The following is a 55,296-nucleotide window of genomic DNA, read 5'->3' on the forward strand; positions in this document are numbered from 1 at the left end:
TGCGTTATGCGTTGTGGCAGCGCTTTGTGTTGGCGGGTTTGCTGATGGGGGCCATCGGTTGGCAGGTGCCGGCAAGCATGGGCATTGGTTACGATACCGTCAACCAGACCCTGAACGGGCAAGTGGTGATGGCAACGCTGACCGTGATCCTGTTGGCGAAACTGGCAGCATCGGTATTGTGTTTGGGGCTGGGGATTCCGGGGGGCGTGATTGGCCCGCTGATGTTCATGGGCGCGGCGGCGGGCGGGGTGCTGGTGACGCTGAGTTATTCTTCCGACATGACTTTCCTGATTCCTGCTGAGCCGAAACTGTACCCGCTGATTGGCATGGGGGCGATGTTCAGCGCCAGTTTGCAAGCGCCGCTGGCAGGGCTGACGGCGATCATGGAAATGGCCGGGAATGCCGACATTATCCTGCCCGCCATGTTGGCGATCGTGTCGGCTAACCTGACCAGCAAGGTGATTTTCCAGCACGATTCCATCTTTTCCAGCCTGTTGCAGGCGCGTGGGCTGGATCATTCCTCCAGCGTGGTGATGCAGCGTTTGCGCATGATCGGTGCGGCCAGCATCATGAACCGCAGTTTCGCCCTGTGCGGTGGTAGCCTGTCGCGGGAAAGTGCCCAGGCGTTACTCAGCCACGGCCCGCAATGGCTGGTGATTACGGATACGGAGCGCCAGCCAAGGGAAATGGTACGCTCGCTGGATTTACAGGGTTTTCTGGAAACCCACCCGCAAGTGGACAGCATCCAGTTGCGGGAAATCCCCGGCAAGCGTCTGCAACTGGCAGCCCTGTCGGCGCGCGCCAGTTTGCAGGAGGCGCTCGATGCCCTCAATAAAAGTGGCGCGGAAGCCCTTTACCTACACCGCGAGGCCGGTGGGCACATTTACGGCGTGATAACGCGGGAACGGGTCAACAAAGCCTGGCTGTGAAATCAGGATGTGGGGGCAGGCCGCCGGGATTTTCCGTTCACTAGGTTATTGACGGTGTCTTCGCAGGAACTGGGTGTCGACAGCTGGCTCATGCGCTGCTGGATATTTGCCCATAAGTCGCGGGCAGGCTGGAAATTGTTTCCAGGAGACGGGCCATCAAGAGGGGAAACGAGTGCCAGCGTGCGGCTAAGGGTCTGGATACAGCCCTGACAATCATCCATACGGCAGTGGGTAGCCATTTTGCCGAACGTTTCCCATCCGCCCAGTTTCCCGCAGCCTCCAGGCATTTTTGCGATTCGGACATATTCGCCGCGCAGGAAAAAGTACAGGCAAGGAATTGTGCGTAACGGGTCAGGGTAACTGGAGTTAAGGTTGGAAATACCCCGTAACAACGTAAACGCCTGTTCCCAGTGCCCCAGTGCGCACAGCCCTACTGCCAGCAGATGGCCGCCGGCGCAGTCGTGGGGGTTGATGTGGCGTGCCGTCTCAATTTCAACCAGCCCCATTTCGTGTTCGCCCCGGTGGTAGCATTCCAGGGCAAAAATACTGTGGGCGAGGGAATTACCGGGGTTGAGTTCAATGGCCTTGAGCGCCAGTTTGTGCCACAGGGCCTCCAGCGGAATACCCAAATCAAAGCCAAACATGTAGGCATAGAGGCACATCACGGCGTAGTGCAAATGGGCAAGACTGTCATCGTGGTAACATTGCGTGCGGGTTTGGCACGCCTGCTGGAAATGTTGCAGGCTGGCGTGGTCAACCGTGCCTTGGATGAAGTGCACATGTTCCACTAATACCCGGTAATGGTCAGGCATACGGTCTTGCGCCTGCCAGTAACGGCTCCAGTAAGCTAATGCGACACCACGGTGCAGGCTGAAAGCTTCCAGTACCAGTTGGCTGAGTACTGCATCCAGCATCTGCTGGGTGGGTTGCCGGGGTAATTTAACGTTGTCAGACCACACCTGCTCATGGGTGACGGTGTGGTGCAGTGTAAAATTGACCGAAATGCCGTTGCGCTCTGCTTCTACCTTACATTCCAACAGGAACTCAGCCTGCTGATGTTGCCAGGCATAAGCCAGCTCATCCTGCTGGTGGGCCAGGGCATGGCTGGCAGGTGCCAGGGCGATGCGGACTTCCCGAAAATGCCCCAAGGTTATCGGCAGGGTGGAGCGCAAGTTGTAAATCAGCCCGCGCAACGTGTCATCCATGATCGTGGTGGGATTTTGGCAGCTGATATAGACTTTGGGGCCAAGTGATTGGATGCTTTTGGGTTCAAAGTGGTGTGCACTCAGGGAAGATGATGTGGGTGTTACCCATTCGACCACCGGCTGATAACTGCCAACGGGCAATGTGATCCTGAGTTTGCTGTGCCTGCCTTCGGTTGCGTAGTATTCTTCCAGCAAGCGGCGCACGCGGCCTGCTTCCACCCGCACGGCGGGGTTGTCGGTGGGGTTGTAATCTGTTGGCTTGCCCAGTGCTTCGATAGCGATGCCATATTGTGTAATTTTTTTGCCACGACCCGCCAGGGTTTCTTCCATGATGTAGGCTATGAAATTGATCGCCTGCTTTTTGTTTTCCAGTAAGCGGCTGTTTAGAACATGCTGTAACTCTTGTTTTATTAAATTATGCTCTTCCATGAAATTCCTTTTTATTGACTATAAAACAGTGACATTACCTCGTTACGACCATTTATAAATCACTGTTGAATTATCATTGCATAAAAGACAAGTGGTCAACAAGTACGCAATTGTAACGAAAGTGTAAGCATTAGCCGACTCTTATATAAAAATAATATTTTTTTCAGTTAATTGTTGTTCTTTGTTGTGCTCGGTTATGAGGAGAGCCTAGTAAAAAATACCCATGACGTTACCCGTAACGCCGGTAACTTACTTCCTTTACTCTTCAGCATGGCTAACATACTAAGCCATATTTTTTAAGGTGGGCGTACAAGTGTTGTTGCCCTTTCATGTTCATGTTCATGTTCATGTTCATGTTCATGTTCATGTTCATGTTCATGTTCATGTTCATGTTCATGTTCATGTTCATGTTCATGTTCATGTTCATGTTCATGTTCATGTTCATGTTCATGTTCATGTTCATGTTCATGTTCATGTTCATGTTCATGTTCATGTTCATGTTCATGTTCATGTTCATGTTCATGTTCATGTTCATGTTCATGTTCATGTTCATGTGCCTGGCCGATGATTAAATTTATCCGGTTTCCTGGTATTTTCTGTGGAAAAAGGGAGTTGCTGATGGCGATGGTCAGTCCTGCTGGCAGTCATGTCATATTGGAAAACCGCTATGTTTTGCTGGAGTGCCTAGCGGTTTCTGGCGTAGGGAAAGTTTACCGGGGGCGGGATCTGGAGCAGATCAAGGCAAAGGGGTTGGAATCACGCATCCTGATCCACGTCCTACCCGTCACACCCAACGCCCTACCGCTGGATATGATGTTCCAGCAGATGCTGGGGGTATGCCAGCATCTTGAGGTGAGCTGGATACTTAAGCCGCAGGCGTATGGGCAGGATGGCAACCTTGCCTATTTCGTGCTGGAAAGCCCGGAAAAATGGGGGCTGTTCAGCCTGCTCAGCCGCACAAACCGTAAAGACCCCGTGTGGCAAGCAGCCATGCAGCGCTTGCAACCGCTGGTAAAGCAACAACATCTGGGGACAAATACTGACCCTGCGTTACTGCTGGGGGTGTCCGCAGAGGAAATCTACCTGCTGCCCACCGCCTTTTCCCCGCTGGTACAAGTGCTAGGGGGGCAGGAGGGCTTCCGCCGCGTTATCCATCACGGGAAGCACAAGGCTGCGGTGGTGGTGGGTTCAGTGCTTGGCTTGTCCACGATTTTCAGTGCTGTTGCCGCCAATGCCATCTTTCAACAGAAAGAGGCTGTTGTCGTTGAGGCAGTGCTACCAGCACCTGCCCCCCAAACGCAAATCCCTGTACGGGTAGCAGCCATTCCCGCCACTGACAGAGTGGATTCCCCTGTCACCGGAATGCAGGCCACCCTGAAGGATGAGGCGTTGTCACTGGTAGGGGAACCACCATTGGCATCAACCATGACGCAACCGCCAGCCAAGCCGGACAAGGCAATGTCACCATCTGAAGGGGCTATGCAAAAGACAGTGCCACCCCCGCCTGAGCCGAAACAACAACTGCCCTTGATAGCAAACGCCAACAAGGCAAGCCGCGTCATCCCGGAGCCTGCCAGCGTGCAGGAAGCACCCCATCAGCCGCCAAATGGCGTGGATGGTCTGATCCAGCAAGCCTATGCCGCCATGGGCGCAGGCCGCCTGGATGTTGGGAAGGCTGGAGCATTGTATTACGCCCGCCAGTTACGGGCCTTGTCACCCCAGCACCCACAAGTCGCACGTCTGGGGCAGGAAATCAGCGCTGCCTACCTGCGCCAAGTCAGGGCTGCGCTACAAAGCGGAAACCTTGCCGCCGCTGGGCAATGGTTACCGCTCACCCGCCAGCTTATCCAGGAGTTTGGCTTGACCAACCTTGAACCCGCCCAGCAAGTGCTGGAGGAAAAGGTCGCCCAGCTCAACAGTTACTGACACCACGAGTTTTAAACCAACATCACAACAGAGGGCATATCCAGATGATAAATCTCGAACATGTACAACATGTTACCCACCAGTTGAGGCACAGCGTACCCGCTATCGAGAGTATGCAATTGCTGACGGTAGATGGGCTGGCGCTACACCGCAATGACACCGGGCATGACGAAGACAAGCTGTCTGCCCTTTCCGCCTTGCTGTATAGCGCTGCCCAGCGTTTGGCCGACTTCATGGATGAAGACAGCCCCAAGGGCATGATCATCTGTATTGGGCCATCGGCTTACGTGATCGCGCGCATGGGTGATGAGCTGGTGCTGGGCTTGCAAGTGCCAGCTGATCTTGGCCACCCGCAGTTCCTGCAATCCGTCTGTAACTTTATTAACCAACATGATCACACGTTTTCCATGATCCATTAACCCGGCTGCGGGCAACAACAAAACAGGAGAAAAAAGATGGACTTAACTAGCATGACCAACCACATCCTGCAACAGGTTCCGGCAATATTGATTCCGACTGCCAGCGATGGCGAACTGGTGCGGCGTTACCAGGGGTTTTTCAAAAAACATGAAGATACCGTGATCCGTGGGTTTTACGACCTGGTTTACAGCGATCCGGCTACCCGCCAGCATCTGGATCCCAAGGAACGCCCGATGCGCGAAAATACCTTGCGCCAGTGGTATCAGGTAACAACCACCGGGCATTTTGATGAACATTACTGGGCCTGGCAGGCGCTGGTCGGTATTGTCCACGTCAAGCACAAGATCCCCAACCCGGCGATGTTGGGGATGTGGTCGTGGATGATCAACTTCATTCAGAAAGGTTTGCTGGAAGAATTGCCTGCCAATGAAGCGCTGGATGTCATCCAGGTGTTCCAGAAGTTGCAAGCCACGGTGTGCAGCCTGATCGTGGAAAGCTACATCATGACCCAGCAGGAAGCTATCCACCGTGCGTCAGGTCTTAACCAGGCGATTATGGGGCGTTTCATCCACATCGAAATTGACCGCCTGCTTGGCCAGGGGCGTGCCATTTTGCAGGAAAAAGTCCAGCAGGCAGCCATGGCTGCATAAAACCTGACGGGTTTGGCCTAGCCTTAACACTTCCGGGCAGGCCAAGTATTTTCCGAATATAAGCAATAACAATTCTCACAATGTACAGAGGATACTGTGTGAAGCATAACCCCTATTCATTTGCAGGTGAGCAAATCAGGGTACTGGCGCAGGAAAACACGGGCGAGCATTTGTGGTTGCAGATTACGCGCCCATGAGCAGCCCAACAGTGATTACTAACATACTGACAAAGGAATGACAGATATGACAACCGGTAATGCCGTTTTCATCCATCGCCTGAGCGATCATCTTCATTATCTGGAACGGGTAAGGAATACCCTGAGAGGCGAAGATGATGTGCAGGGCATCAGCCATGCCGAATGCCGACTGGGGCTGTGGTTGTACGGTGAGGGCTGGCGGCTGGTGGAACGCTGCGCCCCGCAAGGTGACTGCCTGGCCAGGGCACTGCTTGACCGCCACCGGCGCTTTCACGTTACCAGTAACGAAGCCCTGCTCCGCCAGGCGGAAGGGGATTACGTAGGCAGCTATCAGGCCATGGCCGACATGCTCAGGGTATCGTTGGAGCTGTCCAACCTGATGCTGGAAGCTGATCACTGGGTCAGCCGCGCTGCCGTGCCTGTCTGTGGCTAAGCTTGACCATCATGACCCAGGGAGTATCCATGGATTACAAACAAACTTTTTTCGCACCTTCCACAAACGTTGTATGGCGCAAGCAGGTCTTGCTGTTGGCAGCAACCTCCATCAGTCTGGCGTTGTTTTGCAAGCCTGCCATCGCGGCAGAGGATCAGCCCTTGCCTGTTGGTGCTTGCCCACTGAACAGTGGAGGGTCTTCGCTGCTGGGGACGGAATGGCGCTTGCTGTCGATTTATGGCAATGAAGTTCCAGTAAACCTGGAAATCAACATGACAGTTGGCGAAGATGCCATGAGCGGATTTGCGGGTTGCAACGACTACACAACCCGTTTCAAACGGGTTGGCCATACCGGTTTCATGATTACAGGTTCGGAAAAAGGCCAGCAAGGCTGCCAGGTTTTGTCCACCGTGGTGGGTGCTCCCACCATCAATGTGGGCGATTGGGAAGGCGGTTATCTACGCACTTTGCAACGGGCAGGCAGTGTGCAACAGGAGGGCGCTACCCTGAAGTTTTACAATCGCAGCGGTGAGACATCCATCGTATTTGCCAAAAAGTACGGCAGTTTATAAGGCTGTAGCCAGTTTCAGCCGCCCGTTCAGTTACGTAAGGTCGCCACTAGCCGGTTGGGTGTGGCGAAATACTCGAACACATCCAGTACTGATTTACAGACTACATCCGCTGCCATCAGTGCGTGGGCGGATGCGCCTTCATCCTGAATCAGCGCAATACCCAGCGCCGCCGCTTGCAGCATCAGCTTGTCGTTGTTGCCGTTGCCGACTGCCAACACGTTTTCCTTGCCGAGTTGCCCGACGTATTGCAGCTTGCTGGCGTCCTGCCGGTTGCCGGTAATGACGTGCACGGTGCAAGCCACACCTTGCAGGGCGCGTTCCACCGTGCCGTAGGTATCAGCTGTAATGACGTGGAAGGTGAGTTGCGGCGCAAACCGGTTGATCTGCGCTGCAACACCAGGGATCAATGCGCCATCCACCGCAATCGTGCCGTTGTAGTCGAATACGACGTGCCTGATGTCGAGTTCAGGCTGGCCGGGGATGGTGAAGCGCATGACTTACTTTTCCAGCTGCGTTACATCACGCACCGCGCCGCGTGAGGCGGAAGTGGTCATGGCCGCGTAAGCTTTCAACGCCGCACTCACCACCCGATCACGGTTGACCGGCTTCCAGGCGGCGCTGCCTTTTGCATCCATCGCTTCCCTGCGTGCAGCTAGCTCTGCATCGCTGACACGCACGTTGATGGTACGGTTCGGAATGTCGATGTCGATCATGTCGCCTTCTTCCACCAGACCGATTGCGCCGCCTTCCGCCGCTTCCGGGGAAACATGGCCGATGGAGAGGCCGGAGGTGCCGCCGGAGAAACGTCCGTCAGTGATCAGCGCACAGGCTTTGCCCAAGCCCTTGGATTTGATGTAGGAGGTCGGGTAGAGCATTTCCTGCATACCGGGGCCGCCGCGCGGGCCTTCGTAGCGGATCAGCACGATGTCGCCTGCCTGAATCTGGTCGCCGAGGATGCCTTCCACCGCCGCGTCCTGTGACTCGAAAATGCGCGCGGGGCCGGAGAATTTGAGGATACTTTCGTCCACGCCCGCTGTTTTCACCACGCAGCCATCCAGTGCGATGTTGCCGAATAGTACGGCAAGACCGCCTTCGGTGCTGTAAGCGTGCTTGAGGTCGCGGATACAGCCGTTTTCACGGTCAATATCCAGCGCATCCCAGCGCTTGTTCTGGCTGAAAGCCACTTGCGTCGGTACGTTGCCGGGTGCGGCGCGGAAGAAATTCAGGCGCTTTTCGTCGGTAGTCAGGCGCACATCCCACAACGACAGCGCTTCCGCCATGTTGGTGGCGTGTACGGTGCCAACTTCGCGGTTGAGCAGACCGGCACGGTCAAGTTCGCCCAGAATCGCCATCACGCCGCCCGCACGGTGCACGTCTTCCATGTGGTATTTCTGGGTGGATGGCGCAACCTTGCACAACTGCGGCACCTTGCGGCTCAAACGGTCAATGTCGTTCATAGTGAAATCCACGCCCGCTTCCTGCGCCGCCGCCAGCAGGTGCAGGATGGTGTTAGTGGAGCCGCCCATGGCGATGTCCAGACACATGGCGTTTTCAAACGCGGCAAAGCTGGCGATGGAACGCGGCAACACGGAAGCGTCATCCTGCTCATAGTAACGTTTCGCCAGCCCCACGATCATGCGCCCCGCTTCCAGGAACAAACGCTTGCGGTCGGCATGGGTCGCCAGCGTGGAACCATTCCCCGGCAGGCTCAGCCCCAGCGCTTCGGTCAGGCAGTTCATCGAGTTGGCGGTAAACATGCCGGAACAGGAACCGCAGGTCGGGCAAGCGGAACGTTCCATGGTCGCCACATCTTCATCACTTTCCTTGGGGTTGGCGGCAGACACCATTGCATCCACCAGATCCAGATGCACCACCTTGCCCTGAATCACCGCCTTGCCGGATTCCATCGGCCCACCGGAGACAAAAATGGTCGGAATGTTCAGGCGCAGCGCCGCGTTCAGCATCCCCGGTGTGATCTTGTCGCAGTTGGAAATGCACACCAGCGCGTCGGCGCAATGCGCGTTGACCATGTATTCCACCGCGTCCGCAATCAGCTCGCGTGAAGGCAGGGAATACAGCATCCCGCCGTGCCCCATGGCGATGCCGTCATCCACCGCGATAGTGTTGAATTCCTTGGCCACGCCCCCAGCCGCTTCGATTTCGCGCGCCACCAGCTGCCCCAGGTCTTTCAGGTGCACGTGGCCGGGCACGAACTGGGTAAACGAGTTGGCGATGGCGATGATGGGTTTCTGGAAATCCTCATCCTTCATGCCGGTGGCACGCCACAGGGAACGTGCGCCAGCCATGTTGCGGCCTGCGGTCGAGGTGCGGGAACGGTAAACGGGCATGGTAAGCTCCTAAACAAAATCAATGCAGGGCAACGATCTTAGCATGAGGCTTAAAAGCTGCGAAATGCCCCTCGCAGCGTTTGGAATGCTGCCTACCTTGACGTATGTCGTGGCATCGCTTCCTAGACTCACCGAAAATGGCTACCGTGTCACAGCATTACAAAAAGTACAAACATCTACCACTACAGGGAGTACGCATGTTCCAGATACGCATCCACGGTCGCGGCGGGCAGGGCGTTGTCAGCGCTGCCGAAATGTTATCCATCGCCGCCTTCACGGAAGGCAAGCACTCACAAGCCTTCCCCAGTTTCGGCTCCGAACGCATGGGCGCGCCGGTCATGGCTTTCTGCCGCATCGACGACAAGGAAATCCGTCTGCGCGAACCTGTCCTCAACCCTGACGCGCTGATCATTCAAGACCCCGGCTTGCTGCATCAGGTCAACCTGTTCGAGGGTTTGCAGGAAAAAGGCTACATCCTGATCAATTCCAGCCACACGTTGGCCGATCTCGGTTTGGGTGATTTCACCACCAGTCACCCGCAGGAAAAAATCCGCGTCATCCCCGCCACCGAACTCGCCCTCAAGCACGTAGGCCGCCCGGTTCCCAACGCCGCCCTGCTCGGCGGTTTCGCCGCGCTCACCGGCCTGATCAAAATGGAATCGCTGGAAGCCGCCATCCGCGAAAAATTCAGCGGCAAAATAGCCGACGCCAACATCGCCGCCGCCAGAGCCGCATTCGCTCTGGTGCAGGGAGGAAACTGACATGCTGAAACAGATCGAAGGCTCGCAGGCCGTCGCCGAAGCGGTCGGCCTGTGCCGCCCGGAAGTGATTTGCGCCTACCCCATCACCCCGCAAACCCACATTGTCGAAGCACTGGGGCGAATGGTGGACTCAGGGCAGATCAACCCCTGTGAATACATCAATGTCGAATCCGAATTCGCCGCCCTGTCGGTGGCGATTGGCTCCAGCGCTGCGGGGGCGCGTTCCTACACCGCGACCGCAAGCCAGGGGCTGCTGTTCATGGCCGAAGCGGTCTACAACGCCTCCGGCCTCGGCCTGCCCATCGTCATGACCATTGGCAACCGCGCGATCGGCGCACCGATCAATATCTGGAACGACCAGCAGGACAGCCTGTCGATGCGTGACTCGGGCTGGATTCAGCTCTACGCCGAAACCAACCAGGAAGCGGTTGACCTGCATATCCAGGCGTTCAAGCTGGCGGAAGAACTTTCCGTGCCGGTGATGGTGTGCGTGGACGGTTTCATCCTCACCCACGCCTACGAGCGCGTCGACATCCCCGAACAGGCGCAGGTGGACGCTTTCCTGCCACCGTTCGAGCCGCGCCAGATCCTCGACCCGATCCACCCCGTCACCATCGGCGCGATGGTCGGGCCGGAAGCCTTCACCGAAGTGCGCTACCTCGCCCATTACAAACAGATGCAGGCGCTGGGGGTGATCCCGGAACTGGCGGAAGAATTCCAGCAGCAGTTCGGGCGCGATTCCGGCGGCCTGATCAAGCCCTACCGCAGCGAAGACGCTGATACCGTGGTGGTGGCGCTCGGCTCGGTCAATGGCACCATCAAGGACGTGGTGGATGAATTGCGCGAAACCGGCATGTCGATCGGCGCGCTGGTGATCAGCACCTACCGCCCGTTCCCGCACAAGGCAGTGCGCAAGGCGCTGGAACACGCCAAACGCATCGTGGTGGTGGAAAAAGCGCTGGCGATCGGCATTGGCGGCATCGTTGCCACCGACGTGCAGATGGCGGTGGCCGGGCTGCACAAGCCGGTGCATACCGTGGTTGCCGGTCTCGGCGGCAGGCCGATCACCCGCGATTCCCTGCGCAAGCTGTTCCACCGCGCCGACGAAGGCCATCTGGAACGATTGGAATTCCTCGACCTCAAGCACGACGTGGTGCACGAAGAAATCGCCCGCATGGAAGCCGGACGCCGTTCCGGGCCGACAGCGGAAAACATCCTGCACAGTGTCGGCACTGTCGCCAGCCAGATTCGCTAGGGGGAAAGCACCATGGAAAAAACCACCATCAAGTTTTACCAGACCGACACCTTTACCGTCGGCAACCGTTTGCTGTCTGAGTCCGAACGCAGCGTGCAGGCGGGAATGCAGCGCACCAACGCGCTCAATTCCGGGCATCGCGCCTGTCAGGGCTGCGGTGAGGCGCTGGGCGCACGTTTTGCGGTGGACGCGGCGATGCGCGCGGCGGGCAACGACCTGATTGCCTGCAACGCCACTGGCTGTCTGGAAGTCTTTTCCACTCCGTACCCGGAATCATCCTGGCAGTTGCCGTGGATACATTCGCTGTTCGGCAACACGGCGGCGGTCGCCACCGGCGTGGCGGCGGCGCAGCGGGTCAAGGGCATGAAAACCCGCGTGCTGGCGCAGGGCGGCGACGGCGGCACCACCGACATCGGTTTCGGCTGCCTGTCGGGTATGTTCGAGCGCAACGATGACGTGCTGTACATCTGCTATGACAACGAAGCCTACATGAACACTGGGGTGCAACGTTCCTCCGCCACCCCGCCCGCCGCGCGCACCGCCACCACCATGCCGGTCGGGCAGCATCCCAACGGCAACGTGTTCGGCAAGGGCAAGAGTGTGCCGTTGATTGCGATGGCGCATGAAATCCCTTACGTGGCGACCGCTTCGGTGGCCGATCTGCGCGATCTGGAGGCGAAAGTGACCAGGGCGATGTCGTTCCACGGGGCGCGTTACATCCACATCCATGTGCCTTGCCCGCTGGGCTGGGGGGCGAACCCGGCGCACACCATCAAGCTGGCGCGGCTGGCGATTGAGTCCGGCCTGTTCCCGGTGTTTGAGGCGGAACACGGCGAAATCACCGGGCATCGCGCCATCCGCAAACAGGTGCCGGTGGAGGATTATCTGGCGCTGCAAAAACGTTTCGCCCATTTGTTCCGTGTGCCCAAACAGGTTGAGGTCATTGCGCAATTGCAGGCCATTGCCAACCGAAATATCCGCCGTTTCAAACTGCTGGAAGATAGGGGGGCAGCCGCATGAGTACGCAGATCGAAAAACCGTTCGCCATCACGCTCGACCGCAACACCAGTTTGGCCAACCACACCGGCTCGTGGCGCACCAAGCGCCCGGTCTACGTCGACCGTTTGCCGCCCTGCAACGCCACCTGTCCGGCGGGGGAAAACATCCAGAACTGGCTGTTCCACGCCGAATCCGGCAACTACGAGGCGGCCTGGCGTAGCCTGACCGAAAACAACCCGCTGCCCGCGATTATGGGACGGGTGTGCTACCACCCCTGCGAGGGCGCGTGCAACCGTGGCAAGCTGGACGAAGCGGTCGGCATCAACGCGGTGGAACGTTTCCTCGGCGACGAAGCGCTGAAACAGGGCTGGGCGTTCGCCAAGCCTGCGCCCGAAAGCGGTAAGCGCGTACTGGTGGTCGGTTCCGGCCCGGCGGGATTGTCCGCCGCCTACCACCTGCGCCGCTTGGGGCATGGCGTGACCATCGTTGAGGCGGAAGCGGCGGCGGGCGGCATGATGCGTTATGGCATCCCGCGCTACCGTTTACCGCGCCGGGTGCTGGACGCCGAAGTCAAACGCATCACCGACATGGGCGTGGAACTGCGCCTCGACACCCACGTGGATGATGTGCTGGCGCTGAAAGACGCGGAAGGTTTCGACGCCGTGTTCCTCGGCATCGGCGCAGGGCTGGCCAAACGCGCCTATATCCCGGCGGGCGACGCCAGCCACATCACCGATGCGCTCAGCGTGCTGCATGAGGTGGAAGACCATCCGCCGCTGCTGGGACGCAAGGTAGTGATTTACGGCGGCGGCAACACCGCGATCGACGTGGCGCGCACCGCCAAACGGCTGGGGGCGGAGGAATCCATCATCGTCTACCGCCGCACCCGCGAAAAAATGCCCGCGCACGATTTCGAGGTCAAGGAAGCGCTGGAGGAAGGGGTGAAGCTGAAGTGGCTTTCCACCATCACCGAGGCCGGGGAAGGCAGCATCACGATTGAGAAAATGGCGCTGGACGAGAAAGGTTTCCCGCAGCCGACCGGCGAATTCGAGACCCTGCCCGCCGATTCGGTGGTGCTGGCGCTGGGGCAGAACGTGGAACAGACCCTGCTGGAACGCATCCCCAACCTGGAAACCCAGTGGGACAGCGTGCAGACCGACGCGGTGATGATGACCAGCCATGATGGCGTGTTTGCCGGGGGCGACATGGTGGCGGGCAGTGACCGCACCGTGACCGTGGCGGTCGGGCATGGCAAGAAGGCCGCGCGCGCGATCGACGCCTGGCTGCGCGGCGAGCGTTACCAGCCTGCGGCCAAGCATGAATTGGCCACCTTCGAGCGCCTCAACACCTGGTATTACGCCGATGCGGAAAAGACCGTGCGCCCGACGCTCGACATCATCCGCCGCCAGTCCACGTTTGATGAGGTGGTCGGCGGGCTGGACGAAAGCAATGCGCTGTTCGAGGCGCGGCGCTGTCTGTCGTGCGGGAACTGCTTCGAGTGCGACACCTGCTACGGCGTGTGCCCGGATAGCGCGGTGATCAAGCTGGGGGCGGGCAAGCGGTTTGAGTTTAACTACGACTACTGCAAGGGGTGTGGGCTGTGTGCGGAGGAATGTCCGTGCGGGGCGATTGCGGTGGAGTTGGAGGAGAAGTAGGAGCAGAGGCTACAGCTAGTACGGATTGTTTTCTAAGCACAGATGACAAGCTATTGAAAAAGCTGCAAACTGTTTCTGAGCTGGTTTGTCTTAACCCTGTGGATTTTGTCAAGGAGCCTGAATGATGACAGCCATCACAGATAGCGAAATCCGTTTGCGCGGCATTGAGGCGCTGATTGCGGCATTGGGCGAGGTGCAGGCTGAGCGTTTTATCAGCCTGATGTTGCGTGAGCCATTCGATTATACCCAGTGGCAACGCAAGCTCTGGGAAAATGCTGATCTGGAAACCTTAAGTCAGCAGGCGATGCAATACCGCCGTAATCAAAGCCATGGTGCGTAATCGTGAAGTTCCCAAAATGACGCCGGGGCGCGCCGCGCTGGTTGGCTTGATGCGGCGTTACCTTGATGGCTTGCTGGATCCGTTTGTAACGCTGCTGGAAGTCCACAAACTCATGTATTTCATGCAGGAGGCGGGTGAGCCGCTGCGTTTGCGTTACAAGAAAGCGCATTACGGGCCTTATGCCGAAAACCTGAGCCATGTTTTGAATCAGATTGAGGGCCATCTGATTTCCGGCTATGCTGATGGCGGCGATATACCTGAGAAACAGCTTTCGCTCGTTCCGGGTGCGGCGGAAGATGCCCAAACCTACCTGCATCAATATCGGGATACGCAGCAGCGTTTCGACAAGGTGGCGGCCTTGGTGGAAGGTTTTGAATCGCCGTTTGGGCTTGAGTTGCTGGCTACGGTGCATTGGGCTGTCAGGCATGAGGGTGTGCATACACAGGATGCGGTGGTCAGCTATGTTCATGCCTGGAATGAACGCAAGAAGCAGTTTACGCCACGTCAGATTGGCATCGCCCTGAATGCATTGCGGCAAAAGGGCTGGATACAGGACATTTAGTAAGATACTTGCCGCCTTGCTTATCATGATCAATTTGATCATATTAGGTAGCTTTTCTTGTTGCATATAGGGTTGCAAATGAGCACAATATGCTCCATGAAACAACCCGATATTCCTGAAACCAGTTCTGACCCCCTCTCCTCCCTGAGCCTGCCCCAGCGCGAACGGCTTGCCTACATCGAGTTCCGCCTGTATTTCCTTGGCGATGTGCGCAGGCAGGATTTGATGGATCGTTTCGGCATTGCGCCCGCCGCCGCGACCCGTGATTTCGCGCAGTACCGCGAGCTTTTCCCCGACAACCTCAACCTGGATGGCAGCAGCAAGACGTATGTGCTGGGTTCCGGCTTCCGGCCTGCGTTTGCGCACAATGTCGAGCGGGTGCTGATGATGTTGTCGCGCGGGTTTGGCGATGGTCTCAGCCAGATGGAGGATGCGTTGCTGCCGTGCGAATTGCCGCTGGTGCTGAACCGGCCTGCGGTGGAGATTCTTGCGCCGGTCACGCGGGCGATTCATCAGCAGAAAGCGGTCAGGCTTCGCTATTTCTCGCATACCAGCGGCCTGTCAGAGCGGGAAATCGTGCCGTTTTCGCTGGCGAATGACGGTATGCGCTGGCATGTGCGGGCGTTTGACCGCAAATCCGGCGAATTCCGCGATTTTGTGTTCACGCGCATGGAATCCACCGAACTGCTCGACAGCAGCCCCGCCAAGCATGAGCTGCCCGCGCAGGACATCCAGTGGAACCGCATTGTCGAACTCGACATCGTGCCGCACCCTGACCGTGAGCATCCCGACATCACCGAACGCGACTACGGCATGGTCGATGGCGTGCTGCATCTGAAACTGCGGGCGGCGATGGCGGGGTATGTGTTGCGGCAATGGCAGGTGGATTGCTCGGCGGATCATAGCGTGAAGGAGAAAGGGTGTCGGTTGTGGGTGCGGGATGTGTTGGCGTTGTATGGGGTCACAAACGCAATCCTTGCATTGGGATACTGTGAATCGAATAAAACTCAGGGCGTGAGAATATGACAGAAAATTCCAAGCCATTTCGAGTTCTTTGCCTTGATGGAGGAGGAATGAGAGGTGTCTATCAAACCACTTTTTTAAGCACATTCGCAAAACGTATTCTTAGAGATAATCAATCAGATATTGATATTGGAAAAGCTTTCGATTTGGTTGTAGGAACAAGTACCGGAGGTATTGTAGCTTGCGCATTAGCGGCAGGCATACCACTCCAAAAGGTAACTAAATTGTATCTAGAACATGGCAAAAAAATATTCCCTTATCAAACAATGAGGGCACTGCCCGTCGTTGGCATAGTTACTAAGATGATGGGGTTAGGATTACGAAAAGGTGATCAAGCATTAAGAGAAGTTCTTACTGAAACTCTTAGTGATAGAACAATGGGATCCGTCTATGCAAGCCGAGGCATTGCACTGGCTATTCCCACGATCGACCTAAATCGTCATGCATCTGTGGTTTTTAAAACGCATCACCTGACACGTCTTAACGGTCGTGATAATAATCGATCTTTAGTTGATGTTTGTATGGCTACAAGTGCAGCACCGATTTTACGTTCGGCTCAATATGCGTTTCAGGGTCTTGTTTTCCCCGGCATTGCAAACGTGATGGATAGCGGTAAAGTTAGTCATTTCCGATAGCCAAGGAGAGGCTTTATGACCTCGCTCATCAGTATTTCCAGCCTGACCAGTGATGCCGCCTGTTTCGAGCAAGTCCGTTCCGTGCGTTGGCCTAATGGGGTGATTTGTCCGCACTGCGGTTCACAGGACACTATCCGTCGAGGCAAGGATGACACCCAGCAGGAACGCCAGCGTTACCAGTGTAAGGATTGCCAAAAGCGTTTTGATGACCTGACGGGAACGGTGTTTGAAGGCCACCACCAGCCGCTGAAGGTGTGGGTGTTGTGCCTGTACCTGATGTCGTTGAAACTGTCCAACCAACAAATCGCCCGCGAATTGGGGTTGAACAAGGATGATGTTCAGGCGATGACGGAACAGTTACGGCGTGGTGTCGAGAAAAAAAACGCCAGTAAACCTGTTTGGGAATGTTGAATTTGATGAGGTTTATGTCAAGGCTGGACACAAGGGAAACCCCGAAGCCGTCGCGGATGCTGGGCGTGAAGGTCGCCGCCGCGCCCTGAAAGGTGCGCCGGGGCGTGGGACACTGGAAAAGGACAAACCACCCATTTTCGGCATGATCCAGCGTTCCGGGGAGGTCGTGATCCGTATGCTGGCGAATGTGAAACAGACGACGATCAAGCCGTTGATTGTGGAAACGGTGGCAGCAGGCACGCTGGTCTACACCGATGAGTACAACATTTACAGCCGATTGGAAGAATGGGGCTATGCCCACAAAACCGTCAACCATGGCGCAGGCGAATATGCCCGTGACGAAGATGGTGACGGTTTCCATGAAGTCCACGTCAATACGATGGAAGGTTTTTGGTCACTGTTACGCTCATGGTTACGACCTCATCGGGGGATCTCACAAGAAAAGCTACCGTGTTACCTTGCATTCTTCGAGTCTCTTCACAACATCAGGAAACGGGGGCAAGCTGCCTTACAGTCCTTGCTTTCGCTGCTGTTGGGATAAGACCCTGAAACGCATATTGAGCCTTACGTTCAATGGCACATATTAAAGAAGCAAGCACACCCGAAACCTATGCTGTATATATAGATGGGGGGTTATGGGCAAATAACCCAGGCTTGATAGGAATGGTAGAAGCAATTGAAATCCTGCAAGATAGAAACGAGGATTTTCGGCCAATTCATTTATTTATGCTTGGAACACTTCCATCACAAGGGGGAGAAGAGGTTCATGGCTCGAAACTGCATCGTGGAGCGTTAGGTTGGAAAGTTGGACTCAACGCAATATCTGCTAGTCTAAATGCACAAGCCGTAGGATATGATTACTTAACAAGTAAGATTGCCGAACTACGTAACAATGGTAGTTTTGCATACCGTTTACCTGCTCAATGTCCTTCTAATGAATTGCGTGACTTGTTGGTAAACATGGATGATGCTCGCCTCAAAGTATTGAATGCTCTTTCAAGACAAGCAATTTCTGATGTTGATTATGCATGGGCTTTAATGCGCAGTGAGCAGAAAATGGAATCTTTTCATAACGCACTTAGTAATATGGCATTGAACATGCCTTCACCTTAAGAACAAGGGGTAAATTTATGAGTGATATAGATTGTAACTCTGAAATGACCACGTTTCATCGTGACGAAGTAACTTTATCACAGAAACAACAAGGTAATATGAGGAGGAGGCGAGATGCTGGCCGTACACGCCTCAATAATGGACTTGATCAAAATAGCCATCCCCATCCAAAAGAAATTGTTTCTCAAGGTTCGTATCAAATGAGAACAATGGTACAAGATGAGAATAAGGAATATGATATTGATGATGGTTCTTATTTCAAGAAAATAGATTTAGTTGACAGTAATGGAAAACCATTGACACCGCTTGCCGCTCGTGAACGAGTTCGTGATGCCTTAAAGTGGGATGGCCGACTAAAACAAGAAGCTGTTGTTAAGCGTAATTGTGTACGCCAAGAATACCCAGAAGGCTATCATATTGATGTTCCGGTTTATCGAATTATGATTAGAGAAGATAAAGATGGTAATAATATTGAATACTATGAACTTGCTAGCGGTGATGAATGGGTAGAATCCGATGCACGAGCTGTTACTCGTTGGTACAATGGTTTAGTTGGAGAGTTAAATGCTGGTGAATCTGATGGAAGCCAGATGCGTAGAATAACTAAACTTACAAAGAAATTTTCAAGACGCACAGATTGGAAAGACAAAACAACTAGCGGAATATGTATTACAAGACTAGTAGTAGATCACTTTGTTTCCGTTGAGAACCGAGATGATAAGTCCCTTCGTCAAACATGGAAAGCAATCCATGAAAAGCTTGAAACTTCCACAGAAATTAAACATCCGGTATTAGATAGTAATCTTGCTGAAAAAGATGATGATGAACTCAAGTTTTTTGACGATTGCCTTGCAGATGCTCTTAAGGCATTAGAGGGACTAGACAATCATGATTGCGATAGACAGAAAGCACGTGCAGTGTGGGATGAGGTTTTTGATACAAGTTTTTTCACAAATCAACCCGATAAAAAGGATAAAGAAAATTCAGCTTTTGTTATAACATCTCAAGAAACAGCCCGTCGTAATGATGGAGGCGGGAGGTTTGGTTGAGTATTTATTTCACTAAACCCGAGGTCTTAGCTATTGAAGAAGCCTTGCTCAATCAAAAGAATTTAGATTGGGCAAGATTATCTACTAGTGCGTTAGACTCGTTGAAAATAAATACTATCCATGCTGGCTGGAGAATTGGCATTCCAAATAGAAAAATATTCACAACAACTATTTCTTACGTCCATCTATTGATTGATGAAAAATACCCAAACTCTCAGCCTTTTATTATTACTCCTCAGCTTACAGGTGGTTATATTTGGCCCCACATAGACATGAATGGGTTACTTTGTTTAAAAGCCACCCGTTTGGTGAGTGACCCAGGTCAGCGTATATTACAACACTTGGCATGGACTGATGAACTTTTAAGTTATGATGAATCGGAGTGCCGTCAAGAGTTTGGTCGTGAGTTTTCTTCTTACTGGAGCCGTTGTTCTAATTCTGGAACAGTATGCCCTAAAGTTTTTAGCTTAATTAAAATAAAAGGCAAATCGCGACCTATCTTATACTTTAATGATAAATCTAACAATCAAATGATTATTGCTGACAACGAGGAAGAGCTTAAAATTTGGTTAGATAATAGAGGTATCTCCCTAAAAAATCAAGATATATTAACTTCTTGGCTATCGGTACTATATACCCCTTGGGTGCCCAATGAGTATCCTAGTATTGGAGTAGACGTATTAAAGCATGTACCCAGTAATAATTTACGTAAAATGCTTATTGCCAATCATAAATGTCCAGTTTTTTTTGAAGCAAGAACATCTAGTGGCTCCGTAGTCGTTGGAGTCTTGCTTAAAGGCAAGCAAAAAAAAGAGTTGCTTCGAGGATTTCGTCATATTAATCAAGTTCCCTTAGAATATATTGTACAATCATTTAGTGAAAATCCCGTACAACGCTGTACCGTAACACGTGTAGACGGAGCATGGATTCATGGACGAGATCAAGATGATGATTTTCCTAAAACGCATAACAAAAAAATTGCCGTCGTTGGCTGTGGGTCATTAGGCTCAATGTTAGTAAGATTGCTGGCACAATCAGGGATTGGAAACTTTATTCTTATTGATGAAGACTATTTAAAATCTGCAAATATTTCACGCCATGCATTAGGTATGCGTTATATTGGAAAGAATAAATCTCTTGCGACAGCGAAAATGTTACAAGAAGACTTTCCCCATATTAAAAATGTAAAATTTTATCAAAAACGATTCGAGAATCTTTCTTTTAAAGAACTTGAGACTATTGAGGATGTTGATTTAATCATTAGTGCAGGGATAGATTTTGACGGAGATGCAAATATTGATGCTTGGAGGCGCAACTTATCTATGCCTCCTGCTCATTTGTGCACATGGGTAGAAGCATTTGCTATTGTAGGACATGCAATTCTTCTATATGGAAAAGATTCACTACTTTCTGGTTTTGATGAGTTTGAAAAACCAGCTTTTCGGGTTTCAGATTGGCCGGAAGGAAGTAATCAATTAATCGTTGAAGCCGGATGTGGAAATTTGTTTCAACCTCATGGTTTTGTCGACTTGCAACCAACAATCATGCTCGCAGCAAAGCTTGTTCTTGATGTATTTGACGATAAAATTCCAGAATCTTGTCATCGTAGTTGGCAAGGAGATATTAAAATAGGCTCAATATGCGTTTCAGGGTCTTATCCCAACAGCAGCGAAAGCAAGGACTGTAAGGCAGCTTGCCCCCGTTTCCTGATGTTGTGAAGAGACTCGAAGAATGCAAGGTAACACGGTAGCTTTTCTTGTGAGATCCCCCGATGAGGTCGTAACCATGAGCGTAACAGTGACCAAAACCTTCCATCGTATTGACGTGGACTTCATGGAAACCGTCACCATCTTCGTCACGGGCATATTCGCCTGCGCCATGGTTGACGGTTTTGTGGGCATAGCCCCATTCTTCCAATCGGCTGTAAATGTTGTACTCATCGGTGTAGACCAGCGTGCCTGCTGCCACGTTTCCACAATCAACGGCTTGATCGTCGTCTGTTTCACATTCGCCAGCATACGGATCACGACCTCCCCGGAACGCTGGATCATGCCGAAAATGGGTGGTTTGTCCTTTTCCAGTGTCCCACGCCCCGGCGCACCTTTCAGGGCGCGGCGGCGACCTTCACGCCCAGCATCCGCGACGGCTTCGGGGTTTCCCTTGTGTCCAGCCTTGACATAAACCTCATCAAATTCAACATTCCCAAACAGGTTTACTGGCGTTTTTTCTCGACACCACGCCGTAACTGTTCCGTCATCGCCTGAACATCATCCTTGTTCAACCCCAATTCGCGGGCGATTTGTTGGTTGGACAGGTTCAACGACATCAGGTACAGGCACAACACCCACACCTTCAGCGGCTGGTGGTGGCCTTCAAACACCGTTCCCGTCAGGTCATCAAACGCTTTGGCAATCCTTACACTGGTAACGCTGGCGTTCCTGCTGGGTGTCATCCTTGCCTCGACGGATAGTGTCCTGTGAACCGCAGTGCGGACAAATCACCCCATTAGGCCAACGCACGGAACGGACTTGCTCGAAACAGGCGGCATCACTGGTCAGGCTGGAAATACTGATGAGCGAGGTCATAAAGCCTCTCCTTGGCTATCGGAAATGACTAACTTTACCGCTATCCATCACGTTTGCAATGCCGGGGAAAACAAGACCCTGAAACGCATATTGAGCCTTAAAATAATTGAAGCGAATGGCGGTATTACAAGAGAAAAAGATATTGAAAGTTTTGTGATGAGAGAAACTTCATGGCCTTAAAGCTATCATTTGGTAAAGATCGTCCCCAAGTCTTCGCAGGAATATTTGGTGTTATCAATGAATTGCAACAAACAATTATGCTTGAGCCAAAAATGCTTGCCCATGTCTACAAATATCGACAGGTTTTGCCCTTAATGAGGGAAGCAGGCGGACAACTATTTGGCATTATTGAAAATAATATTGTTCGAGTAGTTTGCGCAACAGGCCCATATAAGGGAGATATACGCTCTCGCTATTGCTATCGTTCCAATCCAATTCAAGCGCAGAAAGAAATTAATCAGCAATCACAATCTGGTTTATTATACTTGGGCGAATGGCATACTCATGCTGAAAACAATCCTACCGCATCAAATATTGACATAGCCACAATGCAAAAATTAATTATGAGTTCAACTCTAAATACTAATTTAGTATTAATGCTCATTGTTGGAAAGGTGATTGGCTGTCAAGGTCTAGATTTACTGTGTGTATCTAAAGTATCCACATATAGAGCATTGCTAATGAATAATAAGGAAGGATCGGTATGAACCAATCACAAAACTTCTTCCTCTACCAAACCCCCGACGGCCAAACCCGCCTCGAAGTCCGCCTACAAGACGAAACCGTATGGCTATCCCTCACCGACATGAGCAACCTGTTCCAGCGTGACAAGTCGGTGATTTCCCGCCACATCCGCAACATCTTCGCGGAAGGCGAACTGGTGCGGGATTCAGTTATTGCAAATTTTGCAACAACTGCCGCCGACGGCAAAACCTATCAGGTGGAACACTTCAACCTGGACGTGATCATCTCCGTCGGCTACCGGGTCAAATCGCACCGGGGAACCCAGTTCCGCATGTGGGCGACCCAGCGCCTGCGCGACTATCTGGTCAAGGGTTTTGCATTGGACGACGAACGCCTCAAACGTGGCGGCGGAGGCAACTATTTCGACGAATTGCTGGCCCGCATCCGCGACATCCGTTCCGCCGAGCGCGTGTTCTGGCGCAAGGTGCTGGACATTTACGCCACCAGCATGGATTACGACCCCAAAACCGAAGTTTCCCAGCAGTTTTTCGCCAGCGTGCAAAACCGGATGCACTGGGCGGCACACGGCCACACCGCCGCCGAAATCATCCACGCCCGCGCCAACGCCGCCCAGCCCAACATGGGCATGACCCACTGGATCGGCACACAACCCGGCAAGGCCGAAATCGCCATCGCCAAAAACTACCTGACCCCGGACGAACTCGACCTCCTCAACCGCATCGTCACCGCCTATCTGGAATTCGCCGAATTGCAGGCGCTCAACCGCAACCCGATGTACATGCGCGACTGGTCAAGCAAACTGGATGACTTCCTGCGCCTGACCGGACGCGAACTGCTGGAACACGCTGGAAAGATTTCCCACCAACAGGCGCTGCAAAAGGCGGAACGGGAGTATGAAAAATACCGTCAGGCGCGTTTGGCTGAACCTCAACCCATTGATCAGGATTTTGAGAAAACGGTTAAGAAGCTGCCGAAGAAATGACGCATCAAGGATAACAAGCGTATGCTATTGTATGACGTAAGTTTGCAAAGAGAATCATGCCATGTCCACTTCCATACTCAGCGTCCGCGTCAACGAAACCGAGCGCAGCTTGCTTGAAGCAGCCGCAAAACAGGCGCACACCACCCTGAGCGAATTCGTGCGCCGCAAAGCCGTGGAGTCCGCCGAACTGGAGGTCATGGAGCGGCGTATCATCGAAATCCCCGTCGCCTTGTGGGAGCAGTTTGAAGCCTGGCTGGATGAGCCTGCCAAGGAAATCCCCGCCCTGAAACGTCTGGCCGCCAGCACCCCAGTATGGGAAAAATAAGCAAACCCCGCCCGTTGGCGGAAGATGATGAGCGTAATGATTTCGATTGCGGCAAGCTTTCTCTGAATACCTGGTTTCAGCGCCATGCATGGAGAAACCAGCAGTTTGGCATTTCCCGTACCAACGTCATTTGTGACATGGCGTCAGGTAAAGTCGCTGGTTTCGTTTCCCTGACGGCTGTGGAAATCCGCCGTGAATTCCTGCCCAAATCCCAGCAGCGCAATCGCCCCGAAGCCGTTCCCGCCATCCTGCTTGGGCAACTGGCGGTTGATCTGGAGTATCAGGGGCAAGGGCTGGCAAAGTCGCTGCTGTTCTTCGCTTTCAGGACTGCGGTGCAAATCAGTGAACAGATTGGCTGCGCCTGCATGATCACGCATCCGCTGGATGATGGTGTCCGCGCGTTTTACCGGAACTGGGGATTTGAAGACACGCCGTTTGACCCGAACCGGTCGATGATGGTGCGGATCAGGGATTTGAAGGAAAGCGGGTTTTGATCCTCAGCCAGACAGACAATCCGTTCGTTTCACAACCTTTGTCACTGACTGATTGCTGGCATAGAATCGGAGTAATTCAAAAGGAAGTATTGCCATGTCCATCACAGAATTACTGCCTGAAGTCACCTCGCTTCCCCATGCCGACAAATTCCGGCTGGTGCAGATACTGCTTGAGCAACTGGCGAAAGAAGAAGGCATTGCCCTGCGTTCTCCTGCCTCGGGCGAAGCGCCCAAGCCGGTTGGCCGCGTCTATCACAGTGGGAGGAAGGATGTTTCCGCTACTGCCCGTTCCAGACTGTTCGAAGGCCGCGCCGAAGCCATATCATCATTCCCGATCTGATTCTATGGAGGTTGGCTGTCTACTGCGCAAATCTCATGTGTTATCGTTTTGTTGACATCAACAAAACGATAGTCTTTGGCTATTTTTTAACTGTTGCAAATTTTGCAACAACTACTTTTGCCTGAAATGCATCCAACCATTTTGTTGGCGTAAACAAAATGGTTGATCTGGCTTATCAGGGGAAAGGCTGGCAAAGTCGTTGCTGTTCTTCGCTTTCAGGATTGCGGTACAGATCAGCGAACAGATTGGCTGCGCCTGCATGATCACGCATCCGCTGGATGATGGTGTCCGCGCGTTTTACCGGAACTGGGGATTTGAAGACGCGCCGTTTGACCCGAACCGGTCGATGGTGGTGCGGATCAAGGATTTGGAACAAAACGGGTTTTGACCACGAAACCAGAAAATTACCCCAGCTAATCTTTTCTGCTATCTTTGTGAAAGCACAAATAAAGCAGGAAACACGCCATGCCAGCCACTATCAACCGCAAGTTTTACCCTGAACTCGACAGGTTGCTGTGGGATGTCCATTGTGAAACGGTTGACCCCGAGTTTGCTTTTCGTGTGTATGAGGAGCGTTGGGGATTCGTTCAGGAACAGAATCTGAGCGTTGAAGAGCAAAAGCTGATTAACCTGAGTTTTGCATAAACCTTATGCCGTGAGCATGACTTCTTCCATTGCCCATTTCAAGGACGGCTTTTTGGGTTGCCACGTATAGGCAATCAGGCCACAAATCAGATTGACCATGAAGTTGGCGATGCTGCGATGCCGGGTATGCTCAATCTGTGAGATATTTTTCAGTTGGTCGTTGACTGTCTCAATCAGCGCCCGCTTACGCAATAGCAGCTTGTCTTCCAGGGGCAGCAGTTGGTTCTTCATGTTTTTGCGTACCCGTGTGATCAGTTGCAAACCTTGTTCCATCAGGGTTTCAAACAACTTTTTGGAAATGTAGCCCTTGTCACCGAACAGTTTGCCCACCAGTCCGCGCGCCAGTTTGGGGACGGGCGCGCGGTCATCGGTATTGGCGGGTGTTATCTGGAAAGCCAACAACTCCCCCCGGTCGTTGATGACCAGATGCAGTTTGAAACCGTAAAACCAGCCCGTTGAGGTTTTGCCGCGTTTCGCCACCTTTTTGAACACTTTGTGGCTGTGGATACGGCGGTTGTGGCATACCGCAATGGAAGTGGCGTCCACAAAACTGATCCCGGTTTGCTCGCCACGCCGCCCCATCAGGTAAACACACAACGGGATCAAGGCGGTCGGTGTCAGGTAAACAAACCGGGAGTAGCTGACCAGTTCCGGGAAGGCCGAATGCAGCTTGTCCCGCTGGTACAGGTAGTAATGCTTGAAACAGCGGTAGCTGGAGCGGTGGAAATACACCAGGATCGTCATGATTTCACTTAGCGCCAGCTGCTGTGTACGCTGGCGCTGGCGTTCACCGCTGGCCAGTTGGCGGCGGTTCCACTCCGGCACGAACTGCTGGCAAAAATCGTCTATGTCGCAGAATAATTCCAGTAAGCTGTCTTCCATGGCTTCCGTTCCTTTGGCTGTTTGGTGGTGTGGTTATCTCAAACATACCATGGGGACGGAAGCCTGCCCCGCTTAAGCAAAACTCAGGTTGATTAAGGATTTAACCCGCTCCATCGGGCAGGGCATTTTCGCTCCAGCGTTCGGAACCGTGCGCCATGCCTGATTATCAACTCCCGCACCATCGCCTGATCATTGATGCTCTGGAGCAATTCGACGGTAAGCGCTTCTAAATCCCCCTCCTTTCAGCGCCCCACGTAATCCCGGACACTCAGCCCATCAGCAACAGATTGCATGGGAGAACACGATGAATCCAGGTCAAGATGGGCGTCTGGCGTACTGGCAAGCCCAGCTCCAACGCTTCCAGTCCTCCGGCCTTTCCGGAGTCCAGTATTGTGAACAGGAACAGTTGAGTTACCACGGCTTTGTCTACTGGCGGCGCAAATTATGCGGTACGGCGGGCAAGCCGCCCGGGGATGGCAAACGCCCGGTATTGCCAGAGCCTTCCGGTTTCGTGACTGTCCGCCCGGCGCAGCCGGGGACAGACGCCCGGACGGGCGATGGCCTGGAGCTGTCCCTGCCGAATGGCCTGGTGATCAGGAATATCCACCCCGGCAATGTGGCCTTGCTGCGCCGGTTGCTGGGGCAGTTGTAATGGCCCGTTATTTCCGCCCCGCCGGGGAGATGCCGGACATTTACCTTTACCGCCCGCCCATTGATTTCCGCAAGGCCGCCCAGGGGCTGGCGGCGATCGTGGCGCAGGAATTGGGCCACGACCCGTTTGCCGGGGCGCTGTACGCCTTCACCAACCGCCAGCGCACGAAAATCAAATGCCTGTATTGGGAAGACAATGGCTTTGTGCTGTATTACAAAGCCCTGGCGGAAGAGAAGTTCCATTGGCCGCAAACGGGGGATGGCGGGGTGATGGCGCTGACGGCCCAGCAGATCAACTGGCTGCTGGACGGTTATGACATCAGCCTGCTCAAAGGGCATAAAAAGTTGTGCTACGGGGCGCTGTTTTAGCGACTTATCCTGATGATTTGTTATCATTTAACCCATGGATTTAGCACCGCCGCCAGCCCCCAAAACCACATCCCATAGCGACCTGGACGCTGCCCGCCTGCGCCAGTTGCTGGCGCAGCAAGAGGCGGAATTTGCCGCCGTCCTGAAACAGCGTGACCACCATATCCAGCTCCTGGAAGAAATGCTGCGCCTGGCCAAAATACAGCGGTTTAGCGCCCAGTCTGAAAAGCTCCCCTTCCAGATTGACCTGTTTGATGAAGCCGAGTTGGCAACCGCGCTGGAGGACATCGCCGGACGACTGCCGGAGGCGGAACCCGCCAGGCCCCGCCCCAGCCAACGCCAGCGCGGCTTCCCGCCCGGGCTGAAGCGCCAACGGGTGGAGCTGTTGTTGGGTGATGCGGAAAAAGCCGGGGCGACCCGCACGTTTTTCACCAAGGTCAAGGAAGAGCTGGACTACACCCGGCGCAACTGGTGGTGCTGGAATACTGGCAGGAAAAGCCGTGTTTGCCGCCGGGGCCAGCCAGGATCCCGCCCCGGCAACGGCAGATGGCGGGCCAACGCTGGTCGCCGCCGCCCGTCCGCCCATCCGTTGGGCAAATGCCATGCCAGCCTCAACCTGCTGACGCAGGTCATCATCGCCAAATACGCCGATGGCCTGCCCCTGTACCGCCTGGAGGGCATTTTCAAACGCCACGGCGCGGAACTCAGCCGCAGCAGCATGGCCCACTGGATCATCCGTCTGGAGGACAGCTTCAAACCCCTGCTCAACCTGCTGCGCGAAACCCCAGAACAGCGGCGCTTACCTGCAAGGCGATGAAACCCGCATCCAGGTGCTGAAGGAGGACGGCAAAACCGCCCAGGCCGACAAATGGATGTGGGTGGTGCGGGGCGGCCCGCCGAACCAGGTGGCGGTCTTGTTTGAATACGACCCCAGCCGGGCGGGGAGCGTCCCCGAACGCCTACTGATGGACTTCCACGGCATTTTCCAGGCCGACGGCTATTCCGGTTACGCCGCCGTGTGCCGCAACAACGCCATCACCCGCATTGGCTGCTGGGACCATGCCCGCCGCAAGTTCGTGGAGGCCGTCAAGGCGGCGGGCGGCAAACAGGCCCGTGGCAAACCCACCCTGGCGGATATTGCCCTGGGCATGATCCGCAGGCTCTACCGCATCGAGGACAACATCAAGGGCCTGGACACGGCGGAGAAATACCGCCTGCGCCAGCAGTTGAGCGTGCCCCTGCTCAACGAACTGAAAACCTGGCTGGAAACGCAGGTCGGCAAGGTGATGAAAGGCGGCCTCACCCGCAAGGCGATGGAATACTGCCTCAACCAGTGGGAATACCTGAGTGGCTACTGCCAACGCGGCGACCTGCATATCAGCAATGTGCTGGCGGAGAACGCCATCCGTCCCTTTGCCGTGGGCCGCAAAGCCTGGCTGTTTGCCGACACCCCGCATGGCGCGCGCGCCAGCGCCGCCTGTTATTCCCTGATTGAAACCGCCAAGGCCAACGGCCTCGAACCGTATGCCTATATCCGCTATCTGCTGGAGCATATCGCCCAGGCCGACACCCTGGAAAAATGGGAGGCCCTCCTGCCATGGAATGTGCCGCTGGAGAAATGTGCGAAAAAAGTCCCTTTTTTTGACAAGGGCAAGTAGGGCGATTTAACGGCGCTTACATTCGACGCGAGCTTTTTCACCCAACACAATATTTGTTTTGGTGGCGGAACCCGCATTGCCTTGGAACTGGATGAGTACCGCGAATCTGTCGATATTGATTCTCTGTGTCCCAACAAGGATGCCTACCGGGCAGTGCGTGAGCAGGTAACGAATACCTCCCTCGGCGCGTTGGTCAGGCAGGAGTTTGAATATGTGCGCGAGATTCGCGCCGACCGTTATGCTGTCCGCACCTTTCTCAAGCTGGGCAACACACTGGTCAAACTGGGAATCGTTAGTTGCGATGAATACCGGTTGGTGGCGGGTGCTGACCCGAACCTGTTCCCGCTGCCTTACCTGTCACGCGAATCCTGTTTCATGACCAAACTGCTGGCAAACGCCGACCGGGCGCTTGCCCCGCCATTCAAGGATGTGTTCGATCTGGTTGCAATGACTCTGGCATGGGGCGAAATCCCGCCAGCAGCATGGCAGGAAGCCGAACGGCAATACGGCAGCGTTCCCCGCAAAGCCTTACGGACATCACTGGAAGACATGCTGACGCGGCCTGCCTTGTACCTGGAATGGGCGGCAGATATGAAGATGAAACCGGATTGGGCGCAACGAATTGTGACAGAAGGCGCGCAAAGGTTGCATTCTGTTACATGACAAGAGCTTCTTCCAGTATCCGCCGTTTCCCATCACTCCGCATAGTGCTTGTCCAGCTTATCCAGAACCGCCAATCCTTCCTCGACATCGCCACGCGCCGCCCGTAGCCGAAAACGGGTTTCAGCATCCGTTTCCGTGAGAATGCGGGTGGCGAATTCCTCAAACAGTTTATTCAGACTGACACCACGCCGAGTCGCCAGGGTTTTCAGGCGGGTGTGCTGATCGTCGGGTAGCCGGATTGTCATGGTAGCCATCAGTTTGCCTCCTGTAATGTCTGTAAAAATGCCGCCGCTGTTACGACCTGAATTTCCGGGAACTGCAATTCATGCTGCCGGAAATCGCGGATATTGCCTGTCACCAACCATTGGGCGTTGCCTGCCACCGCGAGTTCTAGCAAATGGTTGTCGGCTTCGTCTTGCAGGTTAGGCCGCCAACGGTAATAGATGTTCACCCACTGGCAGCGGGAAAGGAATGCATTGAACAGTTTGTCCCGCTCATCCATCGTTGTAGGGCAGCTTGTAAACAAGTCTTCTCGCGCCATGATGTCTTCGTATTCAAGATACAGCGCATTGCCTATCAGGGGTTGGACTTGCCCCATCAGGCAGCGGCGTAACACTTGCCTTGGTGAAGTATCGGGTTTCATCAAGGCTGAGATGAAGACGTTGGTGTCGATAACGGCGGTAATCATGTGGCCATGATAGCTGATGTGCTGTCATTTTTCACCAGACAAGACGATGCTTGCGAAGAAATGTCTGGCCGCCAGTATGGAAAAAATAAATGCAACCGGCGGTTGATCTGGAGTATCAGGGGCAAGGGCTAGCGAAGTCGTTGCTGTTCTTTGCTTTCAGGACTGCTGTGCAAATCAGCGAACAGATTGGCTGCGCCTGCATGATCACGCATCCGCTGGATGATGGTGTCCGCGCGTTTTACCGGAGCTGGGGATTTGAAGGCACGCCGTTTGACCCGAACCGGTCGATGGTGGTGCGGATCAAGGATTTGCAGCAGAACGGGGTTTGATCCTTGGTGATTTTCGGTTATTAACCCTTGATGGCGGCAAACAGGCTGTCAACGGAATAGGATTGCTGCCACGTCTGACGGTCAAGCGTGTAGTTGCCCTGGCCTTTGTCGTATTGCTGGATGAAACGGATCAAGCCCACCACTGCCAAGGCTATTGCGCATGGTTTTCACCGCCTCTGCTTCCATATGAATACGCGGTTCGGCCTGATCATCGAAAGGCCGGTGCAGGCAGCAGTTGTCAAGGTATAGCTTCATGCTGGACAGTATATCAGAGAAAACATCGATCATATGTGGAGTGAAAGACACCGCCGCACCCGCGAAAAAATGCCCGCGCACGATTTCGAGGCCAAGGAGGCGCTGGAGGAAGGCGTGAAGCTGAAGTGGCTTTCCACCATCACCGAGGCCGGGGAGGGCAGTATCACGATTGAGAAAATGGCGCTGGACGAGAAAGGTTTCCCGCAACCGACCGGCGAATTCGAGGAATTGCCCGCTGATTCGGTGGTGCTGGCGCTGGGGCAGAACGTGGAACAGAGCCTGCTGGAGCGCATCCCCAATCTGGAAACGAAGTGGGACAGCGTGCAGACCGACGCGGTGATGATGACCAGCCATGACAGCGTGTTTGCCGGGGGCGACATGGTGGCGGGCAATGACCGTACCGTGACCATGGCGGTCGGGCATGGCAAGAGGGCAGCGCGCGCGATTGATGCGTGGCTATGTAGCGAGCGTTATCAGCCAGCGGCCAGGCATGAGCTGGCTACCTTCGAGCGCCTCAACACCTGGTATTACGCCAACGCGGAAAAGACCGTGCGCCCGACGCTCGACATCATTCGCCGCCAGTCCACCTTCGACGAAGTGGTGGGGGGGGCTGGATGAGGGCAATGCCTTGTTTGAGGCGCGGCGTTGTTTGTCGTGTGGGAATTGTTTCGAGTGTGATACCTGCTACGGCGTGTGCCCGGATAGCGCAGTGATCAAGCTGGGGGCGGGCAAGCGGTTCCAGTTTAATTACGACTACTGCAAGGGGTGCGGGCTGTGTGCGGAGGAATGTCCGTGCGGGGCGATTGCGGTGGAGTTGGAGGAGAAGTAGATGCATTCAACCTACAAAGGCAAGCAGGGAAGCTTGCCTTTGTATTTACGCAAATTGAATGTATAGACAGTTCTGAATATCGAATGGCCTGAAAACTTAAAAGGCTCAATATGCGTTTCAGGGTCTTATCCCAACAGCAGCGAAAGCAAGGACTGTAAGGCAGCTTGCCCCCGTTTCCTGATGTTGTGAAGAGACTCGAAGAATGCAAGGTAACACGGTAGCTTTTCTTGTGAGATCCCCCGATGAGGTCGTAACCATGAGCGTAACAGTGACCAAAAACCTTCCATCGTATTGACGTGGACTTCATGGAAACCGTCACCATCTTCGTCACGGGCATATTCGCCTGCGCCATGGTTGACGGTTTTGTGGGCATAGCCCCATTCTTCCAATCGGCTGTAAATGTTGTACTCATCGGTGTAGACCAGCGTGCCTGCTGCCACCGTTTCCACAATCAACGGCTTGATCGTCGTCTGTTTCACATTCGCCAGCATACGGATCACGACCTCCCCGGAACGCTGGATCATGCCGAAAATGGGTGGTTTGTCCTTTTCCAGTGTCCCACGCCCCGGCGCACCTTTCAGGGCGCGGCGGCGACCTTCACGCCCAGCATCCGCGACGGCTTCGGGGTTTCCCTTGTGTCCAGCCTTGACATAAACCTCATCAAATTCAACATTCCCAAACAGGTTTACTGGCGTTTTTTTTCTCGACACCACGCCGTAACTGTTCCGTCATCGCCTGAACATCATCCTTGTTCAACCCCAATTCGCGGGCGATTTGTTGGTTGGACAGGTTCAACGACATCAGGTATAGTCTTTTCATTTTAGTCGGCTACACTTTGTCTGTTGAATGCGTAATCAATCGCGTCGTCCAGGGTGCTACCTTTTCCCATGGCCAGACGCGCATAATGTTTCAAGGTTGCCCAGCATTGCTCGATGGGGTTGAGATCAGGCGAATAAGCGGGTAACTGAATGATACGAATCTGGTATTTCATGGCAATCGCCTCCAGGTCACCGCCTAAATGGAAGCTCGCATTGTCCCAGACAAGCACATAAGGTTTGGGCTTTTCCTGACCTTGCTGCAACGATTTTCCCAAGGCTTCCAACCATTGTTCAACAATCATCCGGTTAATGTTGCCGGTCACTACCCACGGCATTTGCCAGCTTTGATCAGAGGCGCGGATAGCGCTGATCCAGTTGCGTTTATGTCCCCGGCCTCCAGGGCGGGGGATGTCACAAGGCTCCCCTTTTTTTGCCCAGCCCCACTCATAGCGTTCGGTACTGTAGAATCCTGCCTCGTCCGCAAACAGGATATGATCCTGACCGTATTTTTTCTCCAGATGCCCAAGTAGCCACAGGAAAACCCAGCGGTCTAGCGGTTTGGCTTGCTGGTAGAAAGAACGTTTTTTTTATGGCTCCAACCGATCCGTTGCAGCCATTTATGCAGGCCACGATAAGAAATGGCCTTGCCATAATGCGCTTCAAAGCGTGGCAGCAAATCCTCGATGCGTTCAAACGGGGTTTCGCTCTCCACCCATTGCCGAAAAGCTTCAACGTCTTTCACCTTATGGCTGTGCCCAGGGCGGGGATGTGTCCGGGGTTGGAGGCTGCCGGTTTCTTCCCTCAGGGCCAACCATTTGTCCAGGGTGCTGCGGGCTATGGAAAACGTCCCACAAACGTGGGATTTATGTTTGCTCTTGTCATAGGCAGCAACAACACGTTCACGGAGATCCTTAGAGTAGTAAGTCGGCATGATGAAGGATGGGGAAGTTGATCATCCGTCCTATTGTAGCTGACTAAAATGAAAAGACTATATACCGTCGGCAATTCAGTTTTCGGTTTTTCCATTTTCAATAATACTTTATTTATCAAAAACTTATGAATTTTTACAAAACCGAACTTTGAATTGCTGACGGTATACATTGCTCATCATGGCTATATCCTCCGTTCACTGCTCCAAGCCCATCACAAACGCAATAAACGCAACACACCTAACTTAATACAAAACACTCACAGCACAAACCGATACCCCACCCCCGTTTCCGTCAGCAAATGCCGTGGCCTGGCCGGGTCAGCTTCCAGTTTCTGCCGCAACCTGCCCATGTAAATCCGCAAGTAATGCGCATCGTCGGAATGCCCCGCCCCCCACACTTCGCGCAGTAGTTGCCGCTGGGTCAACACTTTGCCCGGCTGGGCGAGCATGACAGTCAGCAGGTGGTACTCGCGCGGGGTCAGGTGGACGGTTTCCCCGTCACAGGTAATCAGGCGGTTGGCGCGGTCAACCACCACGCCATTGAATTCGATGATGGCATGGGTATCTTCGCTACGCTTTTCGCGCCGCCGCCGCAATGCCCGCAGCCGCGCCAGCAGTTCCGCCACACTGAAAGGTTTGGCGAGGTAATCATCCGCCCCCATGTCCAGCGCTGCCACCTTGTCGGCTTCCAAGTTACGGGCGGAAAGCACCAGCACCGGCACATCCGACCAACTGCGCAGGGTACGGATGAATTCAAGACCGTCAGCATCTGGCAAACCCAGGTCGAGAATGACTGCACTTGGGCGGTATTCGCCCGCCAACCCCAACCCCCCGGCAACCGTGGGCGCTTCCAGCACCTTGCAACCTTCGCTTTCCAATGCGGTGCGCAGGAACTGGCGGATACGCGGCTCATCTTCCACAATCAGTACGGAATTGCCATTCATGGCACAAACTCCTCTTCCAGCTCTTCGTCTTCATCCAAGGTTGGCGGGGGTTACCCAGGGGCAGGGAAAAACGGGCGCACGCGCCGCCACCCAAGCATTGTTCCAGTGTCAGTTCGGTATTGTGCGCTTTCAGGATGGCCGAGCAAATGGCCAGCCCCAACCCACCCTTGGCCCGTGCTGCCATGGGCTGGCCGTCTGCCAGCATGTCCGCCGGGAAACCGGGGCCACGGTCACGGACGCAGATGTCTGCCCACCCCTCAGTGACGCTAGCGCTCAGCTCAATGGGCGCGCCCGCTGGCGTGTATTTGGCGGCATTTTCCACCAGATTGCCGATGACCCGCTCCATCAGCACGGCATCGAATTCGAGCAAGGGGAAATCTGTCGGGATCGCGACCGTAAGCGGGTGGCTTGCCAGTGAAGGCTCCAACAAATCCAGTGCAGTACCAGTGACATCCGCCAGCGACTGCCATTCCTTGCGCAAGCGCAGCTTACCTGAAGACAAGCGCGCCAAATCCAGCAGTTTGCCCACCATGCCCGCCAAGCGCACGGATTGTTCGTGCACCGCCTCCACCATGTCCTGCTGCGCAGGTGACAGCGCCTGACCTTGCAGGTTCAGGGTTTCGGTCAGGCCGACCAGCGCCGTCAGCGGGGTACGCAAGTCGTGGGAAAGCGATGAGAGGATGGAATTGCGCAGCCGCTCCGATTCCACCTGCAAATGGCTGGCGTGCGCCAGGTCGGCGTAATGCAGGCGTTGGCGGGCAATGTCCAGCAGGGAAGCGGTGGCGGCATTGGCCGGGTAATGGGCGGCGATGGCATCCACCTGTGCCAGGTCGCCCGCGCCCGCCAGTTCCCGCGCCATCCGGTACAGTGAACGGGTGCGCTCCTCGCTGGCCAGTAATTCCCGGTTCTGGGTCAGTAGCCGCGCTGCCAGTTGCCCGGTCAGCAAGGCGACCAGCAACATCACTACCAGCATCACGCTGTATTTGAGGCTGTTGGTCAGCAGCGCATATTTGGGCGGGACAAAGAAAAAATCGAATAGGAAAACGGCCAGCAGCGCCGCCGCCAGTGAAGGCTTCTGCCCCAACCACAATGCGCACAGGAACACTTCCAGCAGGAACAGCATGACCACGTTGGCGTTGCCCATATCGTCATGGAAGGGGAAGGTCAGCGCCGCGACCAGCAAGGTTGCCAGGCAAGCCACCGCATAAGCTTGCCAGCCCACGATGCTGCCGGGCTGCAAACGCAAAAACCGTATCTCAGCGTTGCTCATCAGCATATTCCTCGGCAACCCACCTGTTGCCATGATCACCCTCTTGCGCCCGCCTCACAAGAAAAACCCCCGCACCAGGCGAGGGCTTTTCACAGGGGAGGTAAACCCTTTAGTGGGCGTGCGCTGCTTCAGCACCGATACCGGTGTTCTGACGCACGTAGAGTTCATCCCACATTTCTTCAGAGCGACGGTCACGGGTGAACAGCGAGAGCAGGATCGTGACCAGGAAGCCCAACGGGATGGAGATCAAACCCGGGTTCTTCAACTGGAACCAGGGCTTTTCCAGGCCCATCATGCTGGTTTTCTGACCTTCAAATTTCTTCAGGTCGTCTTCCGCAGCCTTGATGGATTTCTCCAGACCGGCGATTTCCTTTTTCTTGGCGGTAACAGCCGCTTCATCGGTCAGGCCAGCCAGTTCGCCATTGGCTGTTTCCAGCTTGGCGCGCGCACCCGGTTTGGCGTCCTTGGCAGGGGAAGCTTTCACTTCCTTCTTGCAGTCAGCGCCAGCAAACAGTTCACACATGAAACCACCTTGTGCCGGGGAAGCTTCCACCGCTTCCTTGGCTGGCTCGCCCTCCAGTACCTTGTTCGCATCAGCAATCTTGGCCAGCGGGTAAGTCATGTTGGGGGACATCATCACCAGATAGATTGCGGAGAATGCACCCACCAGCATCCCGGTAACAATGCCCCAGGTGTTGGCCTTCTTCCAGTACAGGGTCAGGAACACCGCTGGCAGGTTGGAAGACGCCGCCACCGCGAACGCCAGCGCCACCAGGTGCGCCACGTTTTGCCCCTTGGCCGCGATACCGACGTAAATGGCCAGCGCACCGACGATACCGGTAGCGATACGGGCAGCAGTGATCTGTTCTTTGGCTGTCGCGTGATCGCCACGGAATACGCCCACATACAGGTCATGAGACATGGCGGAAGCAGAAGCCAGCACCAGACCGGCAACCACCGCTACGATAGTGGCAAACGCTACCGCCGCAACGAAGGCCAGGAACAGGTTGCCAAGCATGGACTCAGGGCCGCCACCAACGAACTGTGCCAGTAATGGAGCAGCCATATTGCCGCCCTTGTCCAGACCCGCGATAGCCGCAGGGGTTACTTTCATCGCAGCGCCCAAACCCAGGAACAAGGTCAGCACATAGAAACCACCGATGATACCCATCGCCCAGATAACGGACTTACGTGCATCCTGCGCAGTCGGTACGGTGAAGAAGCGCATCAGGATGTGCGGCATACCCGCAGTACCCAGCACCAGTGCCATACCTAAGGAAATCTGGTCAATCGGATTTTTCAGGTACAGCCCCGGTTCCAGGAAGCGTTGACCCAGCTCCGCCGGAGACATGGTGGTAGCTGCATCACCAACCAGTTTGGCCACCTGTTTCTGTACATCAGGGTTATCTACTACTGCTTGCAGGAAGCCGGGGAAGGAGAAACCATAATGACCCCAGGTAAACATAACCAGCAGGATGGAAGCCGTCACCAGCAGGATCGCCTTGATGATCTGCACCCAGGTGGTTGCTTTCATGCCACCGAAGACCACGTAGGTCAGCATCAGGATGCCTACCACAATAACGGAAACTTCATAGTCGATACCGATCAGGGTTTTGACCAGAACGCCACCGCCTACCATCTGAGCCGTAAGGTAGAAAGTGGAAACCGTAACAGTGGAAATCGCCGCCACGATCTTGGCTGCTTTCGGGTTGTTACGGAACGCCAGAATGTCGCCCAGCGTGTATTTACCGATGTTACGGCAGGGTTCGGCAATCACCAGCAATACGGTGATATACGCCACCAGCCAGCCCACGGAATACATGAAGCCGTCATAACCGTACAGGGAAATCAGGCCAGCGATGCCCAGGAAGGAAGCCGCAGACAGGTAGTCACCCGCAATCGCCCAACCGTTCTGCACGCCGGTAACGGAACGCCCGGCAGCGTAGAAGTCGGTCGCGGAATGGGTCTGTTTGGCCGCGCGGTACGTGACGTACATGGTCAAGCCGATGATGGCACCAAACACCAGGAAGGTCAGCCACTTGAACTCATCCGCCACCGCGCCGCCTTCCGCCAGCGCGGACTGGCTCGCCAGCAGCGTCGACAGCAAGGCAAAGGAACCCCACAATGTTTTCTTCATGCTCGTTTCCTCTTACTTGATGGTTTTGACGATTTCAGCCGACATGGCATCGAAATCACGGTTGGCCTTGCGGGTGTAAACGTAGGCAATTGTCCACGCCACCACAAACTCAGACAGGGCGAACAAGATGCCAAAATTGACCGGCCCCCAGATTTTGGTCTTGAACAAATCCTGATAATAAGCAGCGCCGATCGGCAGCAGGAAATAATACACGACTGAAATGATCATCAGGCTCCACAGGAAGGTGGTCTTCTTCCGGTGTAACGCCTGAAAGCGCGGGTCGCTATCAATTGCGGCCCAGTTGGGTGTTGATGCCATTAAATGACTCCTCCGTTTGCTGGATAAAACCTCTCGAAAAACTGCTCACCGTGGCGTTGGCAGCGCTAACAATGCGCCCCAGAATCAGTGTTTTTTTGAAATTGTCGACAATCTTCTCTTTGCCTGGGCGACATACCCCATCAAACCGGCAAGCTTCATGCCTCGCCAGGGAAACTTGTCGATCATGGCAATCATGTCACCCAGTCCATAAAAAAGGTGTAAACGCGCTGTAGTAAGCGCGGTAAAAACTGCGGAGGGAATATCAACGGGGTTGCAAGCGGATTTGTGTACCGATTTCCACCACCTGTTCCGATGGCAGGTTGAAATAAGTGGCTGTGCTTTCTGACTGGCGCGTCATCCACCCAAACAGCAGGCAACGCCAACGCGGCAGGACACCTTCACAACCGGTAATGGAAGTGCGCGCCACAAAAAAGGTGGCGTCGGGCGGGATTTCCAAATGATAACGCACTGTACCACCCAGGGCGGCAGACAAATCCGGCTGCTCGCGGAAGCCAAACCTTACGGAGACTGTGTAAATGCCTTGCGCCAACCCTACCACATGCAGGCGTTCATCCGCGGGGATGTAAGGCACTTCCTCATTATCAACGTGCAGGAAAATGACCTGCTGGTGCATCACCTTGTAATGGCGGATGTTGTAAAACAGGCGGCTGGGAACCAGGTTGGGGTTGGAAGCCAGATAAACCGCCGTCCCCGCCACCCGCTGTACATCCGGTGGGTTGGCCGTGAACTGGCGGATGGTCATGTTGATTTTCTTGCGGTGCTCTGCCACCAGTTCGCTGCCACGTTTCCAGGTCGTCAGCAGCACGAACACGCCGATCCCGAACAGCACGGGGAACCAACCGCCATGCCCGATCTTGGCAAGGTTGGAAGCGAAAAACATAACCTCAAAACCGATACACGCCAGCACCACCCCTATAATCAGCCTGCGCAACCGCTGGTTGGGGCGCGCCTTCGCCACCACGAAAATCAGCAGGCTGGTAATGATCATGGTGCCGGAAACCGCAATCCCGTAAGCTGCCGCCAGCGCGCCGGAAGAACCAAAGCCCAGCACCAGCAACACCACCCCCAGCAACATCAGCCAGTTGACACTGGGGACATACACCTGCCCGCGCTCGGTGTCAGAGGTATGGCGGAAGCGGATGCGCGGCAAATAGCCCAAGCGGATGGCCTGCAAGGTGATCGAATATGCCCCAGTAATGGTTGCCTGGGAAGCAATCACCGTCGCCACCGTTGCCAGCATTACCAGCGGAACTAGGCCAGCTTCAGGAGCCAGCAGGTAAAACGGGTTTGCCACTGCTTCCGGCTCACGCATGACCAGCGCCCCCTGGCCAAAATAGTTCAGCAACAGCGACGGGCTGACCAGCCCGAACCACGCCAGCCGGATCGGCTTGGCACCAAAATGCCCCATGTCGGCATACAGCGCCTCGCCCCCGGTCAGGGCCAGGAACACTGCGGACAGTAAGATGAAAGCGGCGACCGGGTGGTGCAGGGTAAATTCCAGCGCATACCAGGGGTTAAGCGCCTGTAACACCCCCGTGTCTGGACGATGTTAACCACCCCCAACGTACCCAGGGCCACAAACCACAGCAAGGTCAGCGGCCCAAACAACCTGCCGACCTGGGCTGTGCCAAATGACTGGATCAGGAACAAACTGATGAGGATCGCAAGCGTGATGGGAATAACCAGATGATCAAGGTGTGGGGCCGCCACTTCCATCCCCTCCACTGCTGACAGCACCGAAATCGCCGGGGTGATCATGGCATCGCCGTAAAACAGCGCGGCGGCGAACACGCCGATGACGGCGACCACTTTCGACCATTGCGGCAGGGTGCGGCGGGTGTGGCGGTGCGCCAATGCCTGCAAGGCCAGCACCCCGCCTTCGCCCTTGTTGTCGAAGCGCAGCACCAGCCACACATACTTGATGGAAACAATCAGCGTCACCGCCCAGAACAGCGCCGACAACGCCGCCAATACATTGGCATGGGTAGGAAGCAGGCCGTGGACTGGGGCAAAAGCTTCCTTGAAAGCATACAGCGGGCTGGTGCCGATGTCGCCATAAACAACGCCAAGCGCGCCCAGGGTCAGCGCGCCGAGTTTTTTCCGTGAGGCATGGCTGGTTTGCATGGGAATAGGATAGGCAGATTTACGCTTGTCCGCACCCAAATGGGCGTTGCCGTGGATAGGGAAGCTTCCGGCTCCGGTAGACAGTCTGGGAAAACTGCTTTTCATGACACTTGATCCATTGAAGGTACGCCCGGATTTTGGTCCTATACATATAAAAATACTGTAAAGAAGAACCCACGCCGGTCAGGCCAGATGCAAGCCAGCCAGCACCACCAGCCAAGCAGACAGGTGCAGGAACGCCGCCCAGCGGTAATGCCGCGCCAATTCATCCGGGGGAATATTGGTGATCAGGAACAACTGCCCAGCCCGCGCGCCATCCATCACGTGCGTGGCGGGCGTGCGTTGCTGCTCGCGGATGTCATCCGCCACCCAGCGTTCCGCTGCTTGCCGCACTTGCTGCCATTCGTCCGCATCAATCTGGCCGTTGCCATTGGCGTCGAAGTTTTGCAGCAATTGCTGGCGGTCATGTTTCCAGTTTGCCAGCACGGTTGCCAACCGTTCGCGCCGGTCAACCACCTGGCTGTCAACACGCTGGGTGCGCAGCTCGCCTAATACGTACAGGGTCTGGCCGGGGTAGATGGCTTTTAGCCAGGAAAAATGCGTGTCGCCGGGGCGGGTGACGATTTCGGCCTGGCGCGGGTACAGCAGGCAACGGCCTTGCCCATCATCCAGCACAAACGGCTCGTCTTCCACATAACCCGGTAGCCATACCGTGACCGGCAAGTGTGGCAAGCCACGGGAGGCTTCACCCTCCGGCAGCGCCGCCACGCCTTGCAGTTCCACATAGCCTTGTGCCCCGCTGCTGAGGCTGGAGGTGGGCGTATCGACAATCAGGCGGTAGCGGCGGAACAGGCCAAGGGCAAACAACAGGCTGAGGGTAGCAGACAGCAGCAGCCAGGGTTCCCCAGCAGAGCGGTACAACCAGTAAACAAAGCCAACCCATGCCACGGCGAAACCCGGTGCGGCAGCCAAGTTCATGACCCCACCCCGGCGCACGACCGCCAGGCGCTGGTTATCCATCACCTGATACCAGTCCAGCCCGTCGCGGTCACGCTGTGGCTGGCTGACGGTCAGGCTCAGCTCAGGAAGTAAAGTGCGCAGCCACATCCACATCACGGGTTTCCTCGGCAGCAAAGCTCATCAGGCGGAAACGCTTGAAACTGAACGCCTTGGCGATGACCACATCGGGGAACTGTTCGATGCGGGTATTGTTGATGGCGGCAGAGTCGTTATAGAACTCGCGCCGGTCGGCAATACTGTCTTCCAGCCCGGTAATACGTTCGCGCAGGTGCTGGAAAGAATCACTGGCTTTCAGTTCAGGGTAGGCTTCCGCCACTGCAAACAGGTTGCCGAGGCCGATGCGCAGTTCCCGTTCCGCCGTACCCAACGCCCCCATATTACCGGTTTCCAGCGCGGTGGAAATGCGGCTGCGGGCTTCCATCACCTTTTGCAGGGTGGCTTGTTCGTATTGCATGTGCTGCTTGCACACCGCCACCAGCTTGGGCAGTTCAGCGTTGCGCTGCTTGAGTAATACATCGGTGTTGCTCCAGGCTTTTTCGGTATTGTTTTTCAGCACGACCAACTGGTTGTAGAGCAAGATGCCCCACAGCAACAGGCCGCCGAGCAGGGAAAGGAAGATCAGGATTCCGGTATTCATGGCTTTATTGTTATCAAGGGTTTGCTTGGGGTGAATTACAGTCTAGCAGCTAGCAGGGGCAAGGCCAAAGTGGTATAGATAAGCGGTTATCACCACAGAAAAACGAGGAGGATGGTATGCGTACCCTGTTGAAATTCTGGCTGGCGCTGCTGTGCCTGTTGCCGTTTGCTGTGCTTGCCGACGGCAACGCCAACAACTTCCCCGCCCAGCAAACCTTCGCCGGGCAAGCCCTGACCCTGAATGGCAAGGGCATCCGCACCAAGCTGATGTTCAACCTCTACACCGCTGGTTTGTATTTGCAGGGAAAAAGCACCGATGCAGCCGCCATCCTCGTTGCCGACCAACCGATGGCGATGCGGCTGGAAATCACTTCCGGCATGATCACCAGCGACAAGATGGAAGAAGCGGTGCGCGAAGGCTTCAAGAAATCCACTTCCGACCCACACATCCAGCCGCGTATTGAACAACTGATCGCCGTGTTCAAAGCAGAAATCAAGGAGAGGGATGTTTACGATTTCGTCTATAACCCCTCCAGCACCATCATTATCAAGAACGGCAAGCAGACAGCGACCATTGCGGGAGCCGACTTCAAGCAGGCATTTCTCGGTATCTGGCTGGGGGATAACCCAGTACAGGCCAGTTTGAAGAAGGCATTGCTGGGGCAGTAGGCGGCGTTTCCATCACGACCCAAAGCAAACTTGAAAATTAACCCCGGCCTGCTTGCCATCCTCCTGACCGTTGCCGCTTCGTCGATACTGGCGGGTATGGATTCGCTGGGGAAAATCCTGATGCGCGATTTTTCAACCTTTCAGGTGACCTGGGCGCGTTTCCTGTTCCACAGCATCCTGGTGGCGCTGGTTTTCTGGTGGCAAGGCCAGCGGGATTTCGTGCACACCCGCGCGCCCAAAACCCAGCTGTTGCGCGGCCTGTGCATGGTCGGCGTCAATACCTCACTGTACATGGCCATCAAGACCGTCAGCCTGGCCGAGGCAACTGCCCTGATGTACCTTTCACCGGTGCTGGTCACCTTGCTGGCGGGTGTGTTGCTGGGGGAAAAGGTCATGCCACGCCATCTGGCCGCAGTAGCTGCCGGTTTCAGCGGGGTGCTGGTTATCATCCGCCCCGGTTTCCAGAGCTTTGAACCGGCGCTGCTGCTGGCGTTTTTCGCCTCATTCCTGCTGGCGCTCTATTTTCTGCTGACCCGTAAGGTTGCCCTTGTCGATAACCACCGGACTTCGCTGTTTTATACATCGATCGTTGGGGCGGTGGTGCTGAGCTGCATCGTTCACTGGTGGTGGAAAACGCCAGAACCGTGGCAGTGGCTGCTGCTGGCTTGCATGGGGATGCTCGGCGCCAGCGGGCATTTCCTGCTGATCAAGGCTTACAGCCTGCTGCCCGCGTCAGAACTTTCGCCGTGGCTGAATGCGCAGGTGGTGGCTGCCACGCTGTTCAGTGTGTTCCTGTTCCATGATGTGCTGGGATGGAATTTCTTTGTGGGAACTGGGCTGATCGTGGGGGCGGGTATGTTGCTGTGGCTGCACAACCGGCGGATGATTCGAAAACTGGATGATGAGTGCCGCGCGTAAACAAAACGAGCGTTCAGTCCCATCAACAAACCTTTGCTATACTGTTGAAAACCTCAGCGCAAAGGGCTTGTTATGAGCGCAGATTCCCGTCATGTTTTTATTTCGCACTCTGCTGCCGATGATGCATTCGTCCAGGCATTGTGTGAAAAGCTGGAACTCCACCATCTCAATATTTGGGTCGATTCACGTAATTTACGTGGTGGCGACAAACTTTGGCCTGAGGTTGCAGAAGCCATCCGTACTGCCCGCTATGTAGTGATGGTGATCAGCGCCAATACGGTCAATTCATCGTGGGTACGCAAGGAAGTTCGTCTGGCAGAGCAGGAAGGGATAACGGTCATCCCACTATTATTGCCCGGTATTCTGCCTGCTGCTTTGGGCATGTGGTTTGACGAAGAACCAGCAGGTGAAAAAATCGAGCTGGATATTGGCTCGTTGCAGGAAGCCATGCCGCGCATCCTCGCCGCCCTTGGCGAACGCCTGCCCGACGATCTGCCGCCAAAGCAGGAAATTGCCAACAAACCCATCGCCGAACTGCTGCTGGAACTCTCAGAACCCACCTTCACCCGCGATGCTAACGGCGCGGAACAACTCAGCGCCCGCGCAGTATTAACCTACATTCCCACCGATGTCAGCAAGGAACGCCCGGTGGAAAGCCGCCCGTTCCGTTTCACCGCGCCCATCGGCCAGATTGAGCAGGACGAACTGCGCTGGTATCTGGAGGAATATTACCGCTGGCCAGTCGGCCTGTTCCGCGAACGGGCGGAGCGCACCGAGGCGCAATTGCCGGAATGGGGTAAAGCCCTGTTCGCCGACAGTCTGGGGCAAGCCGTCTGCCGCGAACCGCTGAGCGCATGGCAACAAGTGCGCGGCGAAGTTGAGCGGCGCTTTTCGGTACAAGTCGACGCCAGCATCCTGGAAACCGGTGAGGACGCGCAAGCCAACGCCAACGAAGCCGCCAGTCACCTGCAAAGCCTGCCGTGGGAATTGCTGCGCGATGACGCTTACCTCTGCGACGGGGCGAATCCGGTGCGCATTCGCCGCCGCCTGCCGAATTTCAAACAGCAACCGCCCAGCATTACCGAACTGCCGATCCGCATCCTGCTGCTGAGTCCGCGCCCGGAGGAACCCGGCGTTGGTTACATCGACCATCGCGCCAGCGCCTTGCCGCTGGTGCAGGCGGTGGAAAGCCTGGGCGATCTGGTGCAACTGACGGTGCTGAGTCCGCCGACGCTGGCGGCGCTGGAGCAGGAGCTGCACCGCGCCCGTGATGCGGGCATGGCTTACGACGTGCTGCATTTTGACGGGCATGGCGTGTACGACCAACAGTACGGGCTGGGGGCGCTGTGTTTCGAGAATCCGAATGACGCCAACCAATTGGAAGCGCGGCGCAATGAGCTGGTGCACGCCGACAAGCTGGCCAAACTGCTGAAGGATTTCCGCATTCCGCTGGTGTTTCTGGAAGCCTGCCAGACCGCGCAGGCCGAAGCCGACCCGAATGCCTCGGTCGCGGCCAGCCTGCTGGAGGAAGGCGTGACCTCGGTGGTCGCCATGACCCACAGCGTGTTGGTGGAAACCGCGCGGCGTTTCGTCACCGCGTTCTATCAGGCGCTGGCGCAGGGGCAGCGGGTCGGCGCGGCGATGCTGGCGGGGCAAAAGACGCTGCTGCGCAACACCTACCGCCTGCCGATTCCCGGCGCGGGCGACCTGCATTTGCAGGACTGGTTTGTGCCGATCCTGTATCAGGAGCAGCACGACCCGCAGTTGTTCACGTGGCTGCCCTCCGCGACTGCGCAAGCCATGCAGGCGCGGCAACAGCAAACCCGACTGGGCAGGCTGCCAGAGCCGCCAGGCCATACCTTCATCGGGCGCAGCCGTGAGCTGCTGAAAGCCGAGCGTTTGCTGGAACAGCAACCCTACGCCGTGATTCGCGGTCAGGGTGGGCAGGGCAAGACCACGCTGGCGGTGGAACTGGCGCGTTGGCTGGTGCGCAGTCGCCGGTTTGACCGTGCCGCGTTTGTCAGTGTCGAACAATACACGCATGACCGTGCGGTGCTGGATGTGCTGGGCAAACAGTTGGTGCATGAACATTTCAGTGTGGCTGAACACGGCGACGATAAGGCTTTGCAACTGGTGCAGCGGGAACTGGAAAACAGCCACACGCTGGTTGTGGTCGATAATATGGAATCGTTGCTGGCGGATGCGACCAATTCGCAACCGGTGTTGCAGCTTCTGGCGAAGCTGGGGAACCCTCACCCCAACCCCTCTCCCCGAGGGAGAGGGGCTAACGCGGACTCTGGCTCCCCCTCTACCGCTTGGCGGGAGAGGGGGCTGGGGGGTGAGGGTCTTCGCCTCCTCTTCACCACCCGTGAGTCGTTGCCGGAGCCATTCCACCACAAAGCCCGCGAAATCGAACTCGGCGCATTGAGCCTGGGCGACGCCAAGGCGCTGGTGATGCAGGTGATGAATAACGAAGGGCTGAGCCTGCGCCATGATGATCAGGGCAATACGCCGCAGGAAGTGGATGCTCTGGTGGAAGCGGTAAAAGGCCATGCGCGGGCGCTGGTGCTGCTGGCGCGGGAACTGGCGCAGCGCGGGGTGACGGCCACCACCGCGAATGTGCGGGCGATCATGCAGGAGCTGGAACAACGCCATCCGGGGCAGCGCGAACTATCGCTGTTCGCCAGCGTGGAACTCTCCCTGCGGCGGCTGTCGCCGGACGTGCGCGAGCAGATTGCCGGGCTGGCCGTGTTTGAGGATGGAGGGCACTGGATAAGTCTTCAAGATGTAATGGGACTTGATGAAAAACAATTTTTCACTATTACTGGCTCTCTAATAGATGTTGGCTTAATTAAAATTGAAGGAGAGCATGGGTATATTAAGTTTGATCCTGCTTTGACGCCATACTTGGATTTAAAATCAGACGTTAAAACTCGACAAAAGTACCAGGATCGTTGGCTGAATACCATGGGTGTCTTTGTGGACTTTCTGTACGAACAACACTTTCAAGACAGTAGACTGCAATCTAATCTTCTTCAATTAGATATGGCTAATTTAATAAAATACTTATCTATTTTAGCTGATAATGCAAAAACAGAAGAAAGCTTTGCTTCTTTATTGTTCGAAAAAGTGCAAAAAATTGAAACTTTATTTTATCACTTCCATAAAGGTGATGTTATTGGTGTTTTTGCTAAATGGAGAAGCATTGCTGCAAGTTATTTCAAAGAATGGAATCATTTGAGTTTTCAGCAGGAACGTATGAAGATTGAATATTTACAGAGCGTTGGCCAATGGGTTCAAGCGTATGAAGATGCCATGTCCCTATTGTTAATGAGTGAAGCCAAGGGGGAAGATGCTTATAATGAAGCTAAATATGATTTGGCAATGGCAAATGCTCTTGTTGGAAAGGCAATGAGAATGATTGGCAAACCCTCTGATGCTCTTTCATTTTTAAAAACGGCGCAGAATCAATTTAGAGAGCTAGGTGATGACGCGCAACAAATGCAAAAAAATATTACATCTGAACTGGGTCATTGTCTTTTTCTCGTGGGATATTTTAGTGAAGCAGAAAGAGCCTATAAGGAATCATTAGAGTATGATGAAAAAAATCAAAATTTTAGAGGTATTGCAATAAGTAAATCCTATCTGGCAAATATTGAATTATCAAAAAATCAATACGAAACAGCTATATCTTTGTATCAAGAATGCTTGTTAATATTTAATGATCTTGGTGAGCCTGCTGCAAAAATAATATATCAAATTGGTATGGTCTATAGGCACTTGGGCAAGTATTTAGAAGCGGAAAAGGCATATAGAAAAGCACTGGAAATTGAAACCAAAATAAAGAATGTTCTCGGTCAAGCACATTCTTTGCATGAACTTGGAAATCTTTACAATGATGCAGGGAATCCTGGACGAGCAATTGATTTTTATTTTCAAGCATCTAATGCTTATGCGGATTGCGGGGAATTAAGCGCAGAATGTTTGGCTAGAAGTCATTTGGCAGAGATGTGGTTCGAAATGGGGGATTATGGTGAAGCTTATTCCGAGGCCAATAAGGCAATTGGCATGGGAGAAAATCAAGGACATGAAGCTTTGATCTGGAAGTCATTTGAATTATTACATCGACTAGAAGAAAAGATGGGCAACTTGAAAGAAGCACATCAGGCTTGGCGGCAGGCATTAACGGCATATTTAGCGTATAGACGGGACGGAGGAGAAAACAATGAAAGTGGTGGATGTTTGGCTTTGGCAGTAAGACGGGCAATACAACAGGGGGATATGGAGGAAGCCCAGCAGCTGCTTGATACAGAGCTAGTTGATGAATCATGGGGCGAACATAAAAATTTTCTGAACAAGCTACAAACAATTATCGCAGGGGAGCGGGATTTGACTTTGGCGGAGGATGATAGTTTGCATTACTCGCTGGCGGCTGAACTAATATTCCTGCTGGAACAATTACAGGAAGCAGGAATTTAATCCGCCTTCATCACGCCGCTGATCTGCCCTTTCAATTCCGGCAGATCATCCTGAATCGTCTGCCACACCGTGCGGGCATCTACCGCAAAATAACCGTGCGCCAGCCGGTTCCGCATGGCGTACATGGCTTCCCACGGAATATTGGCATGTTGCTCCGTAAACGCCGGATCGTTTTCAGAAATATTCCGGGCAGCTTCGCCAATGATCTCGATATTGCGCACAACCGCATCCAGTATCAGGCGACTTTCCTGAAAGGCCGGATAGTCCATGCTGCTGGTGTAGGCTTCAATCTGCTGGATGGCGTCCAGAATGTGCCGCAAATAATCCGGCGTGCGCAGGTTTTTCTTGCTGGTTTTCATATGGCGACGGCAGTTTTCAGCACTTCATCGCGGAAGCTGGGCGACAGGAAATCAGGCGTCAGCACATCCACCTTGACCCCCAGTTTCTTGCGCAAGGCGCACTCAATCTTGGCAAGGTCGAGCAGGCTGGTCTCCGGGGTCGGCTCCACCAGAATATCCAGATCGCTGTCCTCGGTATCTTCCTGGGTCAGGACGGAGCCAAATATACGCGGGCTGGAAGCACGATGCGCAGCAACCGTTTGCCGGATGAAATCACGGTAAGTATTAACAGCTTCCGAAGGGCGCATCTGGTCAGTCTCCCGATGGTTTACGTGTCAGGCCAGTATAGCACGCCACCAACCCCCGTCAGTATTTCGGAGTCGCGGCAAAGCTCCTTTTCCCCCTTTGGAAGGATTGATATTCTGGTGGCATTTTTGCTACCATTTCTCCATGATTATCGTCGTTGATACGAATATTTTTGTCGGTGCCTGCATGGGTTCAACCGCATCGTCATTGCTGATTGAACTCTGTCTGCGCAAGCAACTGACACCCCTGATGGGCGCAGCGCTATTTGCTGAATACAGTGATGTGCTCAACCGCGCCAGCCTGTTCCGGGATTCACATTTAAGCCAGGATGAGCGCAGCGAGTTGCTGGACATCTTCCTCGCCCATTGCCGCTGGACAGACATCTACTACGGCTGGCGACCCAACCTGCGCGACGAGGGCGACAATCATTTGGTCGAACTGGCGGTTGCGGGGCAAGCAGAATGCGTCGTGACCCACAATGTCAAAGACCTTAGCAGTGGCGAATTATTATTCCCAAACCTGGGTGTTATGACGCCCCAGGCATTTCTGGAAAAAGGTGGACTATGGCTGCACTAACCCTGAGATTACCGGATGACAAACACGAACGCCTCAAACAACTGGCGAAAAGCCGTGGCATGAGCGTCAACAAACTGATGGATGAAATGACAACCCTGATGTTGGTCGAGTTCGACCTGAAAACCCGGTTTCAAATCCGCGCCGCCCGTGGCGAAGGCAAGGCTGACAGAGGCCTAGAGCTACTCACCAAAGCCAAAGGCTAATACAACAAAGCCCCCTTCCCCCCTTGCGGGGGAAGGGCCGGGGATGGGGGGGTAAAAACAGCGAAGCTGTTTGGCGCTATGCCGACGCTTTCCGGCTAGCCGCCTCCACCCCCGCAAACGCCGCCATATTCACAATCCCCCGCACCGTGGTGCTCTCGGTCAGGATATGCACGGGGTAATTCGTCCCCACCAGCATCGGCCCGACTGGCAGGCCATCTGCCAGCATCTTGGTCATGTTGTAAGCAATATTCGCCGAGTTCAAATCCGGGCACACCAGCAAATTGGCTTCGCCCTCGAAGGCAGCATTAGGGAAAAACCGGTCACGAATATCCTGTGACAAGGCCGCATCCACATGCATTTCACCCTCCGCCGGAATATGCGGGTATTTCTCGCGCAACACGTCCAGCGTCTGGCGCATCTTGGCAGAAAAGCCATTCATGCGGCTGCCGAAGTTGGAATGCGACAGCAGCGCGGCTTTTGGTTCCATGCCGAAACCAGCCACCAGCTCTGCCGCCAGCGCGGTGATGTCCGCCAGTTGTTCCGGCGCAGGGTCTTCGTTGACATGCGTGTCGGTGAGGAAATAGGTGCCCTGCTTGAGGATCAGCATGGTAACGGCGGCGACATCCGACAGGCCGGGGCGCGCGCCAATCAAGTCGCGCACGTAATGCAGGTGCGAAATGTAGTTGCCTTCCACCCCGCAGATCATCGCGTCAGCATCACCGCAGCGCACCAGCACTGCGGCAATCTGGGTGGTGCGGGCGGCCATCACGCGGCGGCTGTACACCGGGGTCACGCCCTTGCGGCACATCACTGCATAATGTTCCGCCACATGACGCTCAAAATCGGGGTTGTTGCGTGGGTCGATGACTTCGATGTTAGCGCCGATGGTCAGGCGCAGATCGTAGGCGTCGATGTTCTGCTGGATCAGCTCCGGGTTGCCGAGCAGGATGGGTTTGCAAATGCCTTCGTCGACCAGTTGCTGCACAGCGTTGATAACACGCTGCGATTCGCCCTCGGCAAACACGATGCGCTGTGGGTTGCGCTTGGCCTTTTCAAACAGCGGCTTCATGGTCATGCCGGAGCGGAACACGAAGCTTTCCAACCGCCGTTCGTATTCGTCGAAATCGGCAATCGGGCGGGTAGCGACGCCGGTTTCCATCGCCGCTTTGGCCACGCGCGGCGGGATAATGGTCATCAGGCGCGGGTCGAACGGCTTGGGAATCAGGTAGTCGCGCCCGAAGTGGAATTCCGCGCCACCGTAGGCTGACACCACCACGTCGGAGGCTTCGCGGGTGGCGAGGTCACCGATGGCTTCCACCACCGCAATTTTCATCGCTTCGTTGATCTCGGTCGCGCCCACGTCCAACGCGCCACGGAACAGGAACGGGAAGCACAGCACGTTGTTGACCTGGTTCGGGTAGTCGCTGCGGCCAGTGGCGATGATGGCGTCGGAGCGGACTTCGTACACCAGTTCTGGGCGGATTTCAGGCTCTGGGTTGGCCAGCGCAAGGATGAGGGGGTTTTCCGCCATCACTTTCACATGCTCCTGCTTGAGCACGCGCGGGGCGGAAAGGCCGAGGAATACGTCCACGCCATCCATCACGTCATCCAGCGTGCGTGCCTTGGTGTCGATGGCGTAGGCGGAATTGTAGGGGTTCATTTCCTCTTCGCGCCCCTTGAAGATGATGCCGAAACGGTCGTTGACGGTGATGTTTTCCTTTTTTAAACCCATTTCCACCAGCAGGTTGAGGCAGGCAATCGCCGCAGCACCCGCGCCGGAACAGACCAGTTTCACGTCTTCGATATTCTTGCCCGCCACGCGCAAACCGTTGCGGATCGCGGCTGCCACGCAGATCGCTGTGCCGTGCTGGTCGTCGTGGAACACGGGAATTTTCATGCGGGCTTTCAGGCGCTTTTCCACCTCAAAGCATTCGGGGGCCTTGATGTCTTCGAGGTTGATGCCGCCGAAGGTGGGTTCCATCAGGGCGACGGCTTCGACCAGTTTATCCACATCCAGCGTGTTCAGCTCAATATCGAAAGCGTTCACGCCCGCGAATTTCTTGAACAGCACTGCCTTGCCTTCCATGACCGGTTTGGAGGCGAGTGCGCCGATGGAGCCGAGGCCGAGTACCGCCGTGCCGTTGGAAACCACCGCCACCAGATTGCCGCGCGTGGTGTAATCCGCCGCGCAGGCCGGGTTGTCGGCAATCGCCAGACTCGCGGCAGCCACGCCGGGGGAATACGCCAGTGCGAGGTCACGCTGGTTGACCATGTTCTTGGTGGGGGTGACTTCGAGTTTGCCCGGTTGCGGGAACTGGTGGTAATCCAGCGCGGCCTGGTTGAGTTCGTCTTTCATGGCGGTTGTGATCCTGAGTCCTGTTAATGGGTGGTTTGGCGGCTTGCCGTACCCCTCGGCACCCTTATGAAATAATCGTGCCGACCTTGCCCGGTTTTGCCGTTATTTATCTAACCGGATGATCTGTAATGCTTTTACTTTTATTGTCGCAGTTGACGCCGGTTGCCCTTACGCCGACAAGCGGCGGAAATCCGCCGCCCTGAACACTGCATTCCGGCGGAAATCCGCCGCCTGTCAGATATTACATGACTCTTGTGCAATGCGGAAATTTTTATTAAGCGCATGTTATTCCAAGTGTTTTTTTAGAAATCATTGGTTTATGGTGAGGTTGGCACGCTTCTTCCAATAGTGAAGCCTGTGTTTACCCACATTTTTATTGGAGAGAGAGTCACATGAAAAAAGCATTCCTGAGCATTACTGTTGCCGTCACCCTGGGTTTGGCCTCACTGGCTGCGCACGCCGAACCTACCGTCATCAAGTTTTCCCACGTGGTGGCGGAAAATACCCCGAAAGGTCTGATGGCCAACAAATTCAAGGATCTGGTGGCCGCTGACCCCGCTCTGAAAGACAAGGTGACGGTGGAAGTATTCCCCAATTCCCAGTTGTTTGACGATGACAAGGTGATGGAAGCGATGCTGCTGGGTGACGTGCAACTGGCCGCGCCCTCCCTGTCCAAGTTCCAGAAATACAACCCGCAGCTGCTGATTTACGACCTGCCGTTCCTGTTCAATAACATGGCAGCTGTTGACAAGTTCCAACAGAGCGAAGACGGCCAGAAACTGCTGACTTCCATGGAAGACAAGGGCTATATCGGCCTGGGCTACCTGCATAATGGCATGAAGCAGCTGTCCGCCAACAAGCCGTTGAAAACCCCGGAAGACGCCAAGGGCCTGAAGTTCCGCATCCAGTCGTCTGACGTACTGGCCGCGCAGTTTGAGCAGGTCGGTGGCGTGCCGGTCAAAAAGCCGTTCTCTGAAGTATTTACCCTGATGCAGACCAAGGCGATTGACGGTTCCGAAAACCCATGGTCCAACATCTATTCCAAGAAATTCCACGAAGTGCAGAGCGACATCACCGAATCTGACCATGGCGTACTCGACTACATGGTGATCACTTCCGCCGAATTCTGGAATGGCCTGGATGAAGACGTGCGTGCAGCCCTGAAGAAGGATATGGATGAAGCCGTTGCTTACGGTAACGAAATGTCCACCAAGAAAGATGCCGAAGACAAGCAGGCGATCATCGACAGCAAGCGTTCCGCTGTTTATACCCTGACGGCGGAAGAGCGCCAGAAGTGGGTTGATGTGATGAAACCGGTGTGGGACAAGTTCAAGGACACCATCGGTGCTGACCTGATTGACAAGGCGTTGAAGGCTAACGAGGGGTAAGACCCTCACCCCCCAGCCCCCTCTCCCGCTGAGCGGTAGAGGGGGAGCAAGAAAATGAGGGTTTTCCTCTCCTGTTCCCCTCGCCCGCTCGGCGGGAGAGGGGTTAGGGGTGAGGGTGGGTTTTAGGAGGAGGACAACGGCGATGCTAAATTTCATTCATCGTCTCGAAGAAAACATCATTGCGCTGTTGCTGGTCGGCATGACGCTGCTGGTGTTTTTCGAGACTATTCTGCGGTTCGGGTTCGGCATGGGGCTGATGTGGTCAGAGGAACTGACCCTGCACCTGTCGGCTTGGCTGGTGCTGTTCGGCGCATCCTACGGGTTGAGGGTGGGGGCGCACATCGGCGTTGATTTCCTGGTGAAAAAGTTCGAACCGGAAACCCAGCGCATCATCACCCTGATCATGGTGGCTGCGGCGCTGGTGTATTGCGCCCTGTTCATCTACGGCGCGTGGGTGTATCTGGGCAAGATTTACAAGATCGGCATCGAGTTGAACGACATGTCGATTAAAAAGTGGCAGGCGCACAGCATCCTGCTGGTCGGTTTCGTGCTGATCGGCATACGCTTACTGGAAATCGGCGCAAGGGTGTGGAAGCGTGAGCAGACCATGATCGGCGCGCATGATGAGGTGGAAGAAGCCCTGCACCTGCAAAAAGAAGTGGCAGGGGGTGCGAAATGACTATCGCGTTCCTGTTTATCCTGCTGTTCGTGCTGATTTTCCTCGGGATGCCGATTGCGATTTCACTGGGTTTGGCTAGCATTTCGACCATTCTACTGTTTTCCAATGATTCGCTGGGGTCGATTGCGCTAAAATTTTTCGAGTCGCAATCCAACCACTACACGCTGCTGGCGATCCCGTTTTTCATCCTCTCCTCCGCATTTCTCTCCACCGGAGGGGTGGCGCGCCGCTTGATCGACTTTGCCATTGCGGCAGTCGGGCATGTACGCGGTGGGCTGGCGATGGCGTCGGTACTGGCCTGTATGTTGTTCGCTGCGGTATCCGGTTCCTCCCCCGCGACCGTGGCGGCCATCGGCGGTATCGTCATTGCTGGCATGGTGCGGGCAGGCTACCCGATGGCGTTCGGTGCGGGTGTTATCACCACGGCGGGCACATTGGGTATCCTGATTCCGCCCTCCATCGTCATGCTGGTGTATTCTGCTGCGACCGAAGTGTCAGCGGCGAAAATGTTCGAGGCGGGTTTCATCCCCGGCATCATGATGGGGTTGCTGCTGATGATCGCGATCTACATCGTGGCGCGGGTGAAAAAGCTGCCCGCGCAGGCTTTCCCCGGCTTCGGCACATTGATCAGCACCGGCTGGAAAGCGCTGGGCGGGATGATGCTGATTTTCATCGTGCTGGGTTCCATCTATGGTGGGGTTGCCAGCCCGACGGAAGCGGCGGCGGTGGCGGCGGTTTATGCCTTTTTCATTGCTGTTTACGGCTATCGTGACATTGGCCCGCTGAAAGGCAAGCCGTGGATCAAGGAAGGTGAAAATATAGGTGCGGCAGTTGTGCGCAACCTGCTGCATTTCCCGCAGGCCATGGTCATGTCCGTCGGTAACGAGGAAGTGCGCAAGGTAGTGCTGGATGCGGCGAAAGTAAGCATTATGCTGCTGTTCATCATCGGCAACGCGATGCTGTTTGCACATGTGCTGACCACCGAGCGGATTCCGCACCACATTGCCGAAGCCATCGTGCAATGGGGTCTGCCAGCGTGGGGTTTCCTGATCATCGTCAACCTGCTGCTGCTGGCGGCAGGGAACTTCATGGAGCCTTCCGCAATCCTGCTGATCATGGCGCCGATCCTGTTCCCGATTGCGGTCAAGCTGGGCATCGACCCGATCCATCTGGGCATCATCATGGTGGTGAACATGGAGATCGGCATGTTGACGCCGCCGGTGGGGCTGAACCTGTTCGTGACCTCGGGAATCACGGGCAAAAGCATGGGCTGGGTGATCAAGGCAGCACTGCCGTGGACGCTGTTGCTGATCTTCTTCCTGATGCTGATCACCTACATCCCGCAAATTTCCCTGGCCTTGCCGGAATATCTGGATCAGTTGCGCGGGTTTGCGCCCGGCTCCTGAACCTAAAACAACATCTTTGTGTGGTTTGCGCCTGTGCCATTGTGGTCAGGCGCTCCTTTTTTCGAGGTTGTTATGAACGAAACCAAACCTTTCAAGACCATTCTGTATGCCACCAACCTGGGTGAGCATACGCGCCCGGTGTTCCGTCAGGCCATCCATATGGCGCGGGCGCATCAGGCGAAAATCATCATGCTGCACGCGATTGCGCCGCTGGGCACGACCGGGCATACCGTACTTTCCCTGTATCTGCCGGACAAATCCATCCACGATATTGAAAAGGAAAGCATGGAGGAAATGATCCAGACCATGCAGAAGCGGCTGGAAAATTACTGCACCGAGGAAGATGACATCTGCAAGGCGAAGGACGAGCTGGTGGAAGATGCCGTGGTTGTCCCTGGCAAACCGGGCGAGGTGATCGTGCATTACGCCGATGCGCACAACGCCGAC

General features: G+C 54.9%; 59 protein-coding genes and 5 pseudogenes (2 of these 64 running past the window's edge). 43 read left to right on the forward strand and 21 right to left on the reverse strand.

Annotated elements, in window-relative coordinates; genetic code table 11:
- Positions 1 to 929, forward strand: partial view of a chloride channel protein gene (locus THINI_RS12110; protein WP_002708868.1) — the 3' portion only. The gene continues 814 nt to the left of window position 1, outside the view; only the last 929 of its 1,743 coding nucleotides appear in the window; its start codon lies beyond the left edge, outside the window; its stop codon occupies positions 927 to 929.
- 2 nt (positions 930 to 931) lie between these two features.
- Here the strand turns inward: THINI_RS12110 and THINI_RS23445 are convergent, their stop codons facing one another.
- Positions 932 to 2,563, reverse strand: a complete 1,632-nt coding sequence (locus THINI_RS23445) for a tetratricopeptide repeat protein (protein WP_002708869.1) — start codon at positions 2,561 to 2,563, stop codon at positions 932 to 934.
- Between the two features lie 329 nt (positions 2,564 to 2,892).
- Between THINI_RS23445 and THINI_RS25230 the strand changes: the two genes are divergently transcribed.
- The 6 genes from THINI_RS25230 (at position 2,893) to THINI_RS12145 (ending at position 6,761) form a co-directional block, all read left to right on the forward strand.
- A complete protein-coding gene (locus THINI_RS25230; protein WP_040839418.1) occupies positions 2,893 to 3,135 on the forward strand; it encodes a hypothetical protein in 243 nt (80 codons plus the stop codon).
- A gap of 46 nt (positions 3,136 to 3,181) precedes the next feature.
- Positions 3,182 to 4,489 carry a hypothetical protein gene (locus tag THINI_RS12125; protein ID WP_002708870.1) on the forward strand — a complete coding sequence of 436 codons (1,308 nt, stop codon included), beginning with the start codon at positions 3,182 to 3,184 and terminating at the stop codon, positions 4,487 to 4,489.
- A gap of 44 nt (positions 4,490 to 4,533) precedes the next feature.
- A complete protein-coding gene (locus THINI_RS12130) occupies positions 4,534 to 4,908 on the forward strand; it encodes a roadblock/LC7 domain-containing protein (protein WP_002708871.1) in 375 nt (124 codons plus the stop codon).
- A gap of 36 nt (positions 4,909 to 4,944) precedes the next feature.
- Complete coding sequence (locus THINI_RS12135) at positions 4,945 to 5,559, forward strand: protoglobin domain-containing protein (RefSeq protein ID WP_002708872.1); 615 nt, start codon at positions 4,945 to 4,947, stop codon at positions 5,557 to 5,559.
- Positions 5,560 to 5,802: 243 nt separating this feature from the next.
- The gene (locus THINI_RS12140) at positions 5,803 to 6,189 is read left to right on the forward strand and encodes a CZB domain-containing protein (RefSeq protein WP_002708873.1); all 387 of its coding nucleotides are present in this window, start codon (positions 5,803 to 5,805) and stop codon (positions 6,187 to 6,189) included.
- A gap of 29 nt (positions 6,190 to 6,218) precedes the next feature.
- Entirely contained in the window at positions 6,219 to 6,761 is a 543-nt protein-coding gene (locus THINI_RS12145; protein ID WP_002708874.1) for an META domain-containing protein, read from the forward strand.
- A 26-nt stretch (positions 6,762 to 6,787) separates the two neighbouring features.
- On the opposite strand, the gene THINI_RS12150 is transcribed toward THINI_RS12145, so the two are convergent.
- Positions 6,788 to 7,255, reverse strand: a complete 468-nt coding sequence (locus THINI_RS12150) for an HAD family hydrolase (RefSeq protein ID WP_002708875.1) — start codon at positions 7,253 to 7,255, stop codon at positions 6,788 to 6,790.
- Positions 7,256 to 7,258: 3 nt separating this feature from the next.
- The gene (ilvD, locus tag THINI_RS12155) at positions 7,259 to 9,109 is read right to left on the reverse strand and encodes a dihydroxy-acid dehydratase (RefSeq protein WP_002708876.1); all 1,851 of its coding nucleotides are present in this window, start codon (positions 9,107 to 9,109) and stop codon (positions 7,259 to 7,261) included.
- A gap of 197 nt (positions 9,110 to 9,306) precedes the next feature.
- On the opposite strand from ilvD, the gene THINI_RS12160 reads away from it, so the two are divergent.
- The 12 genes and pseudogenes from THINI_RS12160 (at position 9,307) to THINI_RS24345 (ending at position 20,630) form a co-directional block, all read left to right on the forward strand.
- Positions 9,307 to 9,870 carry a 2-oxoacid:acceptor oxidoreductase family protein gene (locus THINI_RS12160; RefSeq protein ID WP_002708877.1) on the forward strand — a complete coding sequence of 188 codons (564 nt, stop codon included), beginning with the start codon at positions 9,307 to 9,309 and terminating at the stop codon, positions 9,868 to 9,870.
- 1 nt (position 9,871) lies between these two features.
- Positions 9,872 to 11,125 carry a transketolase C-terminal domain-containing protein gene (locus tag THINI_RS12165; protein ID WP_002708878.1) on the forward strand — a complete coding sequence of 418 codons (1,254 nt, stop codon included), beginning with the start codon at positions 9,872 to 9,874 and terminating at the stop codon, positions 11,123 to 11,125.
- Between the two features lie 12 nt (positions 11,126 to 11,137).
- Positions 11,138 to 12,145 carry a thiamine pyrophosphate-dependent enzyme gene (locus tag THINI_RS12170; protein WP_002708879.1) on the forward strand — a complete coding sequence of 336 codons (1,008 nt, stop codon included), beginning with the start codon at positions 11,138 to 11,140 and terminating at the stop codon, positions 12,143 to 12,145.
- Positions 12,142 to 13,779 (forward strand): NAD(P)-binding protein, encoded by a 1,638-nt coding sequence (locus tag THINI_RS12175; RefSeq protein WP_002708880.1) that lies wholly within the window; start codon positions 12,142 to 12,144, stop codon positions 13,777 to 13,779. The genes THINI_RS12170 and THINI_RS12175 overlap by 4 nt, the downstream gene beginning before the upstream one ends.
- Positions 13,780 to 13,900: 121 nt before the next feature.
- On the forward strand, positions 13,901 to 14,119 hold the full coding sequence (locus THINI_RS12180; protein WP_002708881.1) for a hypothetical protein: 219 nt from the start codon (positions 13,901 to 13,903) through the stop codon (positions 14,117 to 14,119).
- A complete protein-coding gene (locus tag THINI_RS12185) occupies positions 14,109 to 14,681 on the forward strand; it encodes a hypothetical protein (RefSeq protein ID WP_002708882.1) in 573 nt (190 codons plus the stop codon). The genes THINI_RS12180 and THINI_RS12185 overlap by 11 nt, the downstream gene beginning before the upstream one ends.
- A gap of 96 nt (positions 14,682 to 14,777) precedes the next feature.
- On the forward strand, positions 14,778 to 15,707 hold the full coding sequence (locus THINI_RS12190) for a helix-turn-helix transcriptional regulator (protein WP_050988044.1): 930 nt from the start codon (positions 14,778 to 14,780) through the stop codon (positions 15,705 to 15,707).
- Positions 15,704 to 16,339 carry a patatin-like phospholipase family protein gene (locus tag THINI_RS24340; RefSeq protein WP_081485840.1) on the forward strand — a complete coding sequence of 212 codons (636 nt, stop codon included), beginning with the start codon at positions 15,704 to 15,706 and terminating at the stop codon, positions 16,337 to 16,339. The genes THINI_RS12190 and THINI_RS24340 overlap by 4 nt, the downstream gene beginning before the upstream one ends.
- A gap of 15 nt (positions 16,340 to 16,354) precedes the next feature.
- Positions 16,355 to 17,291, forward strand: a pseudogene (locus tag THINI_RS27305) (IS1595 family transposase).
- Positions 17,292 to 17,323: 32 nt separating this feature from the next.
- Entirely contained in the window at positions 17,324 to 17,863 is a 540-nt protein-coding gene (locus THINI_RS25240) for a patatin-like phospholipase domain-containing protein (RefSeq protein ID WP_154724407.1), read from the forward strand.
- A gap of 17 nt (positions 17,864 to 17,880) precedes the next feature.
- Positions 17,881 to 18,912, forward strand: coding sequence for a cyclic GMP-AMP synthase DncV-like nucleotidyltransferase (locus tag THINI_RS12205; RefSeq protein ID WP_002708884.1), 1,032 nt, complete (start codon positions 17,881 to 17,883; stop codon positions 18,910 to 18,912).
- Complete coding sequence (locus THINI_RS24345; protein ID WP_002708885.1) at positions 18,909 to 20,630, forward strand: ThiF family adenylyltransferase; 1,722 nt, start codon at positions 18,909 to 18,911, stop codon at positions 20,628 to 20,630. Before THINI_RS12205 ends, THINI_RS24345 begins: the two co-directional genes overlap by 4 nt.
- Here the strand turns inward: THINI_RS24345 and THINI_RS27310 are convergent.
- Positions 20,567 to 21,497 (reverse strand): annotated as a pseudogene (locus THINI_RS27310) (IS1595 family transposase). The gene THINI_RS24345 and the pseudogene THINI_RS27310 sit on opposite strands and share 64 nt — an antisense overlap.
- A gap of 24 nt (positions 21,498 to 21,521) precedes the next feature.
- Between THINI_RS27310 and THINI_RS25245 the strand changes: the two are divergent.
- The 8 genes from THINI_RS25245 (at position 21,522) to THINI_RS12250 (ending at position 24,988) form a co-directional block, all read left to right on the forward strand.
- The gene (locus THINI_RS25245; protein ID WP_154724408.1) at positions 21,522 to 21,677 is read left to right on the forward strand and encodes a hypothetical protein; all 156 of its coding nucleotides are present in this window, start codon (positions 21,522 to 21,524) and stop codon (positions 21,675 to 21,677) included.
- Positions 21,668 to 22,204: a Mov34/MPN/PAD-1 family protein gene (locus THINI_RS23455; protein WP_002708886.1), complete on the forward strand. Its 537-nt coding sequence runs from the start codon at positions 21,668 to 21,670 to the stop codon at positions 22,202 to 22,204. The genes THINI_RS25245 and THINI_RS23455 overlap by 10 nt, the downstream gene beginning before the upstream one ends.
- Positions 22,201 to 23,184, forward strand: a complete 984-nt coding sequence (locus THINI_RS12225) for a virulence RhuM family protein (RefSeq protein ID WP_002708887.1) — start codon at positions 22,201 to 22,203, stop codon at positions 23,182 to 23,184. The genes THINI_RS23455 and THINI_RS12225 overlap by 4 nt, the downstream gene beginning before the upstream one ends.
- A gap of 61 nt (positions 23,185 to 23,245) precedes the next feature.
- A complete protein-coding gene (locus THINI_RS12230; protein ID WP_002708888.1) occupies positions 23,246 to 23,509 on the forward strand; it encodes a type II toxin-antitoxin system TacA family antitoxin in 264 nt (87 codons plus the stop codon).
- Positions 23,497 to 24,003, forward strand: coding sequence for a GNAT family N-acetyltransferase (locus tag THINI_RS12235; protein WP_002708889.1), 507 nt, complete (start codon positions 23,497 to 23,499; stop codon positions 24,001 to 24,003). Before THINI_RS12230 ends, THINI_RS12235 begins: the two co-directional genes overlap by 13 nt.
- Before the next feature lie 94 nt (positions 24,004 to 24,097).
- Positions 24,098 to 24,343 carry a hypothetical protein gene (locus tag THINI_RS12240; RefSeq protein WP_002708890.1) on the forward strand — a complete coding sequence of 82 codons (246 nt, stop codon included), beginning with the start codon at positions 24,098 to 24,100 and terminating at the stop codon, positions 24,341 to 24,343.
- A 199-nt stretch (positions 24,344 to 24,542) separates the two neighbouring features.
- A complete protein-coding gene (locus THINI_RS12245; protein ID WP_050988046.1) occupies positions 24,543 to 24,731 on the forward strand; it encodes a hypothetical protein in 189 nt (62 codons plus the stop codon).
- A 77-nt stretch (positions 24,732 to 24,808) separates the two neighbouring features.
- Complete coding sequence (locus THINI_RS12250) at positions 24,809 to 24,988, forward strand: hypothetical protein (protein WP_002708891.1); 180 nt, start codon at positions 24,809 to 24,811, stop codon at positions 24,986 to 24,988.
- Between the two features lie 3 nt (positions 24,989 to 24,991).
- Here THINI_RS12250 and THINI_RS12255 read toward each other — a convergent pair whose 3' ends face one another.
- Positions 24,992 to 25,870, reverse strand: a complete 879-nt coding sequence (locus tag THINI_RS12255) for an IS982 family transposase (protein ID WP_002708892.1) — start codon at positions 25,868 to 25,870, stop codon at positions 24,992 to 24,994.
- A gap of 304 nt (positions 25,871 to 26,174) precedes the next feature.
- On the opposite strand from THINI_RS12255, the gene tnpA reads away from it, so the two are divergent.
- The 4 genes and pseudogenes from tnpA (at position 26,175) to THINI_RS12275 (ending at position 29,211) form a co-directional block, all read left to right on the forward strand.
- Positions 26,175 to 26,522: an IS66 family insertion sequence element accessory protein TnpA gene (gene tnpA, locus THINI_RS25710; protein ID WP_002706643.1), complete on the forward strand. Its 348-nt coding sequence runs from the start codon at positions 26,175 to 26,177 to the stop codon at positions 26,520 to 26,522.
- Positions 26,522 to 26,890 (forward strand): IS66 family insertion sequence element accessory protein TnpB, encoded by a 369-nt coding sequence (tnpB, locus tag THINI_RS25715; protein WP_002706841.1) that lies wholly within the window; start codon positions 26,522 to 26,524, stop codon positions 26,888 to 26,890. The genes tnpA and tnpB overlap by 1 nt, the downstream gene beginning before the upstream one ends.
- A gap of 34 nt (positions 26,891 to 26,924) precedes the next feature.
- Positions 26,925 to 28,548, forward strand: a pseudogene (tnpC, locus tag THINI_RS12270) (IS66 family transposase).
- 51 nt (positions 28,549 to 28,599) lie between these two features.
- Positions 28,600 to 29,211: a nucleotidyl transferase AbiEii/AbiGii toxin family protein gene (locus tag THINI_RS12275; RefSeq protein ID WP_081485841.1), complete on the forward strand. Its 612-nt coding sequence runs from the start codon at positions 28,600 to 28,602 to the stop codon at positions 29,209 to 29,211.
- A 32-nt stretch (positions 29,212 to 29,243) separates the two neighbouring features.
- On the opposite strand, the gene THINI_RS12280 is transcribed toward THINI_RS12275, so the two are convergent.
- On the reverse strand, positions 29,244 to 29,465 hold the full coding sequence (locus THINI_RS12280) for a toxin-antitoxin system HicB family antitoxin (protein WP_002708893.1): 222 nt from the start codon (positions 29,463 to 29,465) through the stop codon (positions 29,244 to 29,246).
- Positions 29,465 to 29,899 (reverse strand): putative toxin-antitoxin system toxin component, PIN family, encoded by a 435-nt coding sequence (locus THINI_RS12285; protein WP_002708894.1) that lies wholly within the window; start codon positions 29,897 to 29,899, stop codon positions 29,465 to 29,467. Before THINI_RS12285 ends, THINI_RS12280 begins: the two co-directional genes overlap by 1 nt.
- Positions 29,900 to 29,988: 89 nt before the next feature.
- Between THINI_RS12285 and THINI_RS12290 the strand changes: the two genes are divergently transcribed.
- The 3 genes from THINI_RS12290 (at position 29,989) to THINI_RS26025 (ending at position 31,312) form a co-directional block, all read left to right on the forward strand.
- Positions 29,989 to 30,228: a GNAT family N-acetyltransferase gene (locus THINI_RS12290; protein ID WP_002708895.1), complete on the forward strand. Its 240-nt coding sequence runs from the start codon at positions 29,989 to 29,991 to the stop codon at positions 30,226 to 30,228.
- Between the two features lie 288 nt (positions 30,229 to 30,516).
- Complete coding sequence (locus THINI_RS12295; protein WP_211206979.1) at positions 30,517 to 31,101, forward strand: FAD-dependent oxidoreductase; 585 nt, start codon at positions 30,517 to 30,519, stop codon at positions 31,099 to 31,101.
- A gap of 91 nt (positions 31,102 to 31,192) precedes the next feature.
- Entirely contained in the window at positions 31,193 to 31,312 is a 120-nt protein-coding gene (locus tag THINI_RS26025) for a 4Fe-4S binding protein (protein WP_245536694.1), read from the forward strand.
- Between the two features lie 125 nt (positions 31,313 to 31,437).
- Here the strand turns inward: THINI_RS26025 and THINI_RS12300 are convergent.
- The 11 genes and pseudogenes from THINI_RS12300 to THINI_RS12345 form a co-directional block, all read right to left on the reverse strand.
- Positions 31,438 to 32,122 (reverse strand): annotated as a pseudogene (locus tag THINI_RS12300) (IS1595 family transposase); the annotation flags it as partial.
- Positions 32,123 to 32,132: 10 nt separating this feature from the next.
- Complete coding sequence (locus tag THINI_RS26610) at positions 32,133 to 32,666, reverse strand: IS630 family transposase (protein WP_081485729.1); 534 nt, start codon at positions 32,664 to 32,666, stop codon at positions 32,133 to 32,135.
- A gap of 14 nt (positions 32,667 to 32,680) precedes the next feature.
- A complete protein-coding gene (locus tag THINI_RS26615) occupies positions 32,681 to 33,061 on the reverse strand; it encodes a helix-turn-helix domain-containing protein (RefSeq protein WP_040838909.1) in 381 nt (126 codons plus the stop codon).
- Between the two features lie 257 nt (positions 33,062 to 33,318).
- Entirely contained in the window at positions 33,319 to 34,005 is a 687-nt protein-coding gene (locus THINI_RS12315; RefSeq protein ID WP_002708896.1) for a response regulator, read from the reverse strand.
- Complete coding sequence (locus THINI_RS12320) at positions 33,971 to 35,275, reverse strand: DUF4118 domain-containing protein (RefSeq protein ID WP_040839422.1); 1,305 nt, start codon at positions 35,273 to 35,275, stop codon at positions 33,971 to 33,973. The genes THINI_RS12315 and THINI_RS12320 overlap by 35 nt, the downstream gene beginning before the upstream one ends.
- 109 nt (positions 35,276 to 35,384) lie before the next feature.
- Complete coding sequence (locus THINI_RS12325; RefSeq protein ID WP_002708898.1) at positions 35,385 to 37,412, reverse strand: solute symporter family protein; 2,028 nt, start codon at positions 37,410 to 37,412, stop codon at positions 35,385 to 35,387.
- A 12-nt stretch (positions 37,413 to 37,424) separates the two neighbouring features.
- The gene (locus THINI_RS12330) at positions 37,425 to 37,730 is read right to left on the reverse strand and encodes a DUF485 domain-containing protein (protein ID WP_002708899.1); all 306 of its coding nucleotides are present in this window, start codon (positions 37,728 to 37,730) and stop codon (positions 37,425 to 37,427) included.
- A 262-nt stretch (positions 37,731 to 37,992) separates the two neighbouring features.
- Entirely contained in the window at positions 37,993 to 38,493 is a 501-nt protein-coding gene (locus tag THINI_RS27315) for a KUP/HAK/KT family potassium transporter (RefSeq protein WP_425358297.1), read from the reverse strand.
- A gap of 36 nt (positions 38,494 to 38,529) precedes the next feature.
- Positions 38,530 to 39,980 (reverse strand): annotated as a pseudogene (locus tag THINI_RS27320) (KUP/HAK/KT family potassium transporter); the annotation flags it as partial.
- A 78-nt stretch (positions 39,981 to 40,058) separates the two neighbouring features.
- Positions 40,059 to 40,988 (reverse strand): EF-hand domain-containing protein, encoded by a 930-nt coding sequence (locus THINI_RS12340; RefSeq protein ID WP_002708901.1) that lies wholly within the window; start codon positions 40,986 to 40,988, stop codon positions 40,059 to 40,061.
- Positions 40,957 to 41,532 carry a LemA family protein gene (locus THINI_RS12345; protein WP_002708902.1) on the reverse strand — a complete coding sequence of 192 codons (576 nt, stop codon included), beginning with the start codon at positions 41,530 to 41,532 and terminating at the stop codon, positions 40,957 to 40,959. The genes THINI_RS12340 and THINI_RS12345 overlap by 32 nt, the downstream gene beginning before the upstream one ends.
- 116 nt (positions 41,533 to 41,648) lie before the next feature.
- Between THINI_RS12345 and THINI_RS12350 the strand changes: the two genes are divergently transcribed.
- The 3 genes from THINI_RS12350 (at position 41,649) to THINI_RS12360 (ending at position 47,597) form a co-directional block, all read left to right on the forward strand.
- A complete protein-coding gene (locus THINI_RS12350) occupies positions 41,649 to 42,200 on the forward strand; it encodes a chalcone isomerase family protein (protein ID WP_002708903.1) in 552 nt (183 codons plus the stop codon).
- A 30-nt stretch (positions 42,201 to 42,230) separates the two neighbouring features.
- The gene (locus THINI_RS12355) at positions 42,231 to 43,118 is read left to right on the forward strand and encodes a DMT family transporter (protein WP_002708904.1); all 888 of its coding nucleotides are present in this window, start codon (positions 42,231 to 42,233) and stop codon (positions 43,116 to 43,118) included.
- A gap of 72 nt (positions 43,119 to 43,190) precedes the next feature.
- Positions 43,191 to 47,597, forward strand: coding sequence for a CHAT domain-containing protein (locus THINI_RS12360; RefSeq protein ID WP_002708905.1), 4,407 nt, complete (start codon positions 43,191 to 43,193; stop codon positions 47,595 to 47,597).
- Here the strand turns inward: THINI_RS12360 and THINI_RS12365 are convergent.
- Both THINI_RS12365 and THINI_RS12370 read right to left on the reverse strand, forming a co-directional pair.
- Positions 47,594 to 47,956, reverse strand: coding sequence for a HepT-like ribonuclease domain-containing protein (locus tag THINI_RS12365; RefSeq protein WP_002708906.1), 363 nt, complete (start codon positions 47,954 to 47,956; stop codon positions 47,594 to 47,596). The genes THINI_RS12360 and THINI_RS12365 overlap by 4 nt on opposite strands.
- Positions 47,953 to 48,243: a nucleotidyltransferase family protein gene (locus tag THINI_RS12370; protein ID WP_002708907.1), complete on the reverse strand. Its 291-nt coding sequence runs from the start codon at positions 48,241 to 48,243 to the stop codon at positions 47,953 to 47,955. Before THINI_RS12370 ends, THINI_RS12365 begins: the two co-directional genes overlap by 4 nt.
- 142 nt (positions 48,244 to 48,385) lie before the next feature.
- On the opposite strand from THINI_RS12370, the gene THINI_RS12375 reads away from it, so the two are divergent.
- Both THINI_RS12375 and THINI_RS12380 read left to right on the forward strand, forming a co-directional pair.
- On the forward strand, positions 48,386 to 48,817 hold the full coding sequence (locus THINI_RS12375) for a putative toxin-antitoxin system toxin component, PIN family (protein ID WP_002708908.1): 432 nt from the start codon (positions 48,386 to 48,388) through the stop codon (positions 48,815 to 48,817).
- Positions 48,805 to 49,020 carry a hypothetical protein gene (locus tag THINI_RS12380; RefSeq protein WP_002708909.1) on the forward strand — a complete coding sequence of 72 codons (216 nt, stop codon included), beginning with the start codon at positions 48,805 to 48,807 and terminating at the stop codon, positions 49,018 to 49,020. Before THINI_RS12375 ends, THINI_RS12380 begins: the two co-directional genes overlap by 13 nt.
- Before the next feature lie 76 nt (positions 49,021 to 49,096).
- Here THINI_RS12380 and THINI_RS12385 read toward each other — a convergent pair whose 3' ends face one another.
- Complete coding sequence (locus THINI_RS12385) at positions 49,097 to 51,376, reverse strand: NADP-dependent malic enzyme (RefSeq protein WP_002708910.1); 2,280 nt, start codon at positions 51,374 to 51,376, stop codon at positions 49,097 to 49,099.
- A gap of 392 nt (positions 51,377 to 51,768) precedes the next feature.
- Between THINI_RS12385 and THINI_RS12390 the strand changes: the two genes are divergently transcribed.
- From THINI_RS12390 to THINI_RS12405, 4 genes are all read left to right on the forward strand, one after another.
- Positions 51,769 to 52,764 (forward strand): TRAP transporter substrate-binding protein, encoded by a 996-nt coding sequence (locus tag THINI_RS12390; protein WP_002708911.1) that lies wholly within the window; start codon positions 51,769 to 51,771, stop codon positions 52,762 to 52,764.
- Between the two features lie 142 nt (positions 52,765 to 52,906).
- Positions 52,907 to 53,443, forward strand: a complete 537-nt coding sequence (locus tag THINI_RS12395; RefSeq protein WP_002708912.1) for a TRAP transporter small permease — start codon at positions 52,907 to 52,909, stop codon at positions 53,441 to 53,443.
- Positions 53,440 to 54,849, forward strand: coding sequence for a TRAP transporter large permease (locus THINI_RS12400; RefSeq protein WP_002708913.1), 1,410 nt, complete (start codon positions 53,440 to 53,442; stop codon positions 54,847 to 54,849). Before THINI_RS12395 ends, THINI_RS12400 begins: the two co-directional genes overlap by 4 nt.
- 72 nt (positions 54,850 to 54,921) lie before the next feature.
- Positions 54,922 to 55,296 carry the 5' portion of a universal stress protein gene (locus THINI_RS12405; RefSeq protein WP_002708914.1) on the forward strand. Its footprint extends 117 nt past the window's final position, so 375 of the gene's 492 nt are visible here — the first part of the coding sequence; its start codon is at positions 54,922 to 54,924; the stop codon falls past the right edge of the window.

The sequence above is a fragment of the Thiothrix nivea DSM 5205 genome, assembly GCF_000260135.1.
Lineage (GTDB): Bacteria > Pseudomonadota > Gammaproteobacteria > Thiotrichales > Thiotrichaceae > Thiothrix > Thiothrix nivea.

What these genes read in the sequence shown, in the direction of transcription:
- THINI_RS25245 (WP_154724408.1), top strand. Translation starts at nt 21,522, where the DNA reads ATGACTAACTTTACCGCTATCCATCACGTTTGCAATGCCGGGGAAAAC.
- THINI_RS12285 (WP_002708894.1), bottom strand. Translation starts at nt 29,899, where the DNA reads ATGATTACCGCCGTTATCGACACCAACGTCTTCATCTCAGCCTTGATG.
- THINI_RS12160 (WP_002708877.1), top strand. Translation starts at nt 9,307, where the DNA reads ATGTTCCAGATACGCATCCACGGTCGCGGCGGGCAGGGCGTTGTCAGC.
- THINI_RS12145 (WP_002708874.1), top strand. Translation starts at nt 6,219, where the DNA reads ATGGATTACAAACAAACTTTTTTCGCACCTTCCACAAACGTTGTATGG.
- THINI_RS12315 (WP_002708896.1), bottom strand. Translation starts at nt 34,005, where the DNA reads ATGAATGGCAATTCCGTACTGATTGTGGAAGATGAGCCGCGTATCCGC.
- THINI_RS12400 (WP_002708913.1), top strand. Translation starts at nt 53,440, where the DNA reads ATGACTATCGCGTTCCTGTTTATCCTGCTGTTCGTGCTGATTTTCCTC.
- ilvD (WP_002708876.1), bottom strand. Translation starts at nt 9,109, where the DNA reads ATGCCCGTTTACCGTTCCCGCACCTCGACCGCAGGCCGCAACATGGCT.
- THINI_RS12375 (WP_002708908.1), top strand. Translation starts at nt 48,386, where the DNA reads ATGATTATCGTCGTTGATACGAATATTTTTGTCGGTGCCTGCATGGGT.
- THINI_RS12130 (WP_002708871.1), top strand. Translation starts at nt 4,534, where the DNA reads ATGATAAATCTCGAACATGTACAACATGTTACCCACCAGTTGAGGCAC.
- THINI_RS12280 (WP_002708893.1), bottom strand. Translation starts at nt 29,465, where the DNA reads ATGGCTACCATGACAATCCGGCTACCCGACGATCAGCACACCCGCCTG.
- THINI_RS12205 (WP_002708884.1), top strand. Translation starts at nt 17,881, where the DNA reads ATGAGTGATATAGATTGTAACTCTGAAATGACCACGTTTCATCGTGAC.
- THINI_RS12190 (WP_050988044.1), top strand. Translation starts at nt 14,778, where the DNA reads ATGAAACAACCCGATATTCCTGAAACCAGTTCTGACCCCCTCTCCTCC.
- THINI_RS12135 (WP_002708872.1), top strand. Translation starts at nt 4,945, where the DNA reads ATGGACTTAACTAGCATGACCAACCACATCCTGCAACAGGTTCCGGCA.
- THINI_RS12340 (WP_002708901.1), bottom strand. Translation starts at nt 40,988, where the DNA reads ATGTGGATGTGGCTGCGCACTTTACTTCCTGAGCTGAGCCTGACCGTC.
- THINI_RS12235 (WP_002708889.1), top strand. Translation starts at nt 23,497, where the DNA reads ATGGGAAAAATAAGCAAACCCCGCCCGTTGGCGGAAGATGATGAGCGT.
- THINI_RS27315 (WP_425358297.1), bottom strand. Translation starts at nt 38,493, where the DNA reads ATGACCATCCGCCAGTTCACGGCCAACCCACCGGATGTACAGCGGGTG.
- THINI_RS12370 (WP_002708907.1), bottom strand. Translation starts at nt 48,243, where the DNA reads ATGCGCCCTTCGGAAGCTGTTAATACTTACCGTGATTTCATCCGGCAA.
- THINI_RS12330 (WP_002708899.1), bottom strand. Translation starts at nt 37,730, where the DNA reads ATGGCATCAACACCCAACTGGGCCGCAATTGATAGCGACCCGCGCTTT.
- THINI_RS26615 (WP_040838909.1), bottom strand. Translation starts at nt 33,061, where the DNA reads ATGCCGACTTACTACTCTAAGGATCTCCGTGAACGTGTTGTTGCTGCC.
- THINI_RS23445 (WP_002708869.1), bottom strand. Translation starts at nt 2,563, where the DNA reads ATGGAAGAGCATAATTTAATAAAACAAGAGTTACAGCATGTTCTAAAC.
- THINI_RS25230 (WP_040839418.1), top strand. Translation starts at nt 2,893, where the DNA reads ATGTTCATGTTCATGTTCATGTTCATGTTCATGTTCATGTTCATGTTC.
- THINI_RS12250 (WP_002708891.1), top strand. Translation starts at nt 24,809, where the DNA reads ATGCCAGCCACTATCAACCGCAAGTTTTACCCTGAACTCGACAGGTTG.
- THINI_RS12290 (WP_002708895.1), top strand. Translation starts at nt 29,989, where the DNA reads ATGCAACCGGCGGTTGATCTGGAGTATCAGGGGCAAGGGCTAGCGAAG.
- THINI_RS23455 (WP_002708886.1), top strand. Translation starts at nt 21,668, where the DNA reads ATGGCCTTAAAGCTATCATTTGGTAAAGATCGTCCCCAAGTCTTCGCA.
- THINI_RS12150 (WP_002708875.1), bottom strand. Translation starts at nt 7,255, where the DNA reads ATGCGCTTCACCATCCCCGGCCAGCCTGAACTCGACATCAGGCACGTC.
- THINI_RS12185 (WP_002708882.1), top strand. Translation starts at nt 14,109, where the DNA reads ATGGTGCGTAATCGTGAAGTTCCCAAAATGACGCCGGGGCGCGCCGCG.
- THINI_RS12165 (WP_002708878.1), top strand. Translation starts at nt 9,872, where the DNA reads ATGCTGAAACAGATCGAAGGCTCGCAGGCCGTCGCCGAAGCGGTCGGC.
- THINI_RS12175 (WP_002708880.1), top strand. Translation starts at nt 12,142, where the DNA reads ATGAGTACGCAGATCGAAAAACCGTTCGCCATCACGCTCGACCGCAAC.
- THINI_RS12180 (WP_002708881.1), top strand. Translation starts at nt 13,901, where the DNA reads ATGATGACAGCCATCACAGATAGCGAAATCCGTTTGCGCGGCATTGAG.
- THINI_RS12225 (WP_002708887.1), top strand. Translation starts at nt 22,201, where the DNA reads ATGAACCAATCACAAAACTTCTTCCTCTACCAAACCCCCGACGGCCAA.
- THINI_RS12390 (WP_002708911.1), top strand. Translation starts at nt 51,769, where the DNA reads ATGAAAAAAGCATTCCTGAGCATTACTGTTGCCGTCACCCTGGGTTTG.
- THINI_RS12385 (WP_002708910.1), bottom strand. Translation starts at nt 51,376, where the DNA reads ATGAAAGACGAACTCAACCAGGCCGCGCTGGATTACCACCAGTTCCCG.
- THINI_RS12360 (WP_002708905.1), top strand. Translation starts at nt 43,191, where the DNA reads ATGAGCGCAGATTCCCGTCATGTTTTTATTTCGCACTCTGCTGCCGAT.
- THINI_RS12295 (WP_211206979.1), top strand. Translation starts at nt 30,517, where the DNA reads ATGTGGAGTGAAAGACACCGCCGCACCCGCGAAAAAATGCCCGCGCAC.
- THINI_RS12365 (WP_002708906.1), bottom strand. Translation starts at nt 47,956, where the DNA reads ATGAAAACCAGCAAGAAAAACCTGCGCACGCCGGATTATTTGCGGCAC.
- THINI_RS12170 (WP_002708879.1), top strand. Translation starts at nt 11,138, where the DNA reads ATGGAAAAAACCACCATCAAGTTTTACCAGACCGACACCTTTACCGTC.
- THINI_RS12255 (WP_002708892.1), bottom strand. Translation starts at nt 25,870, where the DNA reads ATGGAAGACAGCTTACTGGAATTATTCTGCGACATAGACGATTTTTGC.
- THINI_RS12125 (WP_002708870.1), top strand. Translation starts at nt 3,182, where the DNA reads ATGGCGATGGTCAGTCCTGCTGGCAGTCATGTCATATTGGAAAACCGC.
- THINI_RS12230 (WP_002708888.1), top strand. Translation starts at nt 23,246, where the DNA reads ATGTCCACTTCCATACTCAGCGTCCGCGTCAACGAAACCGAGCGCAGC.
- THINI_RS12140 (WP_002708873.1), top strand. Translation starts at nt 5,803, where the DNA reads ATGACAACCGGTAATGCCGTTTTCATCCATCGCCTGAGCGATCATCTT.
- THINI_RS12240 (WP_002708890.1), top strand. Translation starts at nt 24,098, where the DNA reads ATGTCCATCACAGAATTACTGCCTGAAGTCACCTCGCTTCCCCATGCC.
- tnpA (WP_002706643.1), top strand. Translation starts at nt 26,175, where the DNA reads ATGAATCCAGGTCAAGATGGGCGTCTGGCGTACTGGCAAGCCCAGCTC.
- THINI_RS12325 (WP_002708898.1), bottom strand. Translation starts at nt 37,412, where the DNA reads ATGAAGAAAACATTGTGGGGTTCCTTTGCCTTGCTGTCGACGCTGCTG.
- THINI_RS12350 (WP_002708903.1), top strand. Translation starts at nt 41,649, where the DNA reads ATGCGTACCCTGTTGAAATTCTGGCTGGCGCTGCTGTGCCTGTTGCCG.
- THINI_RS12320 (WP_040839422.1), bottom strand. Translation starts at nt 35,275, where the DNA reads ATGAGCAACGCTGAGATACGGTTTTTGCGTTTGCAGCCCGGCAGCATC.
- THINI_RS12380 (WP_002708909.1), top strand. Translation starts at nt 48,805, where the DNA reads ATGGCTGCACTAACCCTGAGATTACCGGATGACAAACACGAACGCCTC.
- THINI_RS12395 (WP_002708912.1), top strand. Translation starts at nt 52,907, where the DNA reads ATGCTAAATTTCATTCATCGTCTCGAAGAAAACATCATTGCGCTGTTG.
- THINI_RS25240 (WP_154724407.1), top strand. Translation starts at nt 17,324, where the DNA reads ATGGCACATATTAAAGAAGCAAGCACACCCGAAACCTATGCTGTATAT.
- THINI_RS12345 (WP_002708902.1), bottom strand. Translation starts at nt 41,532, where the DNA reads ATGAATACCGGAATCCTGATCTTCCTTTCCCTGCTCGGCGGCCTGTTG.
- tnpB (WP_002706841.1), top strand. Translation starts at nt 26,522, where the DNA reads ATGGCCCGTTATTTCCGCCCCGCCGGGGAGATGCCGGACATTTACCTT.
- THINI_RS24340 (WP_081485840.1), top strand. Translation starts at nt 15,704, where the DNA reads ATGACAGAAAATTCCAAGCCATTTCGAGTTCTTTGCCTTGATGGAGGA.